The following is a 57,076-nucleotide window of genomic DNA, read 5'->3' as shown; positions in this document are numbered from 1 at the left end:
AGAGCGTCCGAATGTCACCGCCGGCACACAGGCCACGCTCGCCGGCGCCTTCCAGCACGATCAATGCGACGGCGGGATCGGCCTCGAAGCGGTCGAGCGCCTTGTCGATGTCGCGAAACATCTCCAGCGTCACGGCGTTGATGGCCTTCGGACGGTTGAGCCTGATGATGCCAGCCGCGCCCTCGACGCGGGCGACCAGATCGCCCTCTTCCACCGAATTCATCGCGCGCCCTCGATCAGCTTGCGCGCCACGATCAGCCGCATGATTTCATTGGTGCCTTCGAGAATCTGGTGCACGCGCAGATCGCGCACGATCTTCTCGATGCCGTATTCGCTGAGATAGCCGTAGCCGCCGTGGAGCTGCAGCGCATGGTTGGCGACCTCGAAACCGACGTCGGTGCCGAAACGTTTTGCCATCGCGCACAGCATGGTGGCGTCGGGGTCCTTGCGGTCCAGCGCCGCCGCGGCACGCCAGAGGAAAGTGCGTGCGGCCTCGAGCTCAATCGCCATGTCGGCAAGGCGGAATTGCAGCGCCTGGAATTCGTCGAGGCGCTTTCCAAACGCCTTACGCTCCTTCACATAGGCGAGCGCCTTGTCGAGCGCGGTCTGGGCGCCGCCGATCGAACAGGCCGTGATGTTGAGCCGGCCGCCGTCGAGGCCGGCCATCGCGATCTTGAAGCCGACGCCCTCTTCGCTGAGGCGATTGGCGACCGGCACACGGGCATTCTCGAATATCACAGCGCGGGTCGGCTGCGCGTTCCAGCCCATTTTCCGCTCATTGGCGCCATAGGTGACGCCCGGAGTCTTGCCGTCGATGACGAGGGTCGAGATGCCGCCCGGGCCATCGCCGCCGGTGCGCACCATCGCGACCAGCAGATCCGTGCCGCCGGCGCCGGAGATGAACTGCTTCTGGCCGTTGAGCACGTAATGCTCGCCATCGCGCACCGCGCGGGTGCGCAGCGCGGCCGCATCGGAGCCCGCGCCCGGCTCGGTTAGGCAGTAGCTGGCGATCAGCTCCATGGTGCAGAGCTTCGGCAGCCATGTGTGGCGCTGGGTGTCGCTGCCATAGGCATCGATCATCCAGCTCGCCATGTTGTGAATGGAGATGAAGGCCGAAGTGGTCGGACAGGCCGTCGCCAGCGCCTCGAAGATCAGCGCCGCGTCGAACCGCGTCATCGCGGATCCCCCGACATCCTCGTGAATGTAGATGCCGCCCATGCCGAGCGTCGCAGCTTCGCGCATCACGTCGACGGGGAAATGCTTCTCCTCGTCCCAGCGCAGCGCATGCGGCGCAATCTTTTCCGCCGCAAACGCCAGCGCCATGTCGCGAATTGCGATCTGATCCTCGTTCAGAGCGAATTGCATCCCGGCCTCGCTCTTGAGAGGATCACTTCATCAGCGGGATCGAGAACTCCGCACCTTCCTTGACGCCGGACGGCCAGCGCGAGGTCACCGTCTTGGTCTTGGTGTAGAAGCGGACCGAATCCGGGCCGTGCTGGTTGAGATCGCCGAAGCCGGACTTCTTCCAGCCGCCGAAGGTGTAATAGGCGATCGGCACCGGGATCGGCACGTTGATGCCGACCATGCCGACATTGACCTTGGCCGCGAAATCGCGCGCGGCGTCGCCGTCGCGGGTGAAGATGGCAACGCCGTTGCCGTAATCATGCTCGGACGGCAGCGCCAGCGCTTCCTTGTAGTCGTGCGCGCGCACGACCGAGAGCACCGGGCCGAAGATCTCTTCCTTGTAGATCCGCATGTCCTTGGTGACGTTATCGAACAGCGAGCCGCCGAGATAGAAGCCGTTCTCGTAGCCCTGCATCTTGAAGCCGCGGCCGTCGACGGCGAGCGTGGCGCCTTCCTTGATGCCGATGTCGATGTAGCCCTTGACCTTCTCGACCGCTTCGCGCGTCACCAGCGGACCGTAATCGGCGGACGGATCGATCGAGGTGCCGATCTTGAGCGACTCGACGCGCGGGATCAGCTTTTCCATGAGACGGTCGGCGGTGGACTTGCCGACGGGGACCGCGACGGAGACGGCCATGCAGCGCTCGCCGGCCGAACCGTAACCTGCGCCGATCAGAGCATCCACGGCCTGGTCCATGTCGGCGTCAGGCATGATGATGGCGTGGTTCTTGGCGCCGCCAAAACACTGGCAGCGCTTGCCGGTCTGGGCGGCGCGCTCATAGATGTACTGCGCGATCGGCGTGGAGCCGACGAAGCCGATCGCCTTGATATCGGGGTCGTCGAGGATCGCGTCGACGGCTTCCTTGTCGCCGTTGACGACGTTGAGGATGCCGGCAGGCAGGCCCGCCTCGATCATCAGTTCGGCAAGCATCATCGGCACGCCGGGATCGCGCTCCGAGGGCTTCAGGATGAAGGCGTTGCCGCAGGCGATGGCGGGCGCGAACTTCCACATCGGAATCATCGCCGGGAAGTTGAACGGCGTGATGCCGGCGACGACGCCGAGCGCCTGGCGCATCGAATAAATGTCGATGCCGGGACCGGCGCCCTCGGTGTATTCGCCCTTCATCAGATGCGGGATACCGCAGGCGAACTCGGCGACCTCGAGGCCGCGCTGGATGTCGCCCTTGGCGTCCGGAACGGTCTTGCCGTGCTCGCGGGCGAGCAGCTCGGCCAGCTTGTCATAATCACGCTGAACCAGCTCGACGAATTTCATCATGACGCGGGCGCGGCGCTGCGGGTTGGTCGCGGCCCATTCCGGCTGTGCGGCGCGCGCGTTCTCGACGGCGGCGCGGACTTCGGCCTTGGACGCCAGCGCCACCTTGGCCTGGACGTCACCGGTCATCGGCTCGAAAACGTCGGCGGTGCGGCCCGAGGTGCCCTTGACTTCCTTGCCACCGATGAAATGTCCGACTGAACGCATGGAATGCTCTCCTTAAGGCCTGATCCGCTTTGACAAATCCTATCGACCTGCATTTTATAGGATTCAAGTCCGAGATAATGCACCATAGATGTGCGAAAATGCTGGATCAAGGCGCTATCGATTGGGACGACTTTCGCTTCGTGCTGGCCATCGTGCGGGGCGGCTCGGTCTCGGCTGCGGCAAAACAGCTTGGGGTCGACCATGCCACGGTGATCCGCCGCGTCGACCGGCTGGAAAAGCACCTTTCGGCCAAACTATTTGACCGGCGCAAGACCGGCTACCTCCTCACCGAGGCCGGCCAGCGCGTCGCCGACAGCGCGGAAGCGATGGAATCGACCATCGTCGCCAACCAGGAGCAGGTCGGCGGCTCGGTGGCACGGCTGACCGGCACGGTCCGGATCGGCGCCCCCGACGGATTCGGCACCGCTTTCCTGGCGCCGCGGCTGGCACCCTTCGCCGACCGGTATCCCGATCTCGATCTGCAACTTGTGGCCACCGCGCGGCTGTTCAGTCTCTCCAAGCGCGAGGCCGATATCGCCATCAGCCTGACCATGCCGAAGGAAGGCCGCATCGTCGGCCGCAAGCTGCTCGACTACCGTCTCGGCCTGTACGCCGCCCCCACCTACCTGGACCGCTTCCCGGCGATCACCTCGCGCGAGGTGCTGCCGCAGCATCGCTTCGTCGGCTACATCGAGGAGCTCCTGTTCACGCCGGAGCTCGATTATCTGCCGCAGGTCTCGCCGCGGATCTCGGCTCGCTTCCGCAGCGCCAATCTGATCGCGCAGCTCAATGCCACGCTCTCAGGCTTCGGCATCGCGGTGCTGCCGCATTTCATGGCGGATGATTATCCGCAGCTCGTCCCCGTGCTGCCCGAGGAGATCTCGATCACACGGACATTCTGGATGCTGATGCACGCCGACAGCAAGGATCTGGCGCGGATACGCGCGGTGGCCGACTACATCGGCGAGATCGTCGAGCGTGAACGGGCTCTATTTGCGGGGCGGTCAACACCGGTCTCGTAGGGTGGGCCAAGCGTAGCGTGCCCACCTCCTCTATCCATCGAGACAGATGGTGGGCTCGGCGCAATCGCGCCTTTGCCCACCCTACGGCAGCACCTCGCCTAGGTCTTCGCCTTCTTCACCGCCGGCGCCTTCGGCTCGCGCTTCACGCAATCCAGCGCGCTGTCCCGGCCCACCTTCAACACCTCGTCGGAGAGCTCGCTCGACCCAGCGATGCGCGCCAGCAACATGGTGCCGGCCATCGTCGCCAACGTCGCAACCGCCTGCTTGCGGGCGGCCTTGCGCGGCACGTTCGGGATGTTGTCCGCCAGCATCTCGATCATCTCGTCGAGCTTGCCGGCAAATGCCTTTCGCGCCTTGGGGCTCTCGCGGGCGATCTCGGCACCGAGCGTGGGAATCGAGCAGCCATGGCCGGGATTGTCGCGATGCAGTGTCGACAGGTAGGCGTCCGCAATCATCGCCAGTCGCTTGTCCGGCGACACCTCGTCCGTGAGCTTGCGCCAGTGCTCCATCGAGCGGTCCATCGCATAACCGAACGCCTCGATTACCAGCGCCTCGCGGGAATCGAAATGCGCATAGAACCCGCCATGGGTCAGGCCCGCCTCCTTCATGAGGTCGGCGACGCCGATGCCATGGGCGCCCTTTTCGCGCAGCCGCACCGAGGCCTTCTTCACGATGCGGTCGTGGGTTTCCTGCTTGTGTTCGGGGGAGTAGCGCATGCAGTTCTCATTGAATGTCGAGGGTCATCTCATAACACGCAAATGACGAAACGGGTGCATTAATTCATGTTAAGTTGCTTCCGATCATGGAAAACGTTGCAGTTGCATGCACCGCAAGGCCTCCCTTGCCGTCCCGGACGAAGCCTTCGGTATAGCTGGTCTGCCGTCCGAGCTTGATCACCTTGCCTTCGGCCGAGATCAGGCCCGAGCGAACCGAGAGCGGACGCAGGAAGGTCATTTTCAGGTCGAGCGTCACAGAGCTCTGCCCCGCTTCCAGCCGGGTCGAGATCGCGCATCCCATCGCGGTGTCGATCAGTGCCGCCGCCGTCGCCCCATGCAGGAGGCCGATGGTATTTTCGAGATCCTCGCGCGGTTCCAGTTCCATGACGATCCGGCCCGGCTCGACAACCGCCATGGTGAAGCCGATCAGTTTCGCAAAAGGCGGCGGCGGCAGCCGGCCGTCGCGAATGCCCAGCATCGCGTCCATGCCCGACAGGCCCATCGCCACTTTCGCGACCGGCGCCGGCACCTGCCAGTCCACCACGCGCTCACGCCGCTGCGCGGGCGAAAACAGATCGAATTGGTCGCGTTCAGTCATGGGACCCCTTTTGATATGATCTATATCATACTATGCCGCGGACTTCGCACTTGCAACTCGCCTCCCCACCCGCTTGACAACAAGGACGTTTCGGCCCGGAAGTGGCACCGACCCGCGCGCCTCGCGCCGGTCCACGAAACCTTCGAGATGCCACGATGGAAATGCTCAACCCCCACTGCGGCGTGACGCGCGATGCGCGCGGTGTCGTTCAAGTCGTAATCTGCAACGCCGGCCCGCTCAACATTCTCGGCTCGCCGGTGACCGACGCTGTGCGCGAAGGCCTGCAGCAGCTTGCATCCGACCGCAGCATCCGCGTCGTGGTGCTGCGCGGTCAGAGCGAGAAGAGCATGATCGGCGGCGCCGACATCAAGGAGATGGCCAAGCTCGACCAACGATCCGCCGAAGCCTTCATCAGCCGCCTGCGCGATCTCTGCGAGGCCGTACGTCAATTCCCAGCACCCGTGATCGCGCGCATGCCCGGCTGGTGCCTCGGCGGTGGGCTCGAGGTCGCCGCCGCCTGCGATTTCCGGATTGCCGCGCATGATGCGCATTTCGGCATGCCGGAGGTACGCGTCGGCATCCCCTCGGTGATCCACGCGGCGCTCCTGCCTCGCCTGATCGGCTGGGCCCGCGCGCGCTGGCTGGTGATGACGGCGGAAAATATCGACGCAGCCACCGCACTCGCCTGGGGACTGATCGACAAGGTCGCCCCGGCGGGCGAACTGGACGCCGCCGTCGAGCATCTGGTGAACACGCTGCTCGACTGCGGCCCCGAAGCGCTGCGCTCGCAGAAGGCGCTGCTGCGGCAATGGGAGGAGCTGCCGCTGACGGAGTCGGTGAATCTGAGCGTGAAAGTGTTCGGCGAGTCGTTCCTGACGGACGAGCCGACGCGGCTGATGGGCGCCTTCGTGAACAGGAAGAAATAGGGCCGCTCCTTCAAGCGCACGACCAAATCTCATCCCACCCACGACAATTTCTCATCCCTGGCGCGGGTTGCATTTTTTGCGCCGCATCATATGATGGTCATAATCTTATACCTCATCGCCAAGGGAGCTCCATCATGGCCGAAGCCGCCGATCCCGTCGTCATCGTTTCCGCCGCCCGTACCCCGCTCGGCCGCTTCATGGGCGAGCTGTCGCCGCTCCCCGCGCACAAGCTTGGATCGCATGTGATCGGCGCCGCGCTGGAGCGCGCGAGGCTGGCGCCGGAGAAGGTCGACGAGGTCTTCATGGGCTGCGTGCTGCCGGCAGGACAAGGCCAGGCGCCGGCGCGGCAGGCGGCACGCGCGGCCGGGCTGCCCGACGCCACCGGCGCGACCACCGTCAACAAGGTCTGCGGTTCCGGGATGAAAGCGACCATGCTGGCGCACGACATCATCCGTGCCGGCTCGGCCGAGATCGTGGTCTCCGGCGGCATGGAGAGCATGAGCAACGCGCCGTATCTGCTGGCCAAGGCACGCGGCGGCTATCGCGTCGGTCACGACCGCATCATCGACCACATGATGATGGACGGCCTCGAGGACGCCTACGAGACCGGCCGTTCGATGGGCGATTTCGGCGAGGCCACCGCGGAGGCCTATCAGTTCACCCGCGAGGACCAGGACGCCTATGCGATGGAGACGCTCAGCCGCGCCCGCAAGGCCGTCGAGGGCGGCGCGTTCAAGGCCGAGATCGCGCCGATCACGCTCGCGGAGAAGGCTGGTCCCCGCATCGTCGCCAATGACGAGCATCCGCTGAAAGTCGATCCGGCCAAGATCCCCGGCCTCAAGCCGGCATTCCGCGCCAACGGCACCATCACGCCGGCCGCGTCCTCCGCCAATGCCGACGGCGCGGCAGCGCTCGTTCTGACGAAGCGCTCGGCTGCCGATCGGGGCGGCCTGCCCGTTCTCGCGGAGATCAAGGGCCACGCCACTCACAGCCAGGAGCCGCAATGGTTCACCACGGCGCCGATACCGGCGATTCGCAAGCTGCTCGACAAGATCGGCTGGACCGCCTCCGACGTCGACCTGTTCGAGATCAACGAGGCGTTCGCCGTGGTGGCGATGGCGGCGCAGCGTGACCTCGGCATTCCCCGCGACAAGCTCAACATCAATGGCGGCGCCTGCGCGCTCGGCCATCCCATCGGCGCCACCGGCGCGCGGCTGATCGTGACGCTGCTGCATGCGCTCGAGGCGCAGAACCTCAAACGCGGTATCGCCGCGCTCTGCATCGGCGGCGGCGAAGCCACGGCGATCGCGGTGGAGCGGCTGGTGCGCTGATCCGCTTGTCCGAAATAGAGGGAAGTCTGTCATTTCAGACTTCCCTTGTTCATGCCAGATTGCAACGATGAATCGGGTCCCTCGGGCCCGCCAACCCACATTGAGGCCCAATGATCTCGAACTGGCTCGCGGCAGCATTGTCCCGCCGCAACATCCACTATGGCTGGGTGATGGTCGGCGTCACCTTCCTCACCGCGCTCATCAGCGCGGGCACGGTTGGCGCGCCCGGCGTGTTCATCATTCCCTTGCAGAAGGAGTTCGGCTGGAGCACGGCGGAGATCTCCTCCGCGCTGTCGATCCGTTTCATCCTGTTCGGGCTGATGGCGCCGTTCGCCGCCGCCCTGCTCAACCGCTACGGCCTGCGCAACGTCACCCTGCTGGCCCAGCTTATCGTCGTCTCGGCGCTGCTCGCCTCGCTCGGCATGACGCAGGTCTGGCAGCTCGTCGCACTCTGGGGCGTTGTGATCGGCATCGGCACCGGCATGACCGCGCTGGTGCTGGGCGCCACGATTGCCACGCGCTGGTTCGCCGGGCGGCGCGGTCTCGTCGTCGGCATTTTGACCGCGAGCGTCGCCACCGGCCAGCTCGTGTTCCTGCCGCTGCTTGCAAGCCTGACCGAGCGCTACGGCTGGCGGCTGGCGCTCGGCTTCGTCTGCATCGCGCTTGGCGTTTCGGCACTGGGTGTCCTGCTCCTCATGCGCGACCGTCCGAGCGATGTCGGCCTGCGCCCCTTCGGCGACGAGGGCACCGAGCCCCTGCCCGCCCCGCCCGTGAACCATGGCTCGATCACGGGCGTGGCGCTCGGCACGCTGCGCGATGCGTCGAAGTCCAGCGCGTTCTGGATCCTGTTCGCGACCTTCTTCGTCTGCGGCGCTTCCACCAACGGTCTCGTCCAGGTGCATCTGATTCCGATGTGCCTCGACTTCGGTATCCCGCAGGTGCAGGCCGCCAGCCTGCTCGCGGCGATGGGCATCTTCGACTTCTTCGGCACCATCATGTCGGGCTGGCTGTCGGACCGCTACGACAACCGCTATCTCCTGTTCTGGTACTACGGCCTGCGCGGGCTCTCGTTGATCTTCCTTCCCTTCAGCGATTTCTCGTTCTACGGCCTGTCGATCTTCGCGATGTTCTACGGTCTCGACTGGATCGCGACGGTGCCGCCGACGGTGCGCCTCACCGCGCAGAAATTCGGGCCCGAGCGCGCCAATCTGGTGTTCGGCTGGATCTTTGCCGGCCATCAGCTCGGCGCCGGAACCGCCGCGTTCGGTGCCGGATTGTCGCGTACGGTCTATCAAAGCTACCTGCCCGCATTCTTCATCGCCGGTGCGCTCTGCGTGTTCGCCTCGCTGATCGTGCTGACGCTCTCGCGGCAACCGAAGCTACAGCGAGCGGCGGCCTCGACCTAGTACCTGATTGTAGTGGTGACGCCGAACACCGCGGCGTCACCGATCCGCGAGACACCGGTCGGATCGTTCGGATTCGGGATGCCGCCGGACGGACGGAACACATATTGGAAGTAAGGCGCGATCAGCCAGCCCGGCTTGATGTGCGCCTCGTAGATCATCTCGATCAGCGTCTCGTTGCTGCGCACCGGGCTCCGGATGCCGGTGAAGGCCTGCGTATCGACGTCGAGATTGCGCGCGGCGTTCGAGATCCGCATGTACGCCATGGCGACGCCGAAGCGGTCGAGCGGACGGCCCGGCGTGAAGCCGACGAAGCCGATACCGCCGTCCAGATAGAGGTCGATCAGATTGCGGTCCGGCGGGCTGTAGGCGATGCGGCCGAACGCAGTGATGCCGGGGAGCGAGGCCGACGTGCTGGTCTCGGTGACCTCAGGCGGGCGATAGAGCACCTGCTCGATCACGGCGAAGATGCCGTAATTGCCGCGAAGCTTTGCGGGAATGCCGCTGCCGCCGCCATCGGCGATCGACATCCCCTCCGCCATCAAGCGCTGGCTGTCGAACGAGCCGTAGTGCTTCCACGCGCCCGGCGTGACATTGCCGGCGAGCGGGCGGCCGCCGATATCGATGTCGTAATTGAAGCGGACTTGCCCGATCATCCACGGCGGATCGTTGATACGGAATGCCAGGCCATGATGGTCGCGCAGCTGCGGATCGATATCGCCCGGCCCTGACGGATCGCCGTTGAACACCGCGCCGAACACGGTGATCTTGTCGGTCAGCGCCGCCTTGATGCGAATGCCCGGCACCGCGATCGGCGGCGCCGGGCCGCCCGCAGGAAGGCTGTTCGCCTTGATCGCGGGCCAGCCGAAGGTGCCGTTGATGAAGAGATCGTCGGTCTGGCTGTCGAAAAACTCGACGTCGGCGGCTTGCTGGCCGGCTCGGATGTTCAGACGGTCATTGAAAAGGCTCTGCTCGACATAGGCATTGTAGAGCCGCTGGTCGGGCAGTGATTCGATCTCGCTGATGGTGGCGAGGTTCATCACGTAGTTGCGGCTGAGGCCCTGGCCGTAGATGATGAAGGCATTGGCGTAGAAGCGGCCGCCGGTCCAGCCGACCAGTCTGTCGAGGTCGGCATCGACCGACATATCGAGCCGGCCGAAATGGACCGCGCCGCGCTTCACGCCGCCGGCGGCGTTGGCGATATTGTCCGCGATATAGGTGACGCCGAAATTCAGTCCCTTGCCGGCAAGGCCGTCGTGCCATGCGTTGAACCATTTCGGAAACAGCCATGCGGCCGCGCTCTCGTCCTTGGCACCCGCGAGCGCGCTCGTCGCCGTGCAGGCCAGCGCAAGCGCGGCCGCCACGGATATTATCGTCCCCCACCTCGCGACCGACATGCGCTACTTGAAGATGCCCGTGCGCCGCATGAAGAGATAGGCCGCAGCTACCGACGAGCCCATCAGCACCGCCGCCCAGAGAAATCCGCTCTCGACCTCGGTCAGCGGCAAGCCCTTGGTGTTCATGCCGAAGATGCCGGTGACCAGCGTCGGCGGCAGCAACAGCGAGGTCACGATCGAGAGGGTGTGGAGATGGCGGTTGCTCTCCTCCTCGTTCTTGAAGCGGAGCTCCTCCTCGAGCAGGCGGCTGCGCTCGCGGAGCTCGACGATGTCGTGATCGAGCCCATCGAGCCGCTGTGCCAGCTTGCCGGCCTGGATCCGCAACGCCGGCGACAGATGATCGGTGTTCTTCTGATCGAGACGGTGAAACAGCGTACGCAATCCGGTGAGCTGCCGGTGTAGCCGCACGCAGGTGCGGCGGAGCCGGCCGAGATTGCGGCGCATCTCCGGCTTGGCGTCGTCGGCCAGGATGCGCTCCTCGATATCGTCGATCTCCTGCCCGAGCTTGTCGGCCATCCGATCCAGCGTGTCGGCGACCTCGTCGACGATCTTTTCGAGCAGATGGGCGACGTTGTCGACGCGGTAGCCGCCTTCGAGCACTCGTCGCGTCGCGTCCGCCGAGCACAGCGCCTGGTGGCGGCCGGAGACCAGCAGATACTCGGTCATGGCAAAGCGCAGGAACGCGGTCTCCTCCGTCGCGCTGTCGATCTCGCGCACGAGGTCGGAGAACACGCCGTAGACGCAGTGGTCGATGACGTGAAGCTGCTGGAAGGTGTCGTTCGACAACAGCAGCTCGCGCGCCAGCGGCGGCAGCTGTGACGCCGCGATCCAGGGCCGCGCCCGCGCGTCAGTCAGGTTGAAATGCAGCCAGAGCCGGCCGTCATGGCTGAACTCGATCGGCCGGTCGATCGGCAGCGCCTCGGCGCTGCCGTCGCTGTGCAGGCGGAAGGCCCAGACCAGGCCGGGAATGGCGGGCTCGGCGTTCGATAATGCGCTGACAAGCTTTGCCGGCTCAGCCATGGCCAACCCCAACCGTCAACAACTGCCCCATTCCGGAAGATGGCTGACGGCATCGTCCGGAGCCCAAGCGGGTACTCAATTACGCCAGTGTTACAGCTTGATGATGCCGCCCTATTCCGCCGCGAGCCCGGTCGCGGCCGCCTCGGCTTGCCTGATGTAGTCGTGGACGACGCGGCCGACGCTGGCGGAGCAAGTTGACGCTCCTCGATCACCAATTCTCTTTCCCACCTGGAGACACACTTCCGCATTCTCGCGGCTCATTTCGCCCGAGCTTTGCTCTCTTCTTTGCGCCCTCTCGTTCAGAAAGGGCGCAGGGAAGGCCGGGCGCCGGCTGGCACCCGCAGTCCCGTGTGCGAACAAGACGCGCACGGGGTGGACCACAGGTGTTGCCGGTCGCCCGGCCTTCCCTGCGCGGATGGTTTTACGGCTTATGTCGCGCTCTCCCCGGGGAGCGATGCACTATTGCCCCCGTCGCCTTGCGGATGACTGATGTATCGACCCGGTTGGGCCGCCACATCACCGCAACACTTGACGCACAGACCCCGGGCGTCAGGACCACACGATTTTGCCGCCGCGCACATCCCCGCCCCTGTCTCCGATGGCTGGCGTGCGCTCGCCACCGGGACCGAACGAGGACGCTGTCAGCGCCGTGTCGTATCGCGCGTGCCGCTGCTCACGGGGATTCCCGCCCTGCAGTCTGCCCAGCGCGCCGACGCCGTCGCGGCCACCGCCTCCCGGCCCGCGTCTCGTGACGATCGCGAAACGCCCCTTTCGGCGGGCGGGATGGGCAAGACATACGGCATATCCGAATTCTTGTAAAGCGAATTTTTGGATTGTCGCCTGCCCAGCCCTCTCCCGGACTCTCCGGAGACAGACGTCACTTCGCGTCCTTGTTCAATTCGATCGCGACCTCCGCCATCCAGGAGCCCGGCGCCTCCATCAGAAAGGATTGCCGGTTGCTCCTGGTCTGGATCGTCACCAGCGCGGCCACCGTGTTCCCCTCTATTCGCGCCTCGATCAATCCGTCCTTGTTGGTACCGTAGACCTTGCCGCCCTGCCGGTACTCGCTCTCGAACCAGTTGCCGGAAAGCTCCGTCCCGCTCTGCTCGATGTTCGCGGACAGGACCATCTTGTACGCATCGCTCGCGCAGCGCAGGTCGAGCGTCAACGACCGCCCCGGCCTGGTGACGTTGTAGGCTACCTTGCAGCGGACCTTCTCACGCGGACCGTCCGACGGCTTCATCGTGCCGATACCCGACCATGCGCCGGCCAGACCGTCGAACACCGGCTCTGCGCACGAGGGGCTGGTGCCGACGAGCACGAGACAGGCCGCGCCGATGCCCATGCGCGCAGCCGAAATCTTCAATCGCATTCTGCCAATCCTGATTCGTGAAGTCTGAGCGCGTCCTACGCCCGGACAGCCGCAGGATGTTGACGAAGATGTTTAGAAACGTTGCTGAGATTGCCTGAACGTTGCCGGGCGGACGCATCAGTCGGAGATGAATCCGACATTGCCGCGGCCGGCTTCCGTCGATCCCGTTCGGCCGCAAATCCCCCGCGGGGATGCACGTCAATCGCATTTTGCCCGTAAACCCTCACCTCCAGGCCTGGCCGCATTTGCCACCGGCGCGAAATTCGAGACATCTTGCCGTTAGACTCCCCGCGCCAAACGTGAACAATAGCTGGGCACGTTACGTGCGCAGTGCACAGCAAGATGCGCCAAGGGGAAACGAAAATGCCGACTGCCTTCCCGTCGTCCGAACCCACCATTCCGACCGCGCCCTTGACCGCCGAGCTGCGCGATGCGCTGCGCGCGGTCGTGGGTGAGAAGGGCCTCATCGAGGACGAGCACGGCAAGCAGCCGTTCGTGACGGATTGGCGGGGATTGCTGGCTGGCAATGCCGGCGCCGTCGTCCGGCCCGGCAGCACCGAGGAAGTCGCGAAAGTGGTCCGGCTTTGCCATCAGCACGGTGTCGCCATCGTACCGCAGGGTGGCAACACCGGCCTGATGGGTGGGGCCACGCCCTGGCCTGCACACACCGGCATCGTATTGTCGCTCGGCCGCATGAACCGCGTGCTGGACGTCGATCCCGTCGGCTATGCCATGACGGTCGAGGCCGGCTGCGTGCTGCAGACGCTTCAGGAGACGGCAAGCCAGCACGACAGGTTCCTGCCGCTCAGCCTCGGCGCCCAGGGCTCGTGCATGATCGGCGGCAATTTGTCGACCAATGCCGGTGGCGTGCAGGTGCTGCGCTACGGCAATGCCCGCAATCTCGTGCTGGGGCTGGAAGTGGTGCTGCCGAGCGGCGAGGTCTGGGACGGATTGCGCGCGCTGAAGAAGGACAACACCGGCTATGACCTCAAGCATCTCTTCATGGGCGCTGAAGGCACGCTCGGCATCATCACCAAGGCCGTGCTCAAGCTTTGGCCGGCGCCGAAGGACGTCTCGACATCGTGGCTGGCGATCCGCGATCCACGCGCGGCCCTGGAGATCCTGTCGGAGGCGCATGCGGCATCCGGAGACAATGTCGGCTCCTGCGAGCTGATGAGCCGCGCCGCCATCGACATGGTGCTGCGCCATATTCCCGGCACCCAGGATCCTCTCAAGGCGAACACGCCATGGTACCTGCTGCTGGAATGGTCGTCCTCGCGGGCGCGCCAGGACGGCGCGGAGGGCATGTCCGAGAAGATGGAGCAGTTTCTCGCCGATCAACTCGAGGCCGGCGGCGTGCTCGATGCGGTGATCGCTCAGACGGTCGGTCAATCGCGCAACATGTGGCGCATCCGCGAAACTGTCGCCGATGCCTCCCGGGCCGAAGGTCCGGGGCTCAGCTTCGATGTGTCGGTGGCCATCTCCCGGATTCCGGAGTTCATCGACAAGGGCATCAGGGACGTGCGCGATATTCTCCCGACCATCAGGCCCTATCCTCTCGGGCACATCGGCGACGGCAATCTGCATTTTTCGTTCATGGGGCCATCAGGCATGGATCAGCAGACGCTGACCCAATACAAGGGCGCCATCACGCGGGCCGTGAACGATCTCGTCACCTCGATGGGCGGCTCGATCTCGGCGGAACACGGCATCGGCATCGACAAGCTCGACGAGCTCAGCCATTACCGCTCGAAGACCGAACTCGACATCATGCGGACCATCAAGCGCGCGCTCGATCCCGAGAACATCATGAATCCCGGCAAGGTGCTCCGGCTGTGATGACGCCGGGCACCTGCGCCATGGTCTCAGCCGCGCGGATTGACGACCGTATAACCCCGCAGCGAACGCGCGTGGATGCGCGTGGCGTGACCGCCGGAATTGGCGTCATACGCCATCCAGGTGTCGCCTGCGAGATGCTGCTCCAGAACGAAGACATGGCCGCGGCGCGCCGCGACCATGCCCGGCGCCGGCGCCGTGCGCGGAAAGCGCAGCCAGTTCGACGCCAGATTCAATTCCGGCACGACGCGGCCGAACACGCGCAGGGACGCACCGCAACCGCAGAAGGATGAGGGACAACCGGCCGGCCGGCCGCCGACGACGCGATCGCCTGACGTGCCGATGATCGTGGTGGCGCTGCCTGCATCGCCCACTGTCATTCGCGTCGAGCGATAGGCCTGTAGCTGTTGCCGGGGAGCCCTCGCGCGGGGCGTTTGCGAATACGAGAAATCGCAGGGCATGGTGACGTTGCATTCGGACGATTGAACAATGCGATAAGGCCGCGCTTCCGAAGCGGCGGAGGCGGCGACAACGAGGAAACACGCGGAAACAACTTGCTTGATCATTGCAGGACTCTGAGCTGGAGGGGTCCTGCCCCGTTTCGGAGAAACCAATATCGGTTTGACCGAAATGGGCCCAAAGTATGGCAGAAATTGGCTTCTGCTTCCGCCCTTAACTTAGGTTATGTTCAAGTCGCGCCAGAGCCGCGCGTGCGCGAGGACTCAACCGGACTGCATCATCGCATCAGCAATCTTCTCTGCCGACATCAGCACGGGGAAGTTGGTGTTGGCGCATGGCACCACCGGAAAGATCGAGGCGTCGACGACGCGCAGGCCCTGGATGCCCTTGACGCGCCCCTGATTGTCGACCACCGCCATCGGATCATCGGCGCGGCCCATGCGGCATGAGCAGGAGGCGTGCCAGACGCCGATGGTCGCCTTGCGCACGAAGGCTTCCAGCGCCTCGTCGTCATTGATCACCTGATCGAAGGTGAAACCTTCAACCACGAAATTGTCGATCATGTAATGGCGCAGCGCCGCCGGTCCGTCCATCAGCGTCGCGGCGATCCTGGTCAGGATCCTGTTCTTGTTATTGACCACGCCGATCTTGCGGACCTTGTCGGTATAGGCGGCCGGGAACGGCTTGTCCGTCACCGCCTTCACGATATCGCTCATTTGAATGGCCGCCATCTTGCGGAAGCCGCTCATCAGGCGATCGAGATCGCGCCGGTCGGACAACAGATTGAACTCGACGATCGGCTCGGCCGAAGGATCACGCGAGGCGAGCTTGACCTGACCGGTCTCGGAATAGGTCTTGTTGACGAAGGTCAAGAGCGAGCCGATCTGCTCGCCGACCGCATGCCAGGCCGATTTGGAGAGCAGCACGACGAACATGTCGCCCTTCGGCACGCCTGCGAGACCGGAGGAATAGCGCAGGCCGAGCTGCATGTGGCGCCTGGTGTGCTCGTTCATGCGCGCGCCGCGGCGTACGAAGGACGACAGCGAGATCGAGGGATGATCCATCAGGCGCTGGCCGACGCCGGGCAGTCCCATCAGCACGGGAATGCCCATATCCTTGAGGTGGCCGACCGGGCCGATGCCGGCGCGCAGCAGATGCGCCGGTGAATGGATCGCGCCGCTGGAGAGGATGATCTCGCGGCCGCGGAATTCCTGCTCGCGTCCGTTCACCACGGCCTTCACGCCGACGCATTGCGTGCCTTCGAACAGCAGCTCGCGGACTTGCGTGTTGGTGGAGATGGTGAGATTGGCGCGCTGGCGGGTGTCGCGATCGAGATAGCCCATCGCGGCCGAAACTCGCTGCTCGGCCTGGTTCGAATGCGTCACCGGGAAGAAGCCGTCGACGAACTCGCCGTTCTGGTCCGGCAGGAATTGATGGCCGGCCTGCTGGAAAGCATCGGCGAAGGCCTGCGAATGCTTCGTCCAGTGCTCGCGCGGGATGCGGCGCACCGGGATCTTGCCGTCCCTGCCGTGGTAGGGACCGTCGAAATCGAGATCGCGTTCGACCTTCTTGAAGAACGGCAGCACATCGTTCCAGCGCCAGCCCTCGGCGCCCCGCGCGTCCCATTCGTCGTAATCGGTAGGCGCGCCGCGGTTGGCCATCTGGCCGTTGATCGACGATCCCCCGCCGAGCACGCGCGCCTGCTCGTATTTGCGCAAAGGGGGACGGGCTTCGTTCGGATTGTTGTGGCTGACGACCTGGGTCGTGACCTTGAGCTCGGTCCAGTGGAAGCGCGGATCGAAATAGGCCGTGCCCGGATAGCTGTCCCTGATCTCGGCCGGCTCGTTGCCGGGCGGCGTGTCCTGACCGGCTTCGCACAGCAGGACCTTGTTGGCACTCTTCGCCGAAAGCCGGTGGGCCAGCACGGACCCCGCCGAGCCGCCGCCCACGATGATGAAGTCATACACGATTGGCGCTTCCTGTCGTTCTTCTGGGATTGTCGCGCGTCTATTGAGTTTCTGGATTGCTTCGCAACGACAGAGATACTCCTACGGCCTGATCGAAAAGTTCTCCGGCGGTCCCGGCTTGCGCAAGGGCTCTGCCAGGCGCGCGAATTCGCACAGCAGCGACCTCGTCTTGCGGGGATCGATGATCTCCTCGACCCAGAATTTCTCGGCCGAGCGGAACGGCGAGCGCAGCTTGTTGAGACGCTCCTGGATTTCCTCCAGCTTGGCCGCCTTGTCCTCGGCCGCGTCGATGTCGGCGCGGTAGGCGGCCTCGATGCCGCCTTCGAGCGGCAGCGAGCCCCAATAGGCCGAGGGCCAGGCGTAGCGGATAGAGAAGCGGTCGGCCGGCTGGTGCACGACACCGGCAACACCGAACGCGTTGCGAAGGATCACGGTGCACCAGGGCACGGTGGTCTGGTTCACCGCGGCCATGACGCGGACGCCGTGACGGATGGTCGCCGCCTTCTCGGCATCGAGACCGATCATGAAGCCCGGGCAATCCATGAGATAGACGACCGGCAGATGGAAGGTCTCGGCGAAGTCGACCCAGCGCACCACCTTCTGGCAGGCATCCGCCGTCCAGGAGCCGCCATAGTGAAAGCTGTCGCTGGCGAGCAGCAGCACGGCCCTGCCTTCGAGCCGGGCGAGACCGACGATGATGGGCTTGCCGAAATTCTTGCCGACCTCGAAGAACGAGCCCCTGTCGACGACCGACTCGATGATCGGGCGCACCTTGTAGACCTGCTTGCGGTTGCGCGGCACCGCATTCATCAACGCTTCGTCGCTGCGCTCCGGATTGTCGGTGCAGCGCAAGGTCGGCGGCAGCTCGTACACCGAGGACGGCAGGTAAGACAGGAAGCGCCGCGCGCAGGCGAAGGCCTCTTCCTCGGTGTCGACGGCATGATCGATCGCGCCGGCGCGGGTCTGGATGTCGGCGCCGCCGAGCTCCTCCTTCGAGAGGTCCTGCCCCAGCGCCTTCACCACCGGCGGCCCCGCGACGAACATCGCGGACTTCCGGGTCATGATCGAATAGTGGCTAGCGGCCAGCCGCGCGGCACCGAGCCCTGCGACAGAGCCGAGGCCAAGTGCCACCACCGGCACGCGCGACAGGTTCTCCGTCGTGAAGCGATACCAGCGCGTGCCGCCGATGCCGCCCGGCAGGTTCGCCGCGCCCTTGGTCTCGATGGTCTTGACCGAGCCGCCGCCGCCGGAGCCTTCGACGATGCGGACGATGGGCAGACGGAGATCATGCGCCATCTCCTCCGCCATCAACGGCTTTGCGGAGATCGACGCATCCGCCGAACCACCACGGACCGTGAAATCGTCGCCGACCACGACCACGGTGCGGCCATCGACGCGCGCGCGGCCGAACACGCAGTTCGCCGGCGTCAATTTCTGAAGCTCGCCGCTGGAATCATACTCACCGATGCCGGAGACGGCACCGATCTCGTGGAAGCTGCCGCGATCGATCAGCTTGTCGATACGCTCCCGAACAGTCAGCCGGCCTTGGTCATGCTGTCGCTTGACCTTGTCAACGCCGCCCATCTCCCGCGCGAAGGCTTCGCGCCGGGCGAGCTCGTCGAGTTCCGGCTTCCAGTTCATTCAGGCCCTCCGAATTGATCGGCTTGTTATTGTTGTGCACGGCCATTGCGACCGGTTTGCGCGAAATGCGGTTGTTGAAGGCGTCGCCTTCCGCGCCCTCCATCAGGCTGCCGAGCGAACGGCCGAGCTCGAGCATCAGGGGTGCGACTTCGGCATGCAGCCGCTGCTCGTCATACATCGTGGACAGAAGGCCGATCGTGATGACGACGTAGGTCTGGTACTGCGGCGACCAGATCGGCACCGCGAGCCCGTTGATGTGCGGGCTCCATAGGCCGCAGGCCACGACATAGCCGCGCTCGCGCAACATCTGCCGGTTGGCCTCGATGCGGGGCTTCAGGATCTTGGCGGCCTCGGGCGCTTCGCGTTCGACGTCCGCGATGAAGGCATCGCCGATCTCCGGCGCCAGCGCCGCCGTGTAGGCCGCGCCCGCGGCGGTCGAGGCCATCGAGATGCGGCTGCCGGTGCCCTCGTGCAGGCCCAGCGCGGTCGCCGAGCGCGCGAACTGCAGATAGACCAGATGGAAGCGATCGGGCACGACGAAGCCGACGGTGCCCGGCAACTGCTCGGCGACTTCCTGCAGCCGCTGCCGGATCATGCTGCGCAGCTGCGCGCCCTTCATCATCGAGGCGCTCATCGCCACCGCGCTCGGGCCGATGCGATATTTCTGATCGCGCGGCAGATAGACCAGCTGGCCCATGCGCGTCAGCGTGTGCGTGAGCCGCGACACCGTCGAGCGCGGCAGGCCGCAGCGATTTGAAATCTCGAGATTGCCGAGCCTCGCCTCGTGGCCCTCGAAGCATCGCAACACGTCGAACGCGCGCGAGACCACCTGGATGACATCACCCTCGCCGGCATCGCCAGCGAGCACGCCTTGCCTACTCAACCGCTCGGATCGTCTTCCCATATGTTCCCTACCGTCTGTTCCGCTGTGCGGAATTAAATTCCACTTGGAGACGACGCTACCTCACTCATTTTGCGACGACAACAAAAAGGCGATGGCATGCCAGAAATTAAGATCGTCACGGAGGTTCGCCGGGCGCGTCTGCGCAACTCCCGTGCAAGTTGGAGGAACCCTTGCGGATGGCGATGAAATTGTAATCGTCGAAGCCATGAAGATAGAGGTACCGGTGTCTTCGCCCGCGGGCTGCACGATCACGTTGCTTCCAGTGGAGCTCGACGACGTCGTTGCGGAGGGACAGGCGGTCGCGATCGTCGCGAGCTGACTGCGTTCTCCGTTGCTTCCGCGGCAATCTGTCAGTCTCATTCCCAAACGCGCGGTACGGCGTTGCCATCGCCTGATACGGATGACATGATCCGTCTCAAACAAAACTCTGTTTCAAACAAAGAACGAAAATCTTCGCGGCGAACGCGGAGATCATTGGAGGGAAACATGCTTCGTGGGCTGCTCATGCTCGCGCCTGCCTTGGTGGCCGGCATTTCTTTTGCGTCTACACGCTATTCGTTCGCCGAAGACATCAAGCTGCCGGCGACGTTGACGTTCACCGCCTATGACACCGGAACTGCCGGCTTCAACATCGCCGTCGGCGTCGGCAAGATGATGAAAGACAAATACGGCACCGACGTGCGCGTGCTGCCCGCCGGCAACGACGTCGCCCGCCTCGCGCCACTGCGCGCCAAGCGGGCCGCATCCTCGGCGATGGGATCCGGCACCTACTTCGCGCAGGAAGGCATGTTCGAGTTCGGCGCGAAGGAATGGGGCCCGCAGCCGCTCCAGATCCTGCTCTCAAGCGTCGACTGCAATTGCGGTTCGCTCGGCGTTGCCGCCGACACCGGCGTGAAGGAGCTGAAGGACCTCAAGGGCAAGCGTGTCGGCTTCGTGGTCGGTTCGCCCGCGCTGAACCAGAACTCGCTTGCCGTGCTCGCCTTCGCCGGGCTGACTCAGAAGGACGTCAAGGCTGTCGAATTCGCAAGCTACGGCGCGATGTGGAAAGGGCTGATCAACAACGACGTCGATGCCGCCTTCGGCACCACCATCACCGGCCCCGCCAAGGAAGCCGAGACCTCGCCGCGCGGCCTGATCTGGCCGCCGCTGCCCGCCAAGGACAAGGAAGGCTGGGCGCGGATGCAGAAGGTCGGCTCGTTCTTCTTCCCGCAAACCGCGACCTGCGGCGCCGGCATCACACCGGAGAAGCCGGTCGAGCTCGGCAACTACCCCTACCCGATCTTCGTCGCCTACGCCTCGCAGCCGGCCGACCAGGTCTATGCGATCACCAAGGCGATGATCACGAATTACGATGCCTACAAGGATTCGGCGCCCGGTGCCGGCGGACTCGCGGCCAACCGCCAGACTAAGAATTGGGTGGTGCCGGTGCATCCCGGCTCGGTGAAGGCGCTGAAGGAAGCCGGGCAATGGAGCGATGCGCAGGAGGCGCACAACAACGGACTGATCAAGCGGCAAGAGGTGCTGGCAGCCGCGTGGACCGATTACGGCAAATCCAATCCGCCCTCGGACGACAAGGCATTTCTCGACGGCTGGATGAAGGCCCGCGCGGCGGCGCTTGCGAAAGCCAGCATGCCGAACGGGTTCGAGGATTAGGGCGGATGGGCTCACTCGTTGCCACACGCGAAGTGCGTAACCTCTCCCGCATGCGGGAGAGGTTGAGCCCGCAGCGCGAGCAATTCAAGCAACTGCCATTCGCATAATCTGCGTTCCACTGCCCACGCGCGGGATCGGTCATGTCTGTTTCCACCTCCATCGCCCCGCAAGGCGAGCCCAAGCGGGTCGTGTTCGACGACCCCCACGGCGCGGCCGGCAACATGCAGGAAGCCGAGGTCACGCGCGTGCGCACCTTGCGCGGCGCCTGGCGCTGGACGCTGGTGGCGGCGACCGCGGCGACGATCCTGCTCTGCATCAACCAGCAATTCTCGCTGCGCTTCTTCATTGGCTACACCCAGCTCAACACGGAGTATTTCTATCTCCTGATCGCCTTGATGCTGCCCTTCACCTTCCTGATCTTTCCGGGCACGGAGCGTGCGCCGCTCGACCGGATTCCCTGGTATGACCTCGTCCTGTTCGTCGCGACTTTCGCCGCGGCGCTGCTCTTGATGTCGAGCGTGCGCAAGGCGGCGGAAGCCGGCTGGGAATTCGGCGGCGCGCCGAACAACGTGATCGCGGCGGGCCTCGTGATGTGGGCGATGCTGATGGAGGCGCTGCGCCGTACCGGCGGCTGGAGCCTGCTGTTGAGCGTGCTCCCCTTCACCGTCTATCCGCTGTTCGCCGAATCCGGCTGGCTCGGGCCGTTCCGCGGCACCCAGTCGACACTGGAGCAGGCAACCGCCTATCACGTGCTGTCGGGTGAAAGCCTGCTCGGCATCCCCATCCAGGCCTTCGCCGACACCGTGATCGGATTCCTGGTGTTCGGCACCGCGCTGATGATGACCGGCGCCGGAAAGTTCTTCATCAACCTCGCCTTCGCGCTGTGCGGCACGTTCCGCGGCGGCGCGGCGAAGGTCTGCATCTTCGCCAGCGGCCTGCTCGGCATGATGTCGGGCTCGATCATCTCCAACGTGCTGACCGCTGGCACCATGACCATCCCCGTGATGAAGAAGAGCGGCTTCCGCGCCTCCTATGCCGGCGCGATCGAGGCCTGCGCCTCGACCGGCGCGGTGCTGGCGCCGCCGGTGATGGGCGCGACTGCCTTCGTGATCGCGCAATTCCTCAATGTCAGCTACGCCGACGTCGCGCTCGCCGCGATCATTCCGGCCGTGCTCTACTATATCGGGCTGTTCATGCAGGTCGATTCCTACGCCGCGCGCCATGGGCTGAAGGGCATTCCGCGCGCCGAGCTGCCGCGGATCATGGATACGATCAAGGACGGCTGGTACTACGTCTTCGTCATCGCCTTGCTGATCGTGATGCTGCTCTACTTCAAGCGCGAGAGCCATGCACCGTTCTACGCGACCGCGCTGCTGCTGGTGCTCAACCAGCTCTTCTCCAAGGACACGCGCTGGACCTTTGCGACCATCGGCAAATTCCTGGAGGTCAACGGCCGCACCTTCGTCGAGCTGGTCGGCATCCTCGCCGGCTGCGGCCTCCTGATCGGCGCGTTCTCGATGACCGGCGTGGTGTCGAGCCTTGCCAACGACCTCCTGCACATTGCCGGCGACAATCCGTTCCTGCTGCTCGGCATGTGCGCGCTCACCAGCCTCATCCTCGGCCTCGGGCTGACGACGACGGCCTGCTATATCTTCCTCGCCATCCTGGTCGCGCCGGCGCTGGAGAAGCTCGGGCTGAACAAGATGGCCGTGCACATGTTCATCTTCTATTGGGGCATGCTGTCGTCGATCACGCCGCCGGTCGCGATCGCCTCCTTCGCCGCTGCCGGCATTGCCGGCTCGCCGGCGATGAAGACGGGCTGGGAATCGATGTGGGTCGGCAGCATCATCTATTTCATCCCGTTCTTCTTCGTGCTCAATCCGGCGCTGGTGCTGCAAGGGCCGAGTCCTTATCTGGCCGGCCTCGGCCTGATGGGACTTGCTGCGTTCGGCACGCTGTTCATCTGCGGCGGCATCCAGGGCTACCAGCCGTTCGTCGGGGACCTGCGCGGCGCAGGCAGCCTCGAATGGCCAATCCGCGTGCTGCTGGTGATCGGCGGCTTCGTGGTGGCAACGCCGGGCGGCGGGATCATGCCGCTGTCGCAGATGCAGGTGACGCTGCTCGGCCTTGGCATCCTCCTGCCCACGGTTCTGATCGCCCTGCTGCTGGTCCGGCGGCAGGCCGTGATGCCGAACGGGTTGCGCGTACCCTGATTGCGTTGCACAAGAGAGGCGATGACCCCGCTCTCGCCTCTCGCCGCCGCCTGGACCCGCTCGAAGCCGCCTTTGCTGCGGTTTCTGGACAATTGCCTCAACGAATTCTCTGCCGAAACTTCAGGCAGCGTCGCCAATTACATTCCCGAGCTGAGCAAGGCTGATCCTGCCTGTTTTGGCATCAGCCTCGCGACACTGGACGGCCATGTCTACGAAGTCGGCGACTCCAGGGTGCCCTTCACCATCCAGTCCATGTCAAAGCCGTTCGTCTTCGCGCTGGCGCTGGACCTGCTCGGCGCAGGCCGGGTCGAGAGCGCGATCGGCGTCGAGCCGTCGGGAGATCCCTTCAACTCGATCCGGCTCAATGCCGACAACCATCCGTTCAACCCGATGGTCAATGCCGGCGCGATCGCCTGCACCGGGTTGATCTACGACAGCAAGGGACCCGAGGCCTTCGAACAGATCCGCCTCGCGCTGAGCCGCTTCGCAGGCCGCGATCTCGCCGTGGACGAAGCCGTCTACGCCTCGGAGAGCCAGACCGGCGACCGCAACCGCGCCATCGGCTACCTCCTGAAGACCAATGCGGTGATCTCGGACAATGTCGCAGGCGTCCTCGACGTCTACTTCCGGCAATGCGCGGTGCTGGTCACCGCGCGCGACATCGCGGTGATGGCGGCAACGCTCGCCAATCGCGGCGTCAATCCGGTCACGGGCGAGCAGGTGCTGAGCGCCTACGCGATCTCCCGCACGCTGTCGGTGATGACCTCGTCGGGCATGTACGACTATGCCGGCGAATGGATCTACCGGATCGGCATTCCCGCCAAGAGTGGCGTCGGCGGCGGCATCCTCGCCGCCCTCCCCGCCCGCCTCGGGCTCGGCAGCTATTCACCGAAGCTCGACAAGCATGGCAACAGCGTGCGCGGCATCAAGGTCTGCGAGGCGTTGTCGGCGCATTACGACCTGCATATGCTCAACCGCAGCGACGACGCCCGCAACGCCGTCATCGCCGACTACGACATCGGCAAGAGCCCGTCACGCCGCGTTCGCCGGCCGCAGGAGCGCGAGATCCTCGCCGCCCATGAGCAGGAGGTGCGGATCATCGAGCTGGTCGGCACGCTGTCGCTGTCGGCGGTCGACTACGTCTCCCGCCGGCTCGCCGCCCGGCCCCGTCCCCAATTCGTGATCTTCGATCTGCACCGCGTCACCTCCACCACCCGAGCAGGGGCGCGGCTGGTCGCCGAGGCGTTCGAGGAGCTCGCAGCACTCAACGTCACGGTGGTGCTGTCGGGCGTCAGACGCGCCTCCAAGGAATGGGATACGTTGCGGGAATGGACGGCCGAGCTGAAGAATGTCCGCGACTTCTATCTGCTCGACACCGCGATCGAATGGGCCGAAGACCAGATCGTCTACCGCTATGGCGGCTCGATCGATTTCCATGAGACGACCGAGCTTGCCGAGCAGCCGCTGCTCGAGGGCCTCGGCGAGGACGAGCTGACGGACCTCGGCTCGATCTGCACCATCCGCACCTATCAGTCCGGCGCCAGGATTCTCACCACGGGTGATCCCGCCGATTCCCTGTTCTTCCTGCGCAGCGGCGCCGTGCATGTCACGCTGCCCGACGGTGTGCGGCTCGCGACGCTGACGGCGGGCATGGCGTTCGGCGAGATGGCGCTGCTGGAGACGACGCGCTCGGCCGACGTCTTCGCCGACATGGCGGCGACCGCGTTCGAAGTGCCGCTGAAGGCGTTTGAACGCTTCCGTAAGCAGCACCCGCGCGCCAGCGAGCGCGTCATGCGAAATCTGGCGCAACTACTGGCCGATCGCCTGATCGTCGCCAACGCCAAGGTGGATATTCTGACGTCGACGTGAGCGCACGCCTCGTCCTTCGAGACGACCGCTTCGCGGTCTCCTCAGGATGAGGCCAAGCGGCAGCAGTGCTCGTTGAAACTGCAGCCGCGCATTCGGTCCTCATCCTGAGGGCCCGCCACCGGCGGGCGTCTCGAAGGATGGCAACAGGGAGGCGATCGACCGCCCCTTACCTTGCCCTAGCGGCTCGCCGCCTCGCTCAGCCGTCGCTTGATCTTGGCGGCGCTTGCCTTGAGCAGTTCGGATGGCTGCTGGCCGGTCGCAGCGCACAGGCAGGCCCAGTAATAAATGACGTCGCCCAGCTCATCGACGAGCCCCGCCTTGTCGAGCCAGTCATCGCGCAGCAGCTTCTTGATGTGATCGGCGACCTCGCCGGCCTCGCCGGCGAGGCCGAGACCCAGATACGACAAGCGCTCGTTGGACGGACGCTCATCGACTTTGGCAATGGTCGCGGCCCATGCCGCATAATCATCGATCGTCATGAGCATCCCTCGCAGCAAGCTTTGGATTAGCCCACCACTTCAGTGACGGGCTGGAGATCGATCTCGAACGTCTCCAGGAATTTCGAGGTCATGATGTAGAAGCCGACCGAGAGCTGCAGCTCGACCAGCGCGGCCGGCGTCAGTTTCGCTGCGATCGCCTCGAAGGTGGCGTCGGTCGGCTTCTTCAGCTTCACGATCTCGTCGGCGAAGGCGAGCGCGGCGCGCTGGACCTCGTCGAAGCAGGTCGCGGCCTGCCAGTTCTCGAGCGCCTCGTTCTGCGCGTCGGTGACGCCGACATTCTTGCCGATCCGCTTGTGCGCGACGATCTCGTACGGTGCCTCGCACAAGATGCCGGTGCGGGTGATCGCGAGCTCGCGCACGACCGGATCGAGCTCGCCCTTGTGGCGGATGGCGCCGCCCAAGCGACAGTACTGCTCGAAGTAGCTCGGCGAGTGCGCCATCATGCGGAAGATGTTGGCATTGCGATTCTTGTCGAGAATCTCGCGGGTACGGTCGGATGCCTTGGACGGGTCGCTGTAGTTGATGCGGGCCATGATTTTCCTGAAGTTTTCCCTGAGCTTTTGATGCTTTTTGTCGCCTGCGGCGAAAGTTCCACGAAACTCTATTCTTGCGCGTCCTTGGGAGCAACAACATCGAGTCAAAATGCCGCCGCATTGCTGATCGACCCTGAGACAGTCGATATTCGCCGCGTGGGGACAAATCGCGGTGAGTACTCGCAAATGGGGTGTTCCGAGTAAAACAATTGGCCGTCGGGTGCGCTAGCCGCACAACGATGAGTCACGCCCAAGTCTAGGGAGAAAATGGATGAAGGAAGCCACCAAGGGGGCGGCCTCGGGAGCGCTCGCGCATATGCTGGCGGTGACAGCGATGCTCGTCATCGCCAGCATCTTGTTCTACGGGCGTTGAGTTGGAGTTGCGTTAGCAAGAGTTTTCGTCATTCCGGGGTGGCTCTCCCGGGATCGCGCAAAGCGCGGTCCTAGCAGGCCAGGCCCAGAATACCCGTTCCAGGCTCGGTCGTCCGACCGCCCCCGAATGACGAATCCACTTACGTTTCCTTCGTGAAGAACGGCACGAGCTTGCCGGCAAACGGCTTGAAGCTCGCGGTGACCGTATCGCCGATGGCAAGATCGTTCTCACCGTGCGCCATCATGCGAAAGCCCTCGGCGCAATCGACCAGCAAGATGTTGTAGGGCACGTGAGCGCGCGTCTCCGGGGTCGCGGCGCGGCAGACCAGCGAGGTCGCGTACACTGTGCCCTTGCCGCTGGCGCGCTGCTCGCGCGGATTCGATTCGCCACATGCCGCGCAGAAGGCGCGGTGGAAATACTGCACATGGCCGCAGGCGCCGCAGGTCTGGTAGGTGATGGCCTCTTCGCCCCTGGTCCAGTCCACGATTCGCCCGCTCATCGCACCCGCTCCAGGAACATGCTCACGTGCGACGACAGCACTCCGCCGTCGCCATGCAGCAGCGCGATCGAGGCGTCGCGCACCTGGCGGGTAGCCGCCCGCCCCGTCATCTGCAAATGCGCCTCGACCAGATGCGCCATGGCGCCGCCGACGCCGCAATGGCCGTAGCTGAGCAGGCCACCATGGGTGTTCAGCGGCATCGCGCCGTCGCGGCTGAAATGGCCTGATCGCACGCGGGCTGCGGCCTCGCCGCGGCCGGCAAGGCCGAGGTCCTCCAGCAGCATCGCGAGTGTGATCGTAAAACTGTCGTAGATCGCGGCGTAGCGCACATCGGATATCGCAAGGCCGGAAGCTTCCTTGGCGCGCGCGATCGAGATTTCCGCACCGAGTTCGCTGAGCGCGGGCGCGGCCGTGACATGCTGATGGGTATGGGCCTGGGCGCAGCCGCGGATGCGCACGCCCGTCTCGCCGGTCCGCTCGCGGCTGACGACGAAGGCCGCGCCGCCGTCGGACACCGGACAGCAGTCGAGCAGCTTGAGCGGCAACGCCACCGGCTTCGAGGCCATAATTTCGGCGACCGTGATGGGATCGTGGAATTGCGCGCCGGGATGGGTGCAAGCGTGGGCGCGCATCAGCACGGCGAATTCGGCGAGGTCCTCTTCGGTCACGCCGTATTCGTGCATATAGCGCGTGGCGACGAGGCCGTAATAGGCGGGAATGGTCGGCCCCAGCGGCACCTCGTAGTCGGGATGGCCGACCTGCGCGAGCGCCTGGATCGAGGCGTCGCGGCTCTGCCCGGTGAGGCGGTTCTCGCCGGCGACGACGAGCACGTTGCGCGCGACGCCTGATGTGACGAGGTGATGCGCGAGCATCGTCATCGCAAGGCCTGTGGCGCCGCCGACCTGCACTGCGTGGGCGTAAGACGGGCGAATGCCAAAGTGCTCGGCGAACACGGTCGCCAGCATGATGTGGGGCGAGACGGTGGAATAGCCGCAAAGGATGCCGTCGATGTCGGAGCGCTTCAGGCCTGCGTCGTCGAGCGCGGCTTGTGCCGCCTTGCTCATCAGGTCGAGCGAGGACGAGCCTTCATGCTTGCCGAACGGCGTGAGGCCGACGCCGGTGATGAAACTCATCTCGACACCTCTCCGCTGTCATTCCGGGGCTGCCCCGAGGGCCGAGCCCGGAATCCATAGCGCGGCCAGCGCGGAAGATAGATGGATTCCGGGCTCGCGACTTCGTCGCGCCCCGGAATGACGGATGAGAGAACTGTGGTCATAGCTGCTCCCCCTACTCTGACACTGATCGCGTGACGCCGTCGCGGACCATGGCGGCGATCTCGTCTGGGGAGTATCCAACCTCGCGAAGAATCTCTGCGCCATGCTCGTTCAGCCGCGGCGCCAGCCGCACCGGCTCTGCCTCGGTTTCCGACCAGGTCGCCGTCACCTTCATGCTGCGGATCGGCCCCTCGGTCGGATGGTTCACGACCGGGAAGAACTTCGTCGCCTCCAGATGCTCGTCGTGGAGCACACCCTGCAAATCATGCATCGGCATCACAGGCACGTCGGCCTTGGTCAGCAGGTCGATCCATTCGACGGTGGGGCGCGTCTCGAAGATGCGCGCGAGCTCGGCATAGACGACATCGATGTTGGCGGCGCGGCCAGCGAAGGTCGCGAATTTGGGATCGGCGCGCAGATCATCGCGCGCCGTCGCCTTGAAGAAATTCTCCCACTGCTTGTCGTTGTAGACGATGACGCTGAGATAGCCGTCCGAGGTCTTGTAAGGCCTGCGGTCGCGCGAGAGGTGGCGGGCATAGCCGCCCTTGTCGAGCGGCGGCTCGTAGGTGAGCCCGCCCATGTGGTCGCCCATGACGAAGCCGGCCATGGTCTCGAACATCGGGATGTCGACCCGCTGGCCGCGGCCGGTGCGGTCGCGATGAACGAGGCTGGCGCAGATCGCGCCGACCGCGGTGAGGCCGACGATGCGGTCGACCAGCGCATTCGGCACGTAGCGCGGCACGCCGTCGCCGGTCTGCGCCATCAAGGCGGGCAGCGCGGTGGCGCCCTGGATCAGATCGTCATAGGCGGGCTTTGCCGCATAAGGCCCGTCCTGGCCGAAGCCGAACACGCCGGCATAGACCAGGCGCGGATTGATTTTCGAGACGACGTCGTAGCCGAGCTGAAGCCGCGCCATCGCCTGCGGGCGGACGTTGTAGACCAATACGTCGGCGTCCTTCAGCAGCCGCAGCACGGCCTCGCGGCCGGCGGACTTCTTGAGATCGAGGCAGATCGAGCGCTTGCTGCGGTTAGTGTTGAGGAACACCGGGCCCATGCCGGCGTGACGCATCGGGCCGATCAGGCGGGTGACGTCGCCGTCGAGCGATTCCACCTTGATGACGTCGGCGCCGTAGTCCCCGAGCATCTGGGTCGCATAAGGCCCCATCAGCACGGTGGTCATGTCGATGACCTTGATGCCCTTCAGCGGCCCCATTCGTTCACTCCCGATTGCGCGGAGGGCTCAAGGCGCGTCCCGCGATTTCGGTCCAGCTAAGGGCAGCGATGCCGCGCGCGCAAGGGCGGCCCGCGTATGGCCGCATGCGTCGCGCGGTGATATCGGCCGCTATTTCTTCTGGCGGGATTCGCGGATCTTGAGCAGCCGGTCGAGCTCTTCGTTCTGCTGGCTGATCCGGTCGGCGATGCGCGACTCGCTCTGCTCGCCCGAGGCGGCAGCGGCCTGCTCGATGAGCTGCCTTATGTTGTCCTCGAGGATCGCGATGCGATCGTTGAGTGCGTCCATCGACAGCGAGTCTTCGTAGTCAGTGCTCATGATGCTTTTCCGCCAATCAATCAGGAGCGTTAAGGTGGGCCAAGCGACGCGGGCCCACCATGATCTAACGCAAGGAAAATGGTGGGCACGGCGCCTTCGCGCCTTTGGCCCACCCTACGAGGGCCTACTTCAGCGGCTCCAGCACGGAGACGTAGTTGGCGACCGCGGCGCCGCCCATGTTGAAGATGCCGCCGAGCTTGGCGTTCTTGAGCTGCATGCCCTCGGGGGCCTGGCCGGCGAGCTGCATCGCGGTCATCACATGCATGGAAACGCCGGTTGCGCCGATCGGATGGCCCTTGGACTTCAGGCCGCCGGACGGATTGACCGGCAACTTGCCGTCCTTGAGCGTCCAGCCTTCCTTGATGGCGCGGGCGCCCTGCCCCCTCGGCGTCAGGCCCATCGCTTCGTATTCGATCAGCTCGGCGACCGTGAAGCAGTCATGGGTCTCGACGAAGGAGAGATCGTTGAGCGTGACGCCGGCCTGCTCCAGCGCGCGCTGCCAAGCGACCGTGCAGCCCTCGAACTGGAGGATGTCGCGCTTGGACATCGGCAGGAAGTCCTGGGCATGCGCGGTGGCGCGGAAGCCGATCGACTTGGTCATCGTCTTGGCGGTCTCGGCATCGGCCAGCACCAGCGCGGCGGCGCCGTCGGAGACCAGCGAGCAATCGGTGCGCTTCAGGGGACCGGCAACGAAAGGGTTCTTCTCGCTCTCGGCACGGCAGAAGTCGAAGCCGAAATCCTTGCGCATCTGGGCGAAGGGATTGGCAACGCCGTTCTTGTGGTTCTTGGCCGCGATCAGCGCCAACGCGTCGGACTGGTCGCCGTATTTCCGGAAATAGGAGCTGGCGATCTTGCCGAACACGCCGGCGAAGCCGCCGACGGTGTCGCCATCCTCGGGCAGATAGGACGCCTTGAGCAGGTTCTTGCCGATCTCGGGGCCCGGGGTGCGGGTCATCTGCTCGACGCCCACGACGAGGACGATCTTGGCGGCGCCCGCGGCGATCGCGCGCAGGCCCTGATGCACGGCGGCCGAGCCGGTGGCGCAGGCATTCTCGACCCGGGTCGCCGGCTTGAACCGCAACTTGGGGTCGGCCTGGAGCACCAGCGAGGCGGTAAAATCCTGCGCCGAGAAGCCGGCGTTGAAATGGCCGAGCACGATCTCGTCGACATCGCCGGCCGAAATGCCGGCGTCGGCCATCGCCTCATTGGCCACGCGGGTAACGAGGCTTTCGACTGTTTCGGTGTCGAACTTGCCGAACGGCGTATGCGCCCATCCGACGATGCTGGCAGTCATGGTCATCTCTCCCTGGGGGTCTCTTCCTGAGTTAAGACTTAGCCCAGGGATGGCAAGACTTCACGCGGGTTTCAGGGCCTTGAGGGTGCGCTGGCAGATGGCAGTTATGCCGGCCCAGTTCCCGGCCTTGATCTCGGCGGCCGGGCACAGCCAGGACCCGCCGACGCAGAGCACGTTGGGCTCGGCGAGCCAGCTCGCCGCATTGGCCTCGCCGATGCCGCCGGTCGGGCAGAACCGCACGTTCGGGAACGGTCCGCCGAGCGAGCGGAGGCCCTTGATGCCGCCAGCCTGCTCGGCCGGGAAGAACTTTGCGACGTCGAAGCCGTGCGACAGTGCCATCATCAGCTCGGACGCGGTGGCGATGCCCGGCGCGAACGGCAGGGAGCTGTGGGCTGCGGCCTTGAGGAGATCGGGGGTCAGGCCCGGACTGATACCGAAGGCGACGCCGAGCTTCTCAACACGGGTGAAGTCGGCCGGATTGAGGATCGTGCCGATGCCGACGACCGCCTCGGGGACTTCGGCCATCATCGCCCGCGCCGCCTCGATCGCAACGGGGGTTCGCATAGTCACCTCCAGCGTGCGGACGCCGCCGGCCACCAGCGCACGCGCCAGCGGCACGGCATCCTGGATGCGCTCGATGGTGAGCACGGGGATCACGGTCGCCGCCTTGAACAGCGCGGCAAGGTGGTTCTGTTGGGCGGTCGTGGTCATGGGTCTCGATCTTTATTTGGCCGTTCACTTGGTGGCTTGACGCGTGGTCGCCGGCCGGTGTCGTTTCTTCGGCGGCATGGCATAGCCCGGAATGATGGCGCCGGCATAGCAGATCACGACGCTGGCGAGGCGATGCCCGGCCTGGGCGGCCTCGACCGGATCGGAACCGGTGAGCCGGGCCGCGATGTAGGCTGCGGCGAAGCTGTCGCCGGCCGCCGTGGTGTCGACGACAGGGTTGATCATCGGCTCGGCGCGGACCTCGTGGGTCGCCGTCCCAGGGAAGCGCAGCAGGCTCACCGGCTCGGCGAGGCGGAACACCAGCTCGGGCGTCGGGATGCGCGCCATGAGCTGCTCGTGGCTCTCGCCGGGATGGAGCGCGAGCAGGTCCTCGGTGGAGGTCAGCACGATGTCGGCGGCCGCGAAAGCCGCGGCAAAGACCTCGCGGGCGACGTCGCGGTCCGGCCAGCCGCGTGCGCGAAAATTGGTGTCGAACACGAAGCGGGTGCCGAGCAGGCGCGCGCGCTTGATCGCCGCCAACAGGCGCTCGCGCCCGGCCGCGTCGTAGATCGAGAGCGTGATTGCGGAGAGATAGATGATGTCGTAGCTCATCAGCGAGTTGAGCAGCTCGCCGGTCTCCGGCAGGCTCATCAGCTGCCGCGCCGCCGCGCTGTCGCGCCAGTGGAAGAACTGGCGCTCGCCGTTCGCATCCGTCTGGATCATGTAGAGGCCGGGCAGCTTGCCCGCGAGCCGCACGACGCGGCGTGTGCCGACGTTCTCCGCGGTCCAGGCCGCGATCATCTCGTCGCTCAGGGCGTCGTCGCCGAGCGCGGTGAGATAATCGACCTTGACCTCGAGCCGCGCCAGATAGACGGCGGTGTTGAGGGTGTCACCGCCGAAGCCGCGCGAGTACAGTCCGCCACTCTGCCCGGCAGACGCGCCGCTTTGCGCCTGCCTGAGCTCGACCATGCATTCGCCGATGCAAGCAACGCTCGCCATCTCGGGTACCCGCTCTGCCGGAGATCAGGCGACGAAATTGCCGCCGAGTTCGTCCTCGATGTGAATGCGGATGATGTCGTCGAAGGTCTTCTCGGCCGTGGTGAAGCCGAGCTCGAGCGAGCGCTTCGCATTGAAATTGCGCGGCCAGCCGCCGACGATTCCGACGATGAAGGGATCAGGCTCGCGCTTGATGCGCGCGGCGACCTTGTCGCCCGCAACCCGCTTCAAGGCGGCGATCTGCTCGCCGACCGTCGCCGACAGGCCCGGCATGGTCAGGTTGCGGCGGGGGCCGACCTTTTCGAGGTCCATGGTGCCGGCTTGCAGCAGGAAGCCGACCGCGGAGCGCGGCGTGGCGTGCCAGTGACGGACGTCCTCGGAAACCGGGAGGATCGCTTCCTTGCCGGCCAGCGGCTCGCGCAGGATGTTGGAGAAGAAGCCTGATGCCGCCTTGTTGGGCAGGCCGGGCCGGATGCAGATGGTCGGCAGGCGGATGCCGATGCCGTCGAGGAAGCCGCGGCGCGAATAGTCGGCCAGCAGGAGTTCGCCGATCGCCTTCTGGGTGCCGTAGCTGAGCAGCGGGGTGTGGAAGAACTCGTCGCCGATCGCATCCGGGAACGGCGCGCCGAACACCGCGATCGAGGACGTGAACACCACGCGGGGCTTGTAACCGCCGCCGACGAGCCTGACGGCGTCAAGCAGCATCCGCGTGCCGTCGAGATTGATGCGGTAGCCCTTGTCGAAATCGAGTTCGGCTTCGCCCGAGACGATCGCGGCGAGATGGAAGATCACGTCCGGGCGGCCGGAAATCAGCTTTTCGGCCGCGCCCGGCACGGCGAAATCGCCGGACACCGTCTCGACGGGGAAACCGGCCTTTTCCGGCTGCTTGGGCTCGACCACGTCATGCAGGGTCAGCTTGGTGATGTCGCTCTTGCCGAGCCGGCCGTCACGCAACAGCCGTTCGCAGAGTTTGCGGCCGACCATGCCGGCGGCGCCCAGAACCAGAATGTGCAAGAGCTCAACTCCTTCTTATTGGCCGGAACGCGCAGCCGTTGGCAGTTCTCCTGGGCGCGCTCCCGTGGCAGACCCCGCGATTATTCCTTCACGGCGCCGGTCATCGCGGACACATAATGCTCCACGAAGAAGGCGTAAAGGATCACGAGCGGCAGCGAGCCGGCCAGGGCTCCGGCCATCAGCGAGCCCCAGCGGTAGATGTCACCGTCCACGAACTCGTTGACGATCGCGACCGGCACCGTCTTGTTGCTGGTCGACTGCAGGAAGGTCAACGCGTAGATGAACTCGTTCCAGCACAGCGTGAAGCAGAAGATGAAGGCCGAGATCAGCCCGGGGATCGCGAGCGGCAGCACGATCTTGGTCAGGATCTGCCAGCGGCTCGCCCCGTCGATCAGCGCGCATTCCTCGAGCTCGAACGGGATGGTCTTGAAATAGCCCATCAAGAGCCAGGTCGAGAACGGGATCAGGATGGTCGGATAGGTCAGGATCAGCGCCAGCGGCGAGTCGAACAGGCCGTACTGGAACACGACGGTGGCGAGCGGGATGAACAGGATCGACGGCGGCACCAGGTAAGCGAGGAAGATCAGCCCGCCGACGAGATTGGCGCCCTTGTAGCGCAAGCGCACGATGGCGTAGGCAGCCAACACCGATGCGATGATCGAGAGCATGGTGGCGCAGATCGCCACATACATCGTGTTCCAGAGCCAGTGCGGATAGTAGCTCTCGAATAGCAGCTTGTGGAAGTGCTTGAAGGTCGGATTCCAGGTCCAGAACGGGTTGAACTTGTCGAGATCGAGCAGCTGGTCGTCCGGCTTCACCGAGGTCAGCGCCATCCAGTAGAACGGAAACAGGAGGACGACGACGATGATCGTGAGCGGCAAGTACAGGGTCACGAGCCGGCGCGGCACCGACTGCAGATAGCTCATGCCCTCGCTGTTATCGACGCGCGCGGGCCCCGATATGACAGCCTTGAGATCGATTTTCGAGGCAGGCAGATCAGTCATTGTTCTCTCCCTGCTGCCATTTCCGCCGCTGCAGGCCGAACCAGGACACCATGATCGCGGCGAGCAGGAACGGAATCATGGCACTGGATATCGCCGCGCCCTCCCCGAGCTGCCCGGCGATGATCGCGCGCTGGTAGGACAGCGTCGCCATCAGATGGGTGGCGTTGACCGGGCCGCCGCGCGTCATCGCCCAGATCAGCTGGAAGTCGGTGAAGGTGAACAGCACCGAGAAGGTCATCACGACGGCGATGATCGGCGTCAGCAGCGGATAGGTGATGAAGCGGAAATTCTGCCAGCGCGTGGCGCCATCGAGCGTTGCCGCTTCATAGAGCGACGGCGACACCGTCTGCAGGCCCGCAAGCAGCGTGATCGCCACGAACGGCACGCCGCGCCAGATATTGGCGAAGATCACGCAAATGCGTGCCCAGGTCGTGTCGCCGAGGAAGTTTATGTTCTGGTTGATCAGGCCGAGATGCTTCAGCGACCAGGAGATGATGGAGAATTGCGAATCGAAGATCCACCAGAACGCCAGCGCCGAGAGCACCGTCGGCACGATGAAGGGGATCAGCACCATCGCGCGCAGCATCGCCTTGAACGGCATGTTCTCGTTCAGCAGCAGCGCGAGATAGAGCCCGACCGCGAATTTGATGGCGCTCGCGACGGAGGTGTAGAGCAGTGTGTTGAACACCGACAGCCAGAAGATGGAATCGTCCCACAGCCACTCGTAGTTCTCGGTGCCGACGAATTGCCCGACCCTGCCGATGCGGGTGTCGGTGAAGGACAGCCAGATGCCGAGCCCCAGCGGATAGGCCAGGAAGAAGATCAGGAACGCCATGGCCGGCACCATGAACCAGAAGCCGAGCCAGTTACGATTGTGTTTGAGCTGGGTCCAGGCGTTGGCCTCGATCATCTGAGGCTTGGCCCGGGGAATTGCGACATCAGCCATGCCCGATATCCCTGATCGAAATGTTGACGAGCGGGCGGCCGGATGGCCGCCCGCTCCGTGACGCTCAGCGATAGATGCGCTTCAGCTGGCGCTCGGCTTCCGCCATCGAGCCCTTCGCATCCTTGGTGCCGGTGCAGTAGTTGGCGAACATGTCGACGACGATGAAGTCGGCGATGGCGGTTGCCGCCTTTTCGCCGACGGTGCCGATTCCGGCCGCCGGCAGAGTGCGCTTGGAGGCCTGAGAGAAGACCTCGTTCTTGGGATCAGCCTTCCAGATCGGCGCCGATTCATAGGCGTTCAGGGTCTGCGTCAGATAGCCCTGCGCGCCGTCCAGCCACTTCTCGTAGTTCTCCTTCTCCAGCATGAATGCGATGAAGGCCTTTGACGCATTCGGATATTTGGTGAAGTTGAAGGCGAGGATCGGCAGCGCAAGCTGCAGCTCGGTCGGCTTGCCGACCGGTCCGACCGGCCAGAGCGCGTGATAGGTGTCCTCGGCGAGCTCCTTCTTGCTCGCGTCGGTCTTGGCAGCAACGTAGATCGATATGCCGTTCGCCGTGCAATAGAGCTCGCCGGCGAGGAACGCCTTGTTGTTGGAGGAATCGTTCCAGGACGCGGTGCCCGGGATGAAGGCGTCGTACAGCGCCTTGCAATATTCCAGCGCCTTCGCGGTCTCCGGCGAATTGATGATGATCTTGTCGTTCTGGTCGACGGTGTAGGCGCCGTGACCCCAGAGGACCCAATGCAGCCACGAATTGCCGTCGCCCGAGGCGTGCCCGAGCGCGAAGCCGGCCGGCGTGTTGTTCTTCTTCAGGGCCTTGCACATCTCGAGGAAGCCAGGGAAGTCCTTCGGAAATTCCTTGAACCCCGCCTTTTCGAGCGCCGACTTGCGGTACGTCATGTAACCGCCGTTGGTCGCGACGGGAATGCCGAGCCAGTCGTTGCCTTGCTTGCAGGTCTTGGCGGCCGCATCGGTCCAGCCGCCATACTTCTTGCCGAGATAATCGGCCACGTCGTTCATCTTCAGCACTTTGGTCGGGAACAGCTGCGGCAGCGTGTGCAGGCCCCACGCGAGATCGAGTCCGGAGCCGGTGTTGGCCGCAACCGACGCCTTCGGCTGCACGTCCTCGAAGGATTCGCTGAACACGTTCATCTCGGTGCCGGTGGCGGCCTTGAACGCCGCGACCATGGCGTTGAACGCGTCGTCTTCCTGCGGCACGAAGCGCTTCCACCGCATCACGGTCAGCTTTGCGCCCGGCTCCGCCTTCCAAGGCGCGCTCTGTGCCCAGGCCTTGGCGAAATCGAACAGTGCCGGCCCGGTGAGCATGCCGGTCGCAGCCAATGCCGTTCCGCCTTGAAGCAGAGTCCGGCGGGTAAAGTCTTGCATGGTGTCCTCCCTGTGATGCTTTTTTATTGTCTTGACTTGGTCTTACGCTACGCGTTCAGGCGCTTTCCCGTCGTCTCGTCGAACAGATGTACCAGTGACGGCTCGGGCTTCAGCCGGATCTTATCGCCCGGGTTGAACTGGTGGCGTTCGCGGAACACCGCGACGACCTGCTCGCCGCCGATCTTGGCGAACACTTGCGTCTCCGAGCCGGTCGGCTCCACCACGACGATCTCGGCTTCGGCGCCGTCGTCGGCGATGGTGAAATGCTCGGGCCGCACGCCGTAGACCGCGGGACGGCCGTCGGACGCCGCGGGCGCGGTCTTGAGCGGCAGCTTGACGCCGTTCGGCCCCTCGAAGGTCGCAACGCCGTTGACCCGCACATGCCCCTTCAGGAAGTTCATCGCAGGCGAGCCGATGAAGCCGGCGACGAACTGGTTGTCGGGCTTGTCATAGAGCTCGAGCGGCGTGCCCATCTGCTCGACGATGCCGTCATGCATGACGACGATCTTGTCGGCCATGGTCATGGCCTCGATCTGGTCGTGGGTGACGTAGACGGTCGTCGTCTTCAGCCGCTGGTGCAGCTCCTTGATCTCGGTGCGCATCGCGACGCGCAGCTTGGCGTCGAGGTTCGACAACGGCTCGTCGAACAGGAAGACTTGCGGATCACGCACGATGGCGCGGCCCATCGCGACGCGCTGGCGCTGACCGCCGGAGAGCTGGCGCGGATAGCGATCGAGCAGCGGCCCCAGCGCGAGGATCTCCGCGGCGCGCTTGACGCGCTTGTTGATCTCGTCGGCGCCCGCGTTCCGCAGCTTCAGCGAAAAGCCCATGTTGTCGGCGACCGTCATGTGCGGATAGAGCGCGTAGTTCTGGAAGACCATCGCAATGTCCCGCTCCTTGGGCTGGACATTGTTGACGACGCGGTCACCGATCGAGATCGTGCCGGAGGTGATGTTCTCGAGACCGGCGAGCATGCGCAGAAGCGTCGACTTGCCGCAGCCGGAGGGGCCGACCAGAACGACGAACTGGCCGTCCTCGATCGGTACAGTCACGCCGTGCAGGACTTCAAAATTGCCGAACGATTTCCGCACGTCGCGGATTTGCACAGACGACATCTAGCTCCCTCCTCGAAAGTCCACGACGCCTCGAGCGCCGCGACCGTCTTGTTTTTTCAGACTTTACCGAACTCGGCCCGATCTTAGCGAGCAACATTGTCGGCAGTTTGTGCGGTTTTGGCAATTTGTCTTTGGTTAGTCGTTGCTGGTAGCGCTGTCAACGTTCCTTTGTTTGCGGGAATGACTGTGTTAAGAGCAGCAAATGGGTCGAAAACGCACCAAGTCAGGCAAGATCCGGCTGGCGGAAGTCGCCGAGCTTGCTGGCGTCAGCCCGATTACGGCGTCCCGCTTCTTCCGTAATCCGGACGCCCTGTCGATCGGCAAGCGGACGCGGGTCGAGAGCGCCGCCAAGGAGCTCGGCTATGTGCCGAACCTTGCGGCCCGCGCGCTGGCCTCGCAACGTACCGAGGTCATCGGTGTCCTGATTCCCTCTCTCACCAACAACGTCTTCTCGGACGTGCTGCGCGGCATCTACGACGCCTCCGAAGGCAGCCGCTACTCGATCCAGTTGTCGAACACGCGCTACAGCATTCTGCAGGAAGAAAAGCTGCTGCGGCTGTTTCTCGCGCAGAAGCCGGCCGGGCTGATCGTCACCGGTATCGACCAGACCCCGGAATCGCGCGCCATGCTCGAGGCCGCCGATTGCCCGATCGTGCAGATCATGGAGATCGGCCCCGATCCGGTCGACATGATGATCGGCTTTTCGCACCATGATGCAGCCCGCGCAGCGGTTTCGCACCTGTTCGAACAGGGCCGCCGCAAGATCGGCTTCGTCGGCGCGCGGATGGATCCCAGGGTGCAGCGGCGGCTGGACGGATATGTCTCGGCCATGAAGGACGCCGGGTCGTTCGAACAGCGCCTCGTCGTCACCACGGCGACGCCGACCTCGGTGACGCTGGGCGGCGCCCTGTTCACCGATCTCCTGGCGGGCGAGCCCGATCTCGATGCAGTGTTCTGCGCCAATGACGACCTCGCGCTCGGCGTGCTGTTCGAATGCCGCCGCCGCGAGATCGCCGTGCCCGAGCAGATCGCGATCGTCGGCTTCAACGACCTGGAATTCATGGCCTCCGCCGTCCCCACCCTCACCAGCGTGCGCACCAACCGTTACGAGATGGGCAAAACAGCCGCCACCATGCTGATCGAGGCGATCGGTGGACAGCGCCCGGAGCAGCCGGTGCTCGATCTCGGCTTCAGGGTGATCGAACGGCAAAGTTCATTGCCGCGCCATTCGGACAGCAGGCCAGCCGTTTCAGGCGCGGGCGCGGCGAACAAAATGGTAGCGTTACCAAGTAGCCATGACTAGTATCGCTCTTGTGAGGAAACGACCCGCCAGCGGGCCAGCGATCCGTCATTGGCGCCATTGGGCATCGCACAAGCCGGCGCCCCAGGATTGATGTAAGTGGACGGACGCCAGTGCGTTTGCATTGCAGGAGAAACCAATGACAAAAAAACCAACCAATGGGCATGCCCCCGCCGGCAACGGCTCCCGCCGCCACCTTCGCTCGCAGGAATGGTTCAACAACCCGCATAATCCCGGCATGACGGCGCTCTACATGGAGCGCTACCTCAATTACGGCCTCACCCGTGCCGAGTTGCAGTCCGGCAAGCCGATCATCGGCATCGCCCAGACCGGCAACGACCTCTCTCCCTGCAACCGCCACCATATCGAGCTTGCCCATCGCGTCCGCGAGGGCATCCGCGAGGCCGGCGGCATTGCGATGGAATTCCCGACCCATCCGATCCAGGAGACCGGCAAGCGCCCGACCGCCGCGCTCGACCGCAACCTCGCCTATCTCGGTCTGGTCGAGATCCTCTACGGCTATCCGCTCGACGGCGTCGTGCTCACCACCGGCTGCGACAAGACCACGCCGGCCTGCATGATGGCGGCTGCGACCGTGAACCTGCCCGCGATCGTGCTGTCGGGCGGCCCGATGCTCAACGGCTGGCATGCCGGCGAGCGCACCGGCTCCGGCACCATCGTCTGGAAGTCGCGCGAGCGGCTCGCCGCGGGCGAGATCGACTATGAAGAGTTCATGGAGATCGTGGCCTCGTCGGCGCCGTCCGTCGGCCATTGCAACACCATGGGCACGGCCTCGACCATGAACGGTCTTGCCGAGGCGCTCGGCTTCTCGCTGCCCGGCTGTGCGGCGATCCCCGCGCCTTACCGCGAGCGCGGCCAGATCGCCTACGAGACCGGCAAGCGCGCCGTGGAGATGGTGTGGGAAGACCTCAAGCCCTCGGACATCCTGACCCGCAAGGCGTTCGAGAACTGCATCGTGATCAATTCGGCGATCGGCGGCTCGACTAACGCGCCGATCCATATCAACGCGCTGGCCCGCCATATCGGCGTCGAGCTCACCATCGAAGACTGGCAGAAGGTCGGCCACGACGTGCCGCTGCTGGTCAACATGCAGCCGGCCGGCTTCTATCTCGGCGAGGAATTCCACCGCGCCGGCGGCGTGCCCGCCGTGGTGCGCGAATTGATGAAGCACAAGCGCATCCATGAGGACGCAGTCACCGTCAACGGCCGCGGCATCGGCGAGAACTGCAAGGATGCGCCGAAGCCGGACAACGACGTGATCTGGGCTTACGACAAGCCGCTGGTGAAGGATGCCGGCTTCCTGGTGCTGAAGGGCAATCTGTTCGATTCCGCGATCATGAAGACCTCGGTGATCTCCAAGGAATTCCACGACCGCTATCTCAGCAATCCGAAGGACCTGAATGCCTTCGAGGGCCGTGCCATCGTATTCGAGGGACCGGAGGACTATCACGCGCGGATCGACGATGCCTCGCTCGACATCGACGAGCGCTGCGTGCTGTTCATCCGCGGCACCGGGCCGATCGGTTATCCCGGTGGCGCCGAGGTCGTGAACATGCAGCCGCCGGCAGCGTTGATCAAACGCGGGATCCTGTCCCTGCCCTGCATCGGCGACGGCCGCCAGTCCGGCACCTCGGGCTCGCCCTCGATCCTGAACGCCTCGCCGGAAGCTGCCGCCAATGGCGGGCTTGCGGTCCTCAAGACCGGCGACAAGGTCCGCGTCGACCTCAACAAGGGCAGCGCCAACATCCTGATCTCGGACGAGGAGCTGAAGAAGCGTCACGCCGAGCTGAAGGCCAATGGCGGCTTCAAGCACCCGCCGAACCAGACGCCGTGGCAGGAGATCTACCGCAACACCGTCGGCCAGCAATCGACCGGCGCCTGCATGGAGCTCGCCACCCGCTACCAGAACGTCGCCGGCACGTTCGGCGTAGCGCGGGATAATCACTAACACTGTCATTCCGGGGCGCGACGAAGTCGCGAGCCCGGAATCCATTCATCAACCGACGCTGTGGCCCGATGGATTCTCAGGTGCGCAATTGTGCACCGTAGTTCGCGCCAAGAGGCGCCCCGGAATAACGGAAGAAAATTCAAAGGAGAAACAAAATGGCCAACCGCCTCAAGGGCAAGCGCGCCGTCATCACGGCTGCGGCCGCCGGCATCGGGCGCGCCTGCGCTCTCACATTCGCGCGTGAAGGCGCAACGGTCATTGCGACCGACATCAACGAAGCCGGCATCGCTGATCTGACCAAGGAAGGCATCGCCGAGGTCGCAAAGCTTGACGTCCGCAACACCGCCGACGTCAACGCCTTCGCCAAACGTATCGGCAAGGTCGACATCCTGCTCAACGCGGCCGGCTTCGTCCATCACGGCACCATCCTGGAATGCTCGGAAGAGGACTTCGATTTCTCGTTCGACCTCAACGTCAAGTCGATGCACCGGACCATCAAGGCGTTCCTGCCCGAGATGCTCGCGGCCGGCGGCGGCAGCATCGTCAACATCTCCTCCTGCGCGGCCTTGAGGCCGCCGGCGAACCGCTACGTCTACAGCGCTTCGAAAGCGGCAGTGTCGCTGCTGACCCGCGCGGTCGCGCTCGATTTCATCACCAAGGGCATCCGCTGCAACTCGATCTGCCCCGGCACCGTCGAGACGCCCTCGATGCTCGACCGCGCCGCTGCACAGGGACCGCAGGGCAAGGAGATGTTCATCTCTCGCCAGAAGATGGGCCGGCTCGGCACTGCCGACGAGATCGCGTCGATGGCGGTCTATCTCGGCAGCGACGAGAGCGCCTTCACCACCGGCGTCGACCTCGTCGTCGACGGCGGCTACATGCTCTGACGCCTGGGGATCAGTCTCATGAACAAGATCGACCTCGACGGCCGCGTCGCCATCGTCACCGGCGGCGCGCAGGGGTTTGGCCGCGCCATCACGGAACGCTTCGTCGCCTCCGGCGCCAAGGTCGCGATCTGGGATTTCGACGCTGCGCTGGCCGAGAAGACGGCGAAGGAGATCGGCAGCGAGACCAAAGTCTTCAAGGTCGACGTCACCGATACCGCCGCCGTCGAGCAGGCGCGCGATGCGACGCTGGCCGCGTTCGGCAAGATCGACATCCTCGTCAACAACGCCGGCATCGCCGGCGTCAACAAGCCGGTCTGGGAGACCGACCTCGAGGAATGGCGCAAGGTGCTGCGCATCAACCTCGACGGTCCCTTCATCGTCTGCAAGGCGATCGTGCCTGCGATGCTCAAGCAGAAATACGGGCGCATCGTGAACATCGCCTCGATCGCCGGCAAGGAAGGCAATCCGAACGCCTCGCATTATTCTGCGTCGAAGGCAGGCCTGATCGCGCTGACGAAGTCGCTTGGCAAGGAGCTCGCCGCGCACGACATCCTCGTCAACGCGGTGACGCCGGCCGCGGCGAAGACCGCGATCTTCGACCAGATGACGCAGCAGCATATCGATTTCATGCTGTCGAAGATTCCAAAGGCGCGCTTCGTGCTGGTTGAAGAACTCGCCGCGATGGTGGCCTGGCTCGCGTCGGAAGATTGTGCCTTCTCCACCGGCGCGGTGTTCGACATCTCGGGCGGACGCGCAACCTATTGAGGACAGCATGATCCGGGAAGGCGGATGCCTGTGTGGCGCGGTGCGGTTCAAGGCAGAGGGCGAACCGCTCAACGTTCGCATCTGCCATTGCCGTCTCTGTCAGAAAGCGATGGGCTCGCCCTTCTTTGCCCGCGCGCAATTCGACCAGCGCGCGCTGAGCGTCGAAGGCGAGACCGAGCGCCATGCCTCGTCCGAGGCTATCGACCGCGTATTCTGCAAGCGCTGCGGCACGCGCCTGTTCGCGTGGCGGCGCAATGGGACTTTGGCTGGCGTGTCCCTCTCCGTGTTCGACGACCGCAATGCCTTCGCGCCGACCGAGCACATCTGGGTCTCTGAAAAACCCGTCTGGCTGAAGCTCGACGACGGCCTGGTGCAATATCCGGGGACGATTCCGGCGTAACGTCAGGTTTCACCTGACGCGGCACCCGCGGCCCGAGCACCTCACCGCCATCGTCGTCGCGATCCGGATTCCGGCGCTGTTGCGATTTCGGGTCTGGGGTGGCCGACGTCTGCCTCTTGTCTTCCGGCGAGGGCCATGAAACCCATCATGGTGGCCTCAGGTTTCTTTTTATTTTAAGCTTCCGCAGGGCTAGTTTTGCGGGGGATGGTGTTGCGTCTTGTTAGGCCAATAACAAAATCAGAACTTGGACTTTGGCGATTTCAGAGTTTTGCGGTGTGGGGAGCGTGTGTCGGCGCTATTGCGGCCGGCATCTCTGCCTATCTGATCTTGAAGGCTGCCAAGCTGGATATGGGCGCCAATCTCGCGCAGGACTTCCCGGTCGTCCAATTGGGTTTCGCGGACAGTGCGGCAATCAAGCGTGCCGAGAAGATCTTCTATGTCTTGTTCTATGTGATCGGCGGCCTCTCGGCCTTTGCGTCCCTCAGGCTCCGGAAATTCTTTGAAGGTCAGTCGCTGATCGTGTTTCACGTCTCGGCGCTGGCAATCGTCGTGGCGCTGGAGGCATTTCTGGAAGATGCATTCCAGCAGAGACTTCGAATGGTCGCACTGGCGGTCGCCGTCGGCGCGATCCTCGTCCCTTTCGTGAAGCGCATCCGGACCGACACCCGCATCGAGGGCGACGAGGACGTCAGGCCGATCGCCTTTTTCGAGTTTGGATGGATCGACGCAGCGCTCGTCACAGCCCTGCTCGCCCTGACTCTGCCCTTGAGCGTGCAACGTCTGGCCAGCGAGGCGGCGGGCAATCCTCACGCCGTTTCATTCCTGGTCGGACCAGCGCTCTATCAATTTGCAGATGGCATGGTGCCTGGCCGCGACTTCCTGTCCTTCTATGGATACGGCCCATCGTATTTGTTTGGGCAGTTTCTCCGCGCCGACCCGAACGCCCTGTATTTGCGTTACATCGGCTTCGTTGCGGCCTGTCTCACGATCTATCACCTCTCAGCCTATTGGGTGCTGCGCGACTTCTTCCAGAACAGGGCGCTGCCGTTTCTCCTCGCCTTCGTATTTCTCGCACTCTGTCAATATGGGGCGGGGGACGCATTCGCCGGACCGTCTTCCCTCGCCGTCAGGTACATGTTCGTGTTCATCGCCACGGGCATTCTTGCGCGTTTCATGGTCCATCCCTCAGGTTGGTCATTGGCAGCGCTATCTTCCGTCTGCGCAGTCTCGATCTTCTGGAATACGGAGACGGGGATTTATACGTGGCTCGTCGGCTGCGCGGCGTTGTCGGCGCGGGTGCTGGAAAAGCGCTGGCCTTGGGAGGTCGCGGCATTCACCGGACTGTCTGCCGTCATCCTGCTCGTATTGTTCGTCGCTGCCTTCGGTCCGGCCGTTCTTTCGAAGGACTTCCTTCACGTCTTGCTCGCGCCGATCGGCCTGCACAGCGTCTCGAATTGGGTTGGGGTGACGATGAACTGGCATCCCGGATTCGGGACAGTGTACCAGTTGATCTTGCCGGCAATGGCCATAGGCACAGTCGTCAGCGTCGCCGCAACGTGGGCCGGCTGCCGCAATATCGAGCGCGCCTATCTGCTGGTCCTGTCTCTCGTCGCGCTGGTTTTCATGGCAAAGTGGATGAACCGGTCACTCGACGCGGTATGGCAACAAAACGCCTTTGCCTACCTTGCCGTTTGTGCGTGGTGGTGCCGATCGGCATTCCGCGCCGTCTTCGGTCGAATGACTTCGCAAGTCATCCCTGCCCTGTCGTTGGCGGCAACAGCGGCGCTCTCGGTCACCGTGCTTCTGCGCGCGCAGGATCGTCAGCAGAGCGTGACGATCGGACTGCGCTCGTACTTGCAATATCCGAGCATAGCTAGCCTGAAGCTGGGACGCGGAGCGGGACAGGTCAAGGTCCGGCTCGATGGCAGCGACATCGACCTGGTCAACAGGATTGTGCCCCCCGATGGTCGCATGTTGCTGTTGTCGGACCAGGACTGGCTCGTTCTTGTGGCCCTTGGCAGAGGACCCAAGAGCTACTTCCTCCCCTTCCGGGATACGTTCAGCCCGGATCACGTCAAGCGGAGCTTTGCCGGGGCCGACCATTTCATTTTGGATCGTGGCGCGACCTACGAATATGACTGGCTGAAGGACATGGTGGAGCAGATCTTGTCGGCGCAGTTCGAGCGCACTGACGAATCAACCCGGTTCATCCTCTATCGCAGGAAATCATGACCGCGCAGGCGCCGGCGGCGAACCATTTGCAGCGGGCAATTTCGGAATTGGGTACCATATGACGGTAGATCGTAAAGATTTGTGGCCCTATACGGCCTGCTCTGCAGAGCGCGCAGGCAAACCGGAACGGACGAGCCGTGAACATATCCTTTTATGACCTATCGGTGTGGGTGCTCCCCCTCGTGCTCGCCATCACCTTCCACGAGGCTGCGCACGCTTTCGTCGCGGATCGGCTCGGAGACGACACGGCCTCGCAGCTCGGACGGGTCAGCTTCAATCCGCTCCGGCACATCGACCCGTTCGGCACCGTGATCCTGCCGGCGATGCTGCTGTTTACGCATTCGCCCTTCCTGTTCGGCTACGCCAAGCCGGTGCCGGTCAACTTCCGCAAGCTGAACAACCCCAGGCTTGACATGGTCTGGGTGGCGCTGGCCGGGCCCGCCACCAACATCCTGCTGGCGCTTGCCGCGGCCCTCGCCTTCCACGCCCTGCCCCTTGTCCCTGCCAGTTCGGCGAAATGGGTCGCCGACAACCTCAAGAATGCGCTCGTCATCAACGCCATCCTCGCGGTCTTCAACATGATGCCGATCCCGCCGCTCGATGGCGGGCGCGTCGCGGTCGGGCTGTTGCCGCGCGCCCTCGCCATGCCGCTGGCCCGGCTCGAGCCGTTCGGGATGCTGATCCTGATCGGCCTGTTGATCCTGCTACCACTTGCAGGTTCCCAGTTCGGTCTAAATCTTGATGTTATTTCAGCAATACTGCGAACGTTGACCGGTCATGTGATTCAGGCTGTTCTCTTCCTGACCGGCAATGCGTAGTTGAAACAGCCACACCCGAACTTTAAGCCGAAGGGCCAGAGGCCGACTTGGTCAAAGCTGCCGATATGCTGATCGCGCGACGCGCGGATACCCGCGCCCGCGCCGATTTCGCCACCTGGAAGATGATGGCCAAGCTCAATGGGGCGTCCGCGCTGCCTTCGGGCGCCCAGGAATTCCTCGCGAGCTACCAGAACCTGGTGGCTCAGATGAGCGAGGGCGAGGCCACCGAGGCAACCATCGGCGCGATCTACAGGGCCTATTACGCCGAGATGGGCGGCGGAGGACTCCCGCCCGACGTCCGCCCTCGACCGGCGGAGCCGGCCGCGGACAATGTTACCGCTTTCCGCCGCCCGGTGCCGAAGCCAAAGACGACCAGCTTTTTCGGGGCCGGCGCGGCAGCTGGAACCCAGAAACGGCCGCTTCCGGTGGCGCTGATCTTTGCCTGCCTCGTCGTCGTCTATGTCGGGATCCGGCTCTACTGGCGCTGAGCCGTTTTCTTCTTTTTCGCGTCAGCGGGCGTGAAAATGATGTCGACGGTCCGCTCGAACCGGTCCTCGGTCAGCGCGGCAGGCGGCTGCGGGATCGGATCCGACTTGCGGACGATCGAGACCGCGGCCGCGTCGTAGGCTGCATCCCCTGACGACTCCACGACATCCACCGATAGCACGTTGCCCTTCCGGTTGATCGCGAAGCTGACCTTGACCTTCTGGTTGTTGGGATGTTTGCCTTCCGGATTGATCTTGTGCAGCGACAAATGCGCGCTGATCTTGCGGTTCCAGTCGGCCGTCAGCTTCAGGACGTCCTTACCGATGCCGATGACGGGCGCCAGCGCCTTCTCGGCCTCGCGCGCCTCCTCCTCGAGCGTCTGCCGTGCCGTCGCGACCGATTTCGGCGAGGCTTCGGCGGCCGGCGTTTCGACCGCCTGAATCTTCGGATCGTCTTCCGTCGGCTTCTTCGCGTTGTTCTCGGTCACGACGCGGTCGGGATCCTCGACCTCCTGCGACTGGTCCTTGGGAAGCTCCGTCTCCTTGGTCTCGGCCTTCTGCTCGGGAAGCGCCTGCTGCTCCTGCATCGCTTCGCTGTCAGGCCCGGGCGGCAGATCGGTTTCGGGCGCCTTGGGCGAGGCCATCTCCACCGCGAATTCCGCGCCGTTCGCACCGAGGCCGTCGCCGTCGTCGTCGGCGTGCAAATGCGCCAGCGCGAGCGCAGCACCACCCAGATGGAGCACGAGCGCGGCCACCGCCGCCAGGATCCAGAGCTTCCGGGATGGTCTGAGTTCGTCCGACATAGCGGGCCTCTAAGGCTGAGCGGCGCCTGCCGCAGGCGCTCCCGGCGCGCCTTCCAGCGCCACCAGCTTCACCCGCGTATAGCCGCCCGAGCGCAGGAGCTCCATGACGCCCATCAACTCCCCATACGGCACCGACTTGTCAGCACGCAGGAACACGTACTTGTCCTTGCTCATGTCGGACAGTCCGTCGAGCGTCCCGATCAGTTCGGCGCGGTGGACCGGGTTTTCCCCGAGGGCAAGCGTCAGATCGGGCTTGATGCTGAGATAGGTCGGCTTGTCCGGCTTCTTCTGCGGCGTCGCGCTGGACGTCGGTAGATCGATCGGCAGGTCGACCGTGGAGAGCGGCGCTGCGACCATGAAGATGATCAGCAGCACCAGAATGACGTCGATGAACGGCGTGACGTTGATGTCATGCGTTTCCGAGAAATCGTCGTCGTCATCGTTGTCTGCGAGCGAAACGCCCATGGCTCACTCCGCTGCGCGCGAATGCACGCTGCCGTGGCTGCGATCGAGATCACGCGAGAGCAGCCGCCCCGCGGCGCCCGAGGCGCGGCTGACGAGTTCGAGATAGCTCTTCGTCACGCGCGAGAAGTGGTTGTAGATGATGACGGCCGGGATCGCGGCGACGAGGCCGATCGCGGTGGCGAGCAGCGCTTCGGCGATGCCGGGCGCGACGACGGCGAGGTTCGTGGTCTGCGATTTCGAGATGCCGATGAAGCTGTTCATGATGCCCCAGACCGTGCCGAACAGGCCGACGAAGGGCGAGGTCGAGCCGATGGTCGCGAGCACGCCCATGCCGATGCGGATCCGCCGCGCCTCGGCGCGCACGATCTCGGAAAAGCTGGAGGCCGCGCGCTCCTTGATGCCGGTATCACTGGACAGGCCGGCCGACATCCGCGCCTCGCGCAGCGCCGCCGCCAGGAACGACGGCAGGATGCCCTCCTTGGCTCCGAGCGCCATCTGCGCTTCTGCAAGCGAGCGCGACTCCGCAATCTTCTTCAGGGCCGAACGAAGCTTGGTGGATGCGACCGACAGCTCGATCGACTTGGCGATCAGGACGGTCCAGGTCATCAGCGATGCGAAGGCGAGCCCGATCATCACCGCCTTCACGATGACGTCCGCCGACATGAACATCACCCAAGGTGACAACTCCTTCATCGCCGGCGCGACGCCGGCCGCCGCATCGGGCTTGGCATCAGGCTTGACGGTGGTCGAAACGGTGGCCGCCTGGGACGCCGCCGGAGCAACCGGGGCGGCCGCCGTCGGAGCCGAAGGCGCCGGGACAGCAGGCGCGGTGATTGCCGGGGCCGTCGGAGCCGGACTGACCGGGGCCGGCTGGGCCGCCGACTGTGCCGGCGCCGAGGGGGTTTGGGTCTGGGCCGAAACGGGGGATGCGAGCCAGGCGACCGCCAGCATCGCGGCGGCGGCAAGGCTGGCTCTCGAGGTCATGGTCTTCATACTTCGGCCCAGTAGCGAATGAGGTTGTGATAGATACCCGTCAATTTGACCGTTTCGGGATCGTCACGCCCGAGCCGGTCCACCAGCGCCTGAATCGCGGTGTCGAGGTCGAAGATCATGCTCCGGGCTTGATCGTCCCGTATCATGCTCTGGAGCCAGAAGAAAGACGCAACCCGCGTTCCCCTGGTCACCGGCGTGACGAGGTGCAGGCTGGTCGAGGGATAGAGCACGCAGTCGCCGGCTGGCAACTTGACTTCGTGCGAGCCGTAGGTGTCCTCGATCACAAGTTCGCCACCGTCATACTCTTCCGGCTCGGCGAGGAACAGCGTGACCGAGAGGTCTGTGCGGATGCGAAGGCCGGTCAGACGGTCGCCGCGGATCGCATTGTCGACATGCAGGCCGAAATGGTGTCCGCTGCTCGCCGCATAGCGGTTGAACAGCGGCGGGAAGATCTGGAGCGGAATCGCCGCCGCGATGAAGCGCGGGTTCGACGTCAGCGCCGAGATGATGCGGTTGCCGAGCTTGCGCGCGACATCGCTATCCGGCGGCAATTGCTCGTTGCGCTTGACCATGGCCGACTGCGCGCCAGCGGTCGAGCGGCCGTCCTCCCATCCGCTGGCGTCCATGATGCGGCGGAACTCCGCCACATCATCCTTGCTGAGAACACCTGGCAGGCACGTCAACATGATCAGAACTTCGCCGTGGTCACGATGTAGAAGGCCCGGCCCGGCGCCACCGCCACGAACGGCACTGCGCTGCGATAGAGCGTGTCGTAGTACAGCTTGTTGGTGAGGTTCTGGGCGTAGAACTTCATGGTCCAGTTCTTGTCGATCTTCTTCTCGACGAACGCGTCGAAACGCCAGTAGCTCGGCAGCTCATTGCCGGTGTTCGCCGCGAACGTGCCGCCATAGACCTTCGAGCGGTACACCGCCTGGCCGCCGAGTTCCCAGCCATCATCGAACTTGTATTTGGTCAACATGCTGAACGACTGGTGGGCGATATTGGCAAGCTGCAGGCCGATGTTGGAAGCGACGCCGCTCTGCGTGACCTTCGACTGCATCAGCACCAGGCCGCCGAAGATACTCCAGCGGTCGGTAATCTTGCCCTCCGCCTCGATGTCGATGCCCTGGATCCTGTAGGCAGCGCCCGAAGTGAGCAGGCCGCTGACGGTCTCGCGCGCGTTGTCCTTGGTGGTTTGGAACAGCGCACCGGTCACCAGCAGGTGGCGATCGGCGAGCTCCCATTTGGTACCGACCTCAGCCGCCTTGTTACGCTCGGGCCCGAGCAGGATGGTCGAGTTGGCGGGAACGCCGCCGTAGTCGGTGCCGGTCGCGTCCAGCTCCGAACCGAACGGATTGGCCGAGGTCGCATAGGCTGCATAGATGCTGCCGATCGACATCGGCTTGTAGACCAAACCGACGTTGTAATTCACGAGATCGGCGCTTTGCTTGAGATAGGCCGAGTTTGTGGACGAGCTCTGACTATAGCCGTCGTAGCGCACGCCGCCGTTGACGATGATCGTGTCCTGCCAGTTCGCGGTGTCCATGACATACACGCTGCTGGTGTTGACACCGTAGCGCGTCGGGTTTCCAATCAGCGACGGCGTGTTGCTGAAGGGAATGTTGGTGTACTGCGGAGAGTACAGATTGACTCCCGTGACGGCCCCGTTGCTCGTTGAACCGCCGCCGAACAGTTCCGACGAGAGGCCGGTGTAGCGGTCGATCGAGATGTTCTCGTTCGAATATTCGACGCCGAGTACGGCGGTGTGCTTGACGCCGCCGGTATCGAGCTTGAACGTGGCCTCGTTCTGGTTCGCCCACACGTCCACGTTCTGGTAGCGGCTCTGCGCGCTCGCCGTCGTGGTCCAGAGCAGCGGATTGGGGCTGGTCGTGTTCGGGTTCTGCGGCAGCGTGCCGATGTAGTTCAGCAGCGAGTGCTCGCCGCGCACCTTGCTGGTCAACGTGATGGCCTCGTTGACCTTGTACTCGATCGTGCCGGTGCCGAAATCCTGCCGCGCCGTCTGGAAGTCGCGGTTGAGGAAGCCGTACCAGTTTCCGCGCGGAATGCCGGCCGAGGTCACCGGCACATTGCCCTGCTTGTAATAGGGCACGCCGAAATCGGGATAGCCGCTGAGATCGGTGTGAACGTAGTTCGTCGTGATCTTGATGTCGTTGGTCGGGGTGTACTTGGTCGAGATGAAGCTGCCCCAGCGGTTGTCGGTCACATAATTGCGCCCGGCCACGTTGGCGTCCTGGAACAGGCCGCCGGTGCGCACCGAGAAGGTCGGATCGATGACCTGGTTGACGTCGAGCGTGACGCGCTTGGTCATGTCGGTACCGAACTCGGTGCCCATGCGCTTGAAGTTGACGTCGCCCGCCTGCTTGGTGACGATGTTGATGGCGCCGCCGGCAGTGCCGCGGCCGGCGTAGGAAGATGCCGGCCCGCGCAGAATCTCGATCTGCTCGGTGAAGAAGTTCTCGCGGATGGAGACCGCGGGATCGCGAATGCCGTCGATGAACACGTCGTTGCGCGCGTCGAAGCCGCGGATGAAGAAGCGGTCGCCGAACGCGTTGCCGCCCTCGCCCGAACCCAGCGTCACGCCCGCGGTCGAGCGCCCGATCTCCTTCAGCGTCGTCGCGTTCTTGTCCTCGAGCACTTCCTTGCTGAGCACCGTGATGGACTTGGGCGTGTTCAGCATCTTCTCCGGGAACTTGCCGGACGCCTGGACGTGATCGACCTTGTAGGGTGCGGCCGGATCGGCATAGGGATTGCCGTCGGGAGCGCCTGACGGCGTTGTCGGCGCCGTCTGTTGAGCGGCCTGCTCGCGCTGCGCCGCGCGACGAATCGCGTTGCGGGCGCGGACCTGTTCCGGCGAGGGCTTCGACGCCGTTGGACGCGGACGCTCGACGGGCGCATCGACCGTCACCGGCGGCAGGTTCGACTGCTGCGCCTGCGCGCCGGTCGACACCGACGCCACTGCGATCAAGCTCGCAACCGCCGAGGCTTTCTTGCCTAAAACGCCTGCGAACTTTTCATCTACAAAATCGAATGCTGCGACCGAACGCAACGACTTCGGTGCGACCACCTGCCCCATTACCAAACGCCCCATCTTCCTGTTCGCTCATTCACTTCGACGAACGATGAGTTGTTGGTATCGGCCGCAAAATTTCGGGTCAATGCAAGCAGCTCGCAAGAACCCTTGAATCGATCCAGATCAAAACGATTCTAAACTACAGTTTGAAATCGTTCTAAATCGAGATTGGACTCGTTCTAAAAGATGCCGGCGAATGCTGCGCAAATCGGCGATCTAGCTCACAGCATCAATCGCTGCTCGGCGGCTTCATCAGCGAAAACAATTCGTCGACGGTTTTCAGCGCGACAGCGCGCACGCGATCGGTTGAGTCCATGCCGGCGATGTTGACACCGTTCACGACGGCTTTGATCTCGTCTCGGAAGTCGGTGAGGAAGCGCAAGGGATCGCGCTGCTCATTAGCGACACGCGCGATCAATCCCGTGATCAGAATCTGACACGCGATCAACTTGCCGTTCAGTTCGTCCATACTGCGCTCCATGTGTGGCGGTGCCGATATGGATGATGGCGATATCCCTGACAATCGAAACGGCCTCCGCGCGACTTAGAACCATTCTTGTCACCGGCGCCGACCTGCGACTCGGCACCGCGCATTCGGTCGGAGCACACCGTCCGGGAGTGCTGCACAGGGTTTGCGCGCCGATCGCGCCTGCCGGGAAAATGCAGCATTGCACACCGCCGCGTCAGACCATTGCCTAGACGGTGCAAAGCTTTCCAATTGTTTAGGATTCTCGACGGATAGTGCTGTTTACACTCGAACTTGGCGTGTAATATACAAGCTCGCTGGAACCCTGCGGTTGCCCTGATAATTCGTAGCTTGGGGGCATACGAGCCGACACGAGACGACATGAAAAAGTCCCGGCCGATCCTCTGGATTCTGATCATCGCGGCCGTGGCCTCCGCGGGTTACTATGGCTGGCAGAAATTCGGGCATAGCGCCGGCAAGGCCCAGACCGCCGACAAGGGGCCGCCCCGGCCGTCTGCCGTCCCGGTGAGCGTCGCCCCGGTCCAGAAGGTCGACTTCCCGGTCTATCTGACCGGTCTCGGCACGGTTCAGGGGTTCAACACCGTACAAGTCCGAACCCGCGTGGATGGCCAGATCGACAAGCTCGCCTTCAAGGAAGGACAGATCGTCCAGCAGGGCGAGCTTCTGGTCTCGATCGATCCCCGTCCCTATCAAGCCACGCTCGACCAGGCCAAGGCCAAGAAGGCGCAGGACGAGGCTAGTCTCGCCAACGCCAATCTCGAACTTCAGCGCGCCATGAAGCTCGGCGAATTCGCGACCGCGCAACGCGTCGACACCCAGCGCTCGACCGTCGCCCAGCTCACCGCCCAGATCGCCGCCGACGAAGCCGCGATCGCCAACGCCCAGACCCAGCTCGACTACACCCGGGTCAAGGCGCCGATCACCGGCGTCGCCGGCCTGCGCCAGGTCGACGTCGGCAACATCGTCAACGCCTCGACGCAGACGGGCATCGTCACGATTTCGCAGGTCGAGCCGATCGCCGTGATCTTCACCGCGCCGGAAGACCAGCTGCCCTATATCAGCGAAGGTCAGAAGACCGGCGCACTCAAGGTGATCGCTTTCACCACCGACGGCAAGAAGACGCTGGCCGAGGGCAAGCTTGCGGTCATCAACAACCAGGTCGACACCACCAGCGGGACGATCCGCCTCAAGGCGGTGTTCGACAACAAGGACCACGCGCTGTGGCCGGGCCAGTCGGTCTCGACGCGGCTTCTGGTCCGGACGCTGAAGGATGCGACCGTGGTTCCGGATGACGCAGTCCAGCATTCGACCAACGGCCTCTACGCCTATACCGTCAACCAGGACAACAAGGCCGAGCTGCACAAGATCAAGGTCAGCTACGCCATCGATGGACATTCGGTCATCGAGGAAGGGCTGAGCCCCGGTCAGCAGGTGATCACCGGCGGCCAGTTCAAGGTGCAGCCCGGCAGCCTGGTCTCGACAGCGGTGGCAAGCTCGAACCCGGCCCCGACCCAGAACAAGGTACGACAGGAATGACCGGGGGCGGGATTTCGGCACCTTTCATCCGATACCCGATCGGCACCTCGCTGCTGATGGCCGGCATTCTCTTTGTCGGTCTCGTCGCCTATCCCCTGCTTCCGGTCGCACCGTTGCCGCAGGTCGACTTCCCGACCATCCAGATCACCGCCAATTTGCCGGGCGGCAGCCCGGAGACGATGGCCTCGTCCGTGGCGCAGCCTCTGGAGCGTCAGTTCGCCCAGATTCCCGGCATCGCCCAGATGACCTCGACCAGTTATCTCGGCACGGCGTCGATCACCATCCAGTTCGACCTCAACCGCAGCATCGACGCTGCCGCCAACGACGTGCAGGGCGGCATCAACGCCGCCTCCGGCCAGTTGCCGAAGAACCTGCCCTCGCCGCCGACCTACCGCAAGGTCAACCCGGCCGACGCGCCGATCCTGCTGCTGTCGGCAACATCGGAGACGCTGCCGCTGACCAGCGTCAGCGACGCGGTCGATGCCCAGCTCGCCCAGCAGATCAGCCAGCTCTCCGGCGTCGCCCAGGTCTTCATCGGCGGCCAGCAGAAGCCCTCCATCCGCATCCAGATCGACCCGGCGAAACTGGTCGCCAAGGGCCTGTCGATGGAGGACGTGCGTAGTCAGATCGCGATCACCACGGTCGACAGCCCGAAGGGCAACATCGACGGCGAAAGGCGCGCCTACACGATCTACGCCAACGACCAGCTCACGCACGCGAAAGACTGGAACGACGTCATCATCGCCTATCGCAACGGCGCTCCGTTGCGAATCCGCGACATCGGCCAGGCGGTCAGCGCCGCTGAAGACGCCAAGCAGGCGGCCTGGGCCAACGGCAAGCGCGGCGTGTTCCTGGTGATCTTCAAGCAGCCGGGCGCCAACGTCATCGATACCGTCGACAGGATCAAGGCGACCCTGCCCCGCCTGGTGGCGGCGATCCCGCCCGCGATCAAGATCGAGCTCATCAGCGACCGCACCACGACCATCCGCGCGGCGGTCGAGGACGTCCAGTTCACGCTGCTGCTGACCATCGCCCTCGTGGTCATGGTCATTTTCATTTTCCTGCGCAGCTTCTGGGCCACCGTCATTCCCGCCATCACGGTTCCGCTGGCGCTGCTGGGCGCCTGCGCCCTGATGTGGGTCGCCGGCTATTCGCTCGACAATCTGTCGCTGATGGCGCTCACCATCGCAGTCGGATTCGTCGTCGACGACGCCATCGTGATGCTGGAGAACATCACGCGTTACATCGAGGAGGGCGAATCGCCGATGGCGGCGGCCTTCAAGGGCTCCAAGGAGATTGGCTTCACCATCGTATCGATCAGCATATCGCTGGTCGCGGTGCTGATCCCGCTGCTCCTGATGGGCGGCATCATCGGGCGCCTGTTCCGCGAATTCGCCGTCGTGCTGGCCATGACCATCTTCGTCTCGATGTTCGTGTCGCTGACCCTGACGCCGATGATGGCCTCGCGCTTCCTTCGCGCGCATGGCGAAGTGACCCACGGCAAGTTCTATCAATGGAGCGAGCGCGCCTTCGACGGGATGCTGCGCGGCTACGAATATGGACTCGACCATGCCCTCGCCTGGCGGCGCACCACGCTGGCGATATTCTTCGCCACGCTCGGACTGTCGATCTATTTGTTCGTCCTGATCCCGAAGGGTTTCTTCCCGCAGCAGGACGTCGGCCTGATCACGGCGACTTCGGAAGCCTCGCAGGACATTTCGTTCAAGGAGATGACCCGGCGTCAGGAACAGCTCGGCAAGATCATCCTCGCCGATCCCGACGTTGCCAGCGTCGCGATGTCGATCGGCGGCAGCGGCCGCGCCGGCAACAACGGCAACATATTCATCACGCTGAAGCCGCGCGACAAGCGCGAGGCCTCGGCTCAGCAGATCATCGCGCGACTGCGCCCCCAGTTCGACAAGGTCCAGGGCGCCCGCCTCTACATGCAGGCAGCCCAGGACGTGCGGCTCGGCGGCCGGCCGACGCGCACGCAGTTTGAATTCACGCTGCAGGACGCCAATCTGGACGAACTCAACGAATGGGCGCCCAAGATCCTCGCCAAGATGCAGACGCTGCCCCAGTTGCGCGACGTCGCAACCGACCAGCAGACCCAGGGCACCACGGTCCAACTCAAGATCAACCGCGACACCGCCGCGCGCTACGGCATCCAGCCGCAGCTGATCGACGACACGCTCTACGACGCCTTCGGCCAGCGGCAGGTCACGCAGTATTTCACCCAGCTCAACACCTACAAGGTAATCCTCGAGATCCTGCCGGAGATGCAGGGCAATCTCGACAGCCTCAACAAGCTTTATCTGAAGTCGCCGCTGACCGGCGACCAGGTGCCGCTGTCGACGTTCGCGACCTGGACCACCGATCCGGTCCGTCCGCTCTCGATCAGCCACCAGGGCCAGTTCCCGGCGATCACGATCAGCTTCAACCTCG

The 57,076-nt window shown here is 64.3% G+C and carries 50 protein-coding genes and 1 pseudogene (2 of these 51 cut by a window edge); 19 read left to right on the top strand and 32 right to left on the bottom strand.

Annotated features, from left to right (window positions below; translation table 11 throughout):
• The 3 genes in view from CIT39_RS14675 to CIT39_RS14665 are tightly spaced (at most 22 nt apart) and all read right to left on the bottom strand, a layout consistent with a single transcriptional unit that may run on beyond the window.
• Positions 1-223 carry the start of an enoyl-CoA hydratase/isomerase family protein gene (locus CIT39_RS14675; protein ID WP_094974612.1) on the bottom strand. The gene continues 845 nt to the left of window position 1, outside the view, so the window shows 223 of its 1,068 coding nt (coding positions 1-223); it begins with the start codon at positions 221-223; its stop codon lies beyond the left edge, outside the window.
• Positions 220-1,365 carry an isobutyryl-CoA dehydrogenase gene (locus CIT39_RS14670; RefSeq protein ID WP_094974613.1) on the bottom strand — a complete coding sequence of 382 codons (1,146 nt, stop codon included), beginning with the start codon at positions 1,363-1,365 and terminating at the stop codon, positions 220-222. Before CIT39_RS14670 ends, CIT39_RS14675 begins: the two co-directional genes overlap by 4 nt.
• 22 nt (positions 1,366-1,387) lie before the next feature.
• Complete coding sequence (locus CIT39_RS14665) at positions 1,388-2,884, bottom strand: CoA-acylating methylmalonate-semialdehyde dehydrogenase (protein ID WP_094974614.1); 1,497 nt, start codon at positions 2,882-2,884, stop codon at positions 1,388-1,390.
• Between the two features lie 98 nt (positions 2,885-2,982).
• Here CIT39_RS14665 and CIT39_RS14660 point away from each other — a divergent pair, with 98 nt between their 5' ends.
• On the top strand, positions 2,983-3,906 hold the full coding sequence (locus CIT39_RS14660) for a LysR family transcriptional regulator (protein ID WP_094974615.1): 924 nt from the start codon (positions 2,983-2,985) through the stop codon (positions 3,904-3,906).
• Between the two features lie 98 nt (positions 3,907-4,004).
• Here the strand turns inward: CIT39_RS14660 and CIT39_RS14655 are convergent, their stop codons facing one another.
• Entirely contained in the window at positions 4,005-4,622 is a 618-nt protein-coding gene (locus tag CIT39_RS14655; protein WP_094974616.1) for a TetR/AcrR family transcriptional regulator, read from the bottom strand.
• A 64-nt stretch (positions 4,623-4,686) separates the two neighbouring features.
• A complete protein-coding gene (locus tag CIT39_RS14650; protein WP_094974617.1) occupies positions 4,687-5,220 on the bottom strand; it encodes a PaaI family thioesterase in 534 nt (177 codons plus the stop codon).
• A gap of 155 nt (positions 5,221-5,375) precedes the next feature.
• Here CIT39_RS14650 and CIT39_RS14645 point away from each other — a divergent pair, with 155 nt between their 5' ends.
• The 3 genes from CIT39_RS14645 (at position 5,376) to CIT39_RS14635 (ending at position 8,883) form a co-directional block, all read left to right on the top strand.
• Complete coding sequence (locus CIT39_RS14645; RefSeq protein WP_094974618.1) at positions 5,376-6,146, top strand: enoyl-CoA hydratase; 771 nt, start codon at positions 5,376-5,378, stop codon at positions 6,144-6,146.
• A gap of 134 nt (positions 6,147-6,280) precedes the next feature.
• Entirely contained in the window at positions 6,281-7,477 is a 1,197-nt protein-coding gene (locus CIT39_RS14640) for an acetyl-CoA C-acyltransferase (protein WP_094974619.1), read from the top strand.
• 110 nt (positions 7,478-7,587) lie between these two features.
• The gene (locus CIT39_RS14635) at positions 7,588-8,883 is read left to right on the top strand and encodes an MFS transporter (protein WP_094974620.1); all 1,296 of its coding nucleotides are present in this window, start codon (positions 7,588-7,590) and stop codon (positions 8,881-8,883) included.
• On the opposite strand, the gene CIT39_RS14630 is transcribed toward CIT39_RS14635, so the two are convergent.
• From CIT39_RS14630 to CIT39_RS14620, 3 genes are all read right to left on the bottom strand, one after another.
• A complete protein-coding gene (locus CIT39_RS14630) occupies positions 8,880-10,277 on the bottom strand; it encodes a carbohydrate porin (RefSeq protein WP_094974621.1) in 1,398 nt (465 codons plus the stop codon). The two genes, CIT39_RS14635 and CIT39_RS14630, sit on opposite strands and share 4 nt — an antisense overlap.
• A gap of 3 nt (positions 10,278-10,280) precedes the next feature.
• Positions 10,281-11,297 carry a transporter gene (locus CIT39_RS14625; RefSeq protein WP_094974622.1) on the bottom strand — a complete coding sequence of 339 codons (1,017 nt, stop codon included), beginning with the start codon at positions 11,295-11,297 and terminating at the stop codon, positions 10,281-10,283.
• A gap of 877 nt (positions 11,298-12,174) precedes the next feature.
• Positions 12,175-12,669 (bottom strand): hypothetical protein, encoded by a 495-nt coding sequence (locus tag CIT39_RS14620; protein WP_094974623.1) that lies wholly within the window; start codon positions 12,667-12,669, stop codon positions 12,175-12,177.
• Positions 12,670-13,032: 363 nt separating this feature from the next.
• On the opposite strand from CIT39_RS14620, the gene CIT39_RS14615 reads away from it, so the two are divergent.
• Positions 13,033-14,508, top strand: a complete 1,476-nt coding sequence (locus CIT39_RS14615; RefSeq protein ID WP_094974624.1) for an FAD-binding oxidoreductase — start codon at positions 13,033-13,035, stop codon at positions 14,506-14,508.
• Positions 14,509-14,534: 26 nt separating this feature from the next.
• On the opposite strand, the gene CIT39_RS14610 is transcribed toward CIT39_RS14615, so the two are convergent.
• The 4 genes from CIT39_RS14610 to CIT39_RS14595 form a co-directional block, all read right to left on the bottom strand.
• Entirely contained in the window at positions 14,535-15,071 is a 537-nt protein-coding gene (locus CIT39_RS14610; RefSeq protein ID WP_094974625.1) for a hypothetical protein, read from the bottom strand.
• 156 nt (positions 15,072-15,227) lie between these two features.
• Positions 15,228-16,931, bottom strand: a complete 1,704-nt coding sequence (locus tag CIT39_RS14605; RefSeq protein ID WP_094974626.1) for a GMC family oxidoreductase — start codon at positions 16,929-16,931, stop codon at positions 15,228-15,230.
• Positions 16,932-17,012: 81 nt separating this feature from the next.
• Positions 17,013-18,572, bottom strand: coding sequence for an acyl-CoA carboxylase subunit beta (locus CIT39_RS14600; protein WP_094974627.1), 1,560 nt, complete (start codon positions 18,570-18,572; stop codon positions 17,013-17,015).
• Positions 18,502-19,476 carry an IclR family transcriptional regulator gene (locus CIT39_RS14595; protein WP_094974628.1) on the bottom strand — a complete coding sequence of 325 codons (975 nt, stop codon included), beginning with the start codon at positions 19,474-19,476 and terminating at the stop codon, positions 18,502-18,504. The genes CIT39_RS14600 and CIT39_RS14595 overlap by 71 nt, the downstream gene beginning before the upstream one ends.
• A 96-nt stretch (positions 19,477-19,572) precedes the next feature.
• On the opposite strand from CIT39_RS14595, the pseudogene CIT39_RS14590 reads away from it, so the two are divergent.
• The 4 genes and pseudogenes from CIT39_RS14590 (at position 19,573) to glsA (ending at position 25,211) form a co-directional block, all read left to right on the top strand.
• Positions 19,573-19,795, top strand: a pseudogene (locus CIT39_RS14590) (acyl-CoA carboxylase biotin carboxyl carrier protein subunit).
• Between the two features lie 167 nt (positions 19,796-19,962).
• Positions 19,963-21,129 carry a TAXI family TRAP transporter solute-binding subunit gene (locus CIT39_RS14585; protein WP_094974629.1) on the top strand — a complete coding sequence of 389 codons (1,167 nt, stop codon included), beginning with the start codon at positions 19,963-19,965 and terminating at the stop codon, positions 21,127-21,129.
• Between the two features lie 140 nt (positions 21,130-21,269).
• A complete protein-coding gene (locus tag CIT39_RS14580) occupies positions 21,270-23,342 on the top strand; it encodes a TRAP transporter permease (RefSeq protein ID WP_094974630.1) in 2,073 nt (690 codons plus the stop codon).
• Between the two features lie 21 nt (positions 23,343-23,363).
• The gene (gene glsA, locus CIT39_RS14575; protein ID WP_094974631.1) at positions 23,364-25,211 is read left to right on the top strand and encodes a glutaminase A; all 1,848 of its coding nucleotides are present in this window, start codon (positions 23,364-23,366) and stop codon (positions 25,209-25,211) included.
• 176 nt (positions 25,212-25,387) lie between these two features.
• Here the strand turns inward: glsA and CIT39_RS14570 are convergent, their stop codons facing one another.
• The 14 genes from CIT39_RS14570 to CIT39_RS14505 all read right to left on the bottom strand — a co-directional run bounded on the left by CIT39_RS14570 (position 25,388) and on the right by CIT39_RS14505 (position 38,400).
• On the bottom strand, positions 25,388-25,690 hold the full coding sequence (locus tag CIT39_RS14570; protein WP_162308507.1) for a nucleoside triphosphate pyrophosphohydrolase family protein: 303 nt from the start codon (positions 25,688-25,690) through the stop codon (positions 25,388-25,390).
• 26 nt (positions 25,691-25,716) lie between these two features.
• Positions 25,717-26,244 carry a carboxymuconolactone decarboxylase family protein gene (locus CIT39_RS14565; protein ID WP_094974633.1) on the bottom strand — a complete coding sequence of 176 codons (528 nt, stop codon included), beginning with the start codon at positions 26,242-26,244 and terminating at the stop codon, positions 25,717-25,719.
• 512 nt (positions 26,245-26,756) lie between these two features.
• The gene (locus tag CIT39_RS14560; protein ID WP_094974634.1) at positions 26,757-27,116 is read right to left on the bottom strand and encodes a Zn-ribbon domain-containing OB-fold protein; all 360 of its coding nucleotides are present in this window, start codon (positions 27,114-27,116) and stop codon (positions 26,757-26,759) included.
• Entirely contained in the window at positions 27,113-28,249 is a 1,137-nt protein-coding gene (locus tag CIT39_RS14555; RefSeq protein WP_094974635.1) for a thiolase family protein, read from the bottom strand. The genes CIT39_RS14560 and CIT39_RS14555 overlap by 4 nt, the downstream gene beginning before the upstream one ends.
• Before the next feature lie 154 nt (positions 28,250-28,403).
• Positions 28,404-29,603, bottom strand: coding sequence for a CaiB/BaiF CoA transferase family protein (locus tag CIT39_RS14550; RefSeq protein ID WP_094974636.1), 1,200 nt, complete (start codon positions 29,601-29,603; stop codon positions 28,404-28,406).
• Between the two features lie 129 nt (positions 29,604-29,732).
• The gene (locus tag CIT39_RS14545; RefSeq protein WP_094974637.1) at positions 29,733-29,939 is read right to left on the bottom strand and encodes a hypothetical protein; all 207 of its coding nucleotides are present in this window, start codon (positions 29,937-29,939) and stop codon (positions 29,733-29,735) included.
• Positions 29,940-30,063: 124 nt separating this feature from the next.
• Complete coding sequence (locus CIT39_RS14540; RefSeq protein WP_094974756.1) at positions 30,064-31,233, bottom strand: acetyl-CoA acetyltransferase; 1,170 nt, start codon at positions 31,231-31,233, stop codon at positions 30,064-30,066.
• 60 nt (positions 31,234-31,293) lie between these two features.
• A complete protein-coding gene (gene eda, locus CIT39_RS14535) occupies positions 31,294-31,944 on the bottom strand; it encodes a bifunctional 4-hydroxy-2-oxoglutarate aldolase/2-dehydro-3-deoxy-phosphogluconate aldolase (RefSeq protein ID WP_094974638.1) in 651 nt (216 codons plus the stop codon).
• 24 nt (positions 31,945-31,968) lie between these two features.
• A complete protein-coding gene (locus CIT39_RS14530) occupies positions 31,969-32,940 on the bottom strand; it encodes a sugar kinase (RefSeq protein WP_094974639.1) in 972 nt (323 codons plus the stop codon).
• A 24-nt stretch (positions 32,941-32,964) separates the two neighbouring features.
• Positions 32,965-33,951: a D-erythronate dehydrogenase gene (gene denD, locus CIT39_RS14525; protein ID WP_094974640.1), complete on the bottom strand. Its 987-nt coding sequence runs from the start codon at positions 33,949-33,951 to the stop codon at positions 32,965-32,967.
• 80 nt (positions 33,952-34,031) lie between these two features.
• Complete coding sequence (locus CIT39_RS14520; protein WP_094974641.1) at positions 34,032-34,955, bottom strand: carbohydrate ABC transporter permease; 924 nt, start codon at positions 34,953-34,955, stop codon at positions 34,032-34,034.
• Positions 34,948-35,865, bottom strand: a complete 918-nt coding sequence (locus CIT39_RS14515) for a carbohydrate ABC transporter permease (protein WP_162308892.1) — start codon at positions 35,863-35,865, stop codon at positions 34,948-34,950. The genes CIT39_RS14520 and CIT39_RS14515 overlap by 8 nt, the downstream gene beginning before the upstream one ends.
• Before the next feature lie 100 nt (positions 35,866-35,965).
• On the bottom strand, positions 35,966-37,285 hold the full coding sequence (locus tag CIT39_RS14510) for an ABC transporter substrate-binding protein (protein ID WP_094974643.1): 1,320 nt from the start codon (positions 37,283-37,285) through the stop codon (positions 35,966-35,968).
• 47 nt (positions 37,286-37,332) lie between these two features.
• Positions 37,333-38,400: an ABC transporter ATP-binding protein gene (locus tag CIT39_RS14505; RefSeq protein ID WP_094896537.1), complete on the bottom strand. Its 1,068-nt coding sequence runs from the start codon at positions 38,398-38,400 to the stop codon at positions 37,333-37,335.
• 202 nt (positions 38,401-38,602) lie between these two features.
• Here CIT39_RS14505 and gntR point away from each other — a divergent pair, with 202 nt between their 5' ends.
• The 8 genes from gntR (at position 38,603) to CIT39_RS14465 (ending at position 47,259) form a co-directional block, all read left to right on the top strand.
• A complete protein-coding gene (gene gntR / locus CIT39_RS14500) occupies positions 38,603-39,703 on the top strand; it encodes an HTH-type transcriptional regulator GntR (RefSeq protein WP_094974644.1) in 1,101 nt (366 codons plus the stop codon).
• A gap of 136 nt (positions 39,704-39,839) precedes the next feature.
• On the top strand, positions 39,840-41,669 hold the full coding sequence (locus CIT39_RS14495) for an IlvD/Edd family dehydratase (protein ID WP_094974645.1): 1,830 nt from the start codon (positions 39,840-39,842) through the stop codon (positions 41,667-41,669).
• 155 nt (positions 41,670-41,824) lie between these two features.
• Positions 41,825-42,556: an SDR family oxidoreductase gene (locus CIT39_RS14490; protein ID WP_094974646.1), complete on the top strand. Its 732-nt coding sequence runs from the start codon at positions 41,825-41,827 to the stop codon at positions 42,554-42,556.
• 18 nt (positions 42,557-42,574) lie between these two features.
• Positions 42,575-43,321, top strand: coding sequence for an SDR family NAD(P)-dependent oxidoreductase (locus CIT39_RS14485; protein WP_094974647.1), 747 nt, complete (start codon positions 42,575-42,577; stop codon positions 43,319-43,321).
• 7 nt (positions 43,322-43,328) lie between these two features.
• Positions 43,329-43,721 carry a GFA family protein gene (locus CIT39_RS14480; protein WP_094974648.1) on the top strand — a complete coding sequence of 131 codons (393 nt, stop codon included), beginning with the start codon at positions 43,329-43,331 and terminating at the stop codon, positions 43,719-43,721.
• Between the two features lie 204 nt (positions 43,722-43,925).
• Positions 43,926-45,953 (top strand): hypothetical protein, encoded by a 2,028-nt coding sequence (locus tag CIT39_RS14475; protein WP_148667313.1) that lies wholly within the window; start codon positions 43,926-43,928, stop codon positions 45,951-45,953.
• Between the two features lie 137 nt (positions 45,954-46,090).
• Positions 46,091-46,771 carry a site-2 protease family protein gene (locus CIT39_RS14470; RefSeq protein ID WP_094974650.1) on the top strand — a complete coding sequence of 227 codons (681 nt, stop codon included), beginning with the start codon at positions 46,091-46,093 and terminating at the stop codon, positions 46,769-46,771.
• A 65-nt stretch (positions 46,772-46,836) separates the two neighbouring features.
• Complete coding sequence (locus CIT39_RS14465; protein WP_094974757.1) at positions 46,837-47,259, top strand: hypothetical protein; 423 nt, start codon at positions 46,837-46,839, stop codon at positions 47,257-47,259.
• Here CIT39_RS14465 and CIT39_RS14460 read toward each other — a convergent pair.
• The 6 genes from CIT39_RS14460 to CIT39_RS14435 form a co-directional block, all read right to left on the bottom strand.
• Entirely contained in the window at positions 47,247-48,059 is an 813-nt protein-coding gene (locus CIT39_RS14460) for an energy transducer TonB family protein (protein ID WP_094974651.1), read from the bottom strand. The two genes, CIT39_RS14465 and CIT39_RS14460, sit on opposite strands and share 13 nt — an antisense overlap.
• A gap of 9 nt (positions 48,060-48,068) precedes the next feature.
• Positions 48,069-48,524, bottom strand: a complete 456-nt coding sequence (gene exbD / locus CIT39_RS14455; protein WP_038970925.1) for a TonB system transport protein ExbD — start codon at positions 48,522-48,524, stop codon at positions 48,069-48,071.
• 3 nt (positions 48,525-48,527) lie between these two features.
• Positions 48,528-49,517, bottom strand: a complete 990-nt coding sequence (exbB, locus tag CIT39_RS14450) for a tonB-system energizer ExbB (protein ID WP_094974652.1) — start codon at positions 49,515-49,517, stop codon at positions 48,528-48,530.
• The gene (locus CIT39_RS14445) at positions 49,514-50,203 is read right to left on the bottom strand and encodes a Fe2+-dependent dioxygenase (protein ID WP_094974653.1); all 690 of its coding nucleotides are present in this window, start codon (positions 50,201-50,203) and stop codon (positions 49,514-49,516) included. The genes exbB and CIT39_RS14445 overlap by 4 nt, the downstream gene beginning before the upstream one ends.
• A 2-nt stretch (positions 50,204-50,205) precedes the next feature.
• Positions 50,206-52,611, bottom strand: a complete 2,406-nt coding sequence (locus CIT39_RS14440) for a TonB-dependent receptor (RefSeq protein ID WP_094974654.1) — start codon at positions 52,609-52,611, stop codon at positions 50,206-50,208.
• A gap of 226 nt (positions 52,612-52,837) precedes the next feature.
• On the bottom strand, positions 52,838-53,077 hold the full coding sequence (locus CIT39_RS14435; protein WP_018319817.1) for a hypothetical protein: 240 nt from the start codon (positions 53,075-53,077) through the stop codon (positions 52,838-52,840).
• Between the two features lie 378 nt (positions 53,078-53,455).
• Here CIT39_RS14435 and CIT39_RS14430 point away from each other — a divergent pair, with 378 nt between their 5' ends.
• The gene (locus tag CIT39_RS14430; RefSeq protein WP_162308505.1) at positions 53,456-54,631 is read left to right on the top strand and encodes an efflux RND transporter periplasmic adaptor subunit; all 1,176 of its coding nucleotides are present in this window, start codon (positions 53,456-53,458) and stop codon (positions 54,629-54,631) included.
• Positions 54,628-57,076 carry the 5' portion of a multidrug efflux RND transporter permease subunit gene (locus tag CIT39_RS14425; RefSeq protein WP_094974656.1) on the top strand. Its footprint extends 698 nt past the window's final position, so the window shows 2,449 of its 3,147 coding nt (coding positions 1-2,449); its start codon is at positions 54,628-54,630; the stop codon falls past the right edge of the window. Before CIT39_RS14430 ends, CIT39_RS14425 begins: the two co-directional genes overlap by 4 nt.

Origin of the sequence: Bradyrhizobium symbiodeficiens (genome assembly GCF_002266465.3) — a bacterium.
GTDB classification, from domain to species: Bacteria; Pseudomonadota; Alphaproteobacteria; order Rhizobiales; family Xanthobacteraceae; genus Bradyrhizobium; species Bradyrhizobium symbiodeficiens.
The sequence above is the reverse complement of the archived record's forward strand: the minus strand, read 5'-3'. Positions and strand labels throughout refer to the sequence as shown.

What these genes read in the sequence shown, in the direction of transcription:
- CIT39_RS14670 (WP_094974613.1), bottom strand. Translation starts at nt 1,365, where the DNA reads ATGCAATTCGCTCTGAACGAGGATCAGATCGCAATTCGCGACATGGCG.
- CIT39_RS14665 (WP_094974614.1), bottom strand. Translation starts at nt 2,884, where the DNA reads ATGCGTTCAGTCGGACATTTCATCGGTGGCAAGGAAGTCAAGGGCACC.
- CIT39_RS14660 (WP_094974615.1), top strand. Translation starts at nt 2,983, where the DNA reads ATGCTGGATCAAGGCGCTATCGATTGGGACGACTTTCGCTTCGTGCTG.
- CIT39_RS14655 (WP_094974616.1), bottom strand. Translation starts at nt 4,622, where the DNA reads ATGCGCTACTCCCCCGAACACAAGCAGGAAACCCACGACCGCATCGTG.
- CIT39_RS14650 (WP_094974617.1), bottom strand. Translation starts at nt 5,220, where the DNA reads ATGACTGAACGCGACCAATTCGATCTGTTTTCGCCCGCGCAGCGGCGT.
- CIT39_RS14645 (WP_094974618.1), top strand. Translation starts at nt 5,376, where the DNA reads ATGGAAATGCTCAACCCCCACTGCGGCGTGACGCGCGATGCGCGCGGT.
- CIT39_RS14640 (WP_094974619.1), top strand. Translation starts at nt 6,281, where the DNA reads ATGGCCGAAGCCGCCGATCCCGTCGTCATCGTTTCCGCCGCCCGTACC.
- CIT39_RS14635 (WP_094974620.1), top strand. Translation starts at nt 7,588, where the DNA reads ATGATCTCGAACTGGCTCGCGGCAGCATTGTCCCGCCGCAACATCCAC.
- CIT39_RS14630 (WP_094974621.1), bottom strand. Translation starts at nt 10,277, where the DNA reads ATGTCGGTCGCGAGGTGGGGGACGATAATATCCGTGGCGGCCGCGCTT.
- CIT39_RS14625 (WP_094974622.1), bottom strand. Translation starts at nt 11,297, where the DNA reads ATGGCTGAGCCGGCAAAGCTTGTCAGCGCATTATCGAACGCCGAGCCC.
- CIT39_RS14620 (WP_094974623.1), bottom strand. Translation starts at nt 12,669, where the DNA reads ATGCGATTGAAGATTTCGGCTGCGCGCATGGGCATCGGCGCGGCCTGT.
- CIT39_RS14615 (WP_094974624.1), top strand. Translation starts at nt 13,033, where the DNA reads ATGCCGACTGCCTTCCCGTCGTCCGAACCCACCATTCCGACCGCGCCC.
- CIT39_RS14610 (WP_094974625.1), bottom strand. Translation starts at nt 15,071, where the DNA reads ATGATCAAGCAAGTTGTTTCCGCGTGTTTCCTCGTTGTCGCCGCCTCC.
- CIT39_RS14600 (WP_094974627.1), bottom strand. Translation starts at nt 18,572, where the DNA reads ATGAACTGGAAGCCGGAACTCGACGAGCTCGCCCGGCGCGAAGCCTTC.
- CIT39_RS14595 (WP_094974628.1), bottom strand. Translation starts at nt 19,476, where the DNA reads ATGGGAAGACGATCCGAGCGGTTGAGTAGGCAAGGCGTGCTCGCTGGC.
- CIT39_RS14585 (WP_094974629.1), top strand. Translation starts at nt 19,963, where the DNA reads ATGCTTCGTGGGCTGCTCATGCTCGCGCCTGCCTTGGTGGCCGGCATT.
- CIT39_RS14580 (WP_094974630.1), top strand. Translation starts at nt 21,270, where the DNA reads ATGTCTGTTTCCACCTCCATCGCCCCGCAAGGCGAGCCCAAGCGGGTC.
- glsA (WP_094974631.1), top strand. Translation starts at nt 23,364, where the DNA reads ATGACCCCGCTCTCGCCTCTCGCCGCCGCCTGGACCCGCTCGAAGCCG.
- CIT39_RS14570 (WP_162308507.1), bottom strand. Translation starts at nt 25,690, where the DNA reads ATGACGATCGATGATTATGCGGCATGGGCCGCGACCATTGCCAAAGTC.
- CIT39_RS14565 (WP_094974633.1), bottom strand. Translation starts at nt 26,244, where the DNA reads ATGGCCCGCATCAACTACAGCGACCCGTCCAAGGCATCCGACCGTACC.
- CIT39_RS14560 (WP_094974634.1), bottom strand. Translation starts at nt 27,116, where the DNA reads ATGAGCGGGCGAATCGTGGACTGGACCAGGGGCGAAGAGGCCATCACC.
- CIT39_RS14555 (WP_094974635.1), bottom strand. Translation starts at nt 28,249, where the DNA reads ATGAGTTTCATCACCGGCGTCGGCCTCACGCCGTTCGGCAAGCATGAA.
- CIT39_RS14550 (WP_094974636.1), bottom strand. Translation starts at nt 29,603, where the DNA reads ATGGGGCCGCTGAAGGGCATCAAGGTCATCGACATGACCACCGTGCTG.
- CIT39_RS14545 (WP_094974637.1), bottom strand. Translation starts at nt 29,939, where the DNA reads ATGAGCACTGACTACGAAGACTCGCTGTCGATGGACGCACTCAACGAT.
- CIT39_RS14540 (WP_094974756.1), bottom strand. Translation starts at nt 31,233, where the DNA reads ATGACTGCCAGCATCGTCGGATGGGCGCATACGCCGTTCGGCAAGTTC.
- eda (WP_094974638.1), bottom strand. Translation starts at nt 31,944, where the DNA reads ATGACCACGACCGCCCAACAGAACCACCTTGCCGCGCTGTTCAAGGCG.
- CIT39_RS14530 (WP_094974639.1), bottom strand. Translation starts at nt 32,940, where the DNA reads ATGGCGAGCGTTGCTTGCATCGGCGAATGCATGGTCGAGCTCAGGCAG.
- CIT39_RS14520 (WP_094974641.1), bottom strand. Translation starts at nt 34,955, where the DNA reads ATGACTGATCTGCCTGCCTCGAAAATCGATCTCAAGGCTGTCATATCG.
- CIT39_RS14515 (WP_162308892.1), bottom strand. Translation starts at nt 35,865, where the DNA reads ATGATCGAGGCCAACGCCTGGACCCAGCTCAAACACAATCGTAACTGG.
- CIT39_RS14510 (WP_094974643.1), bottom strand. Translation starts at nt 37,285, where the DNA reads ATGCAAGACTTTACCCGCCGGACTCTGCTTCAAGGCGGAACGGCATTG.
- CIT39_RS14505 (WP_094896537.1), bottom strand. Translation starts at nt 38,400, where the DNA reads ATGTCGTCTGTGCAAATCCGCGACGTGCGGAAATCGTTCGGCAATTTT.
- gntR (WP_094974644.1), top strand. Translation starts at nt 38,603, where the DNA reads ATGGGTCGAAAACGCACCAAGTCAGGCAAGATCCGGCTGGCGGAAGTC.
- CIT39_RS14495 (WP_094974645.1), top strand. Translation starts at nt 39,840, where the DNA reads ATGACAAAAAAACCAACCAATGGGCATGCCCCCGCCGGCAACGGCTCC.
- CIT39_RS14490 (WP_094974646.1), top strand. Translation starts at nt 41,825, where the DNA reads ATGGCCAACCGCCTCAAGGGCAAGCGCGCCGTCATCACGGCTGCGGCC.
- CIT39_RS14485 (WP_094974647.1), top strand. Translation starts at nt 42,575, where the DNA reads ATGAACAAGATCGACCTCGACGGCCGCGTCGCCATCGTCACCGGCGGC.
- CIT39_RS14480 (WP_094974648.1), top strand. Translation starts at nt 43,329, where the DNA reads ATGATCCGGGAAGGCGGATGCCTGTGTGGCGCGGTGCGGTTCAAGGCA.
- CIT39_RS14475 (WP_148667313.1), top strand. Translation starts at nt 43,926, where the DNA reads ATGGTGTTGCGTCTTGTTAGGCCAATAACAAAATCAGAACTTGGACTT.
- CIT39_RS14465 (WP_094974757.1), top strand. Translation starts at nt 46,837, where the DNA reads ATGCTGATCGCGCGACGCGCGGATACCCGCGCCCGCGCCGATTTCGCC.
- CIT39_RS14460 (WP_094974651.1), bottom strand. Translation starts at nt 48,059, where the DNA reads ATGTCGGACGAACTCAGACCATCCCGGAAGCTCTGGATCCTGGCGGCG.
- exbD (WP_038970925.1), bottom strand. Translation starts at nt 48,524, where the DNA reads ATGGGCGTTTCGCTCGCAGACAACGATGACGACGACGATTTCTCGGAA.
- exbB (WP_094974652.1), bottom strand. Translation starts at nt 49,517, where the DNA reads ATGAAGACCATGACCTCGAGAGCCAGCCTTGCCGCCGCCGCGATGCTG.
- CIT39_RS14445 (WP_094974653.1), bottom strand. Translation starts at nt 50,203, where the DNA reads ATGTTGACGTGCCTGCCAGGTGTTCTCAGCAAGGATGATGTGGCGGAG.
- CIT39_RS14440 (WP_094974654.1), bottom strand. Translation starts at nt 52,611, where the DNA reads ATGGGGCAGGTGGTCGCACCGAAGTCGTTGCGTTCGGTCGCAGCATTC.
- CIT39_RS14435 (WP_018319817.1), bottom strand. Translation starts at nt 53,077, where the DNA reads ATGGACGAACTGAACGGCAAGTTGATCGCGTGTCAGATTCTGATCACG.
- CIT39_RS14430 (WP_162308505.1), top strand. Translation starts at nt 53,456, where the DNA reads ATGAAAAAGTCCCGGCCGATCCTCTGGATTCTGATCATCGCGGCCGTG.